Genomic DNA, 55,925 nt, shown 5'->3' with positions numbered 1-55,925 from the left:
GCCTTCGCCACGCATCTGCTGCAGAACGGCGCCGATCTCAGGGCGATCCAGATGATGCTGGGCCATGCCGACCTGGCCACGACCGAGGTGTATACCCATGTGCTGGAAGCGCGGCTGCGCGAGCTGGTGCTGGAGCATCACCCGCTGGCGGGCGGCGACTGAGCCCCGCCGGGCTCAGGAGAACATCTTCACCGTGTCGACCGAGCTGTCCGCGCCGATCGTGTCGAAATGCTCGGACAGGAAGGCATCCGCGGCGGCATAGCCCGCCTTGTGCAGCTTGCCGAGCAGGTAGGGCGACGGGATCAGCTTGGTGGCGACCGAGAGCTCGGTCATCATCTCGTCATCGGCGATCAGGTGGATGTGGAGGTCGCGCATCGACCCCTCGGGCACCTGCCCGGTCTTCAGCAGCCGCTTGACGAAGGCGATGGCGCGCAGTTCCCGCAGCAGCGAGGAGTTGAAGCTGATCTCGTTCACCCGGTTGGCGATTTCCTGCGGCGTGGTCGGCAGCTCGTCGCGCTCCAGCGGGTTGATGTTGATGATCACGATGTCGTCCGGCAGGTGGGCGGAGAACATCGGATAGAGCGCCGGGTTGCCGGTGTAGCCGCCGTCGTAGAAGAACTCGTCGCGCCCGGTCTGGCTGTCGTGGATCTTCACCGCCTGGAAGATCGTCGGCAGGCAGGCCGAGGCCAGCACCGTGTCGACGCTGATCTCGCCGCCGCGGAAGACCCGCGACTTGCCGTCCCGCACCCGCGTGGTGCAGACGAAGAAATCCGGTCCGCGGTCGGTGCAGCAGATGTTGTCGAAGATCAGCTGCCCGACGATCCGGTCCAGCGGATTGCGGTAGGCGGGACCGTACATGTAGGGCGACATGAACCCCGAGGCGGCCTCGGCCACGAGGAAGGCGGGCGAGGCCTCGTAGGCGTCGCGCATCAGCCCGACCAGCGGCCCCAGCGCGTTGATCCAGGCGCTCATCCGCAGGTCCTGCACCGCCCCGATCTGGGTCCAGAGCCAGTTGAGCATGTCGATCGCGTTCTTCCGCGGATCGTCGGTTTCCGGACAGGACAGCCCTGCCTTCAGCGCGGCACCGTTCAGCGCGCCCGCCGAGGTGCCCGAGATCGAGGCGATCTCGATCCGTTCGTCCTCCAGCAGGCGCACCAGGGCCCCCCAGGTGAAGGCGCCATGCGCGCCGCCGCCCTGCAGCGCCAGGTTGATCCGCTTCACGTCGTTCTTCATGTCCTTCATGTCCGGTCCTCGCTACCTGCCAGCCGGGACAGAGCTTCGGGAAAGCCCTGCCCGGCAAAGCCCATGGCGCGCTTGACCCCCGGGATCAGCGCGGCGCCGTTCATCGCAAAGGCCAGCTCGATCAGCCCCGCCTCGCCGAAGGCGGCGCGGACGCGCTCGCGCGCCTCCGGATCGTCGCTGCGGTCGCGGACCACGGCATCGGCCAGCCTCATGACATCGTCCAGCGGCGCCGGAAGTTCCCCCGGAGCGGCGGTCAGGAATTCGCGGATCAGGCTCTCGCGCAGCCCCGCCGCCTTGGCGCGGGCGATCTCGCTTTCCACGCAGTCGGCGCAGGCCGCCGCCATCGCGCCGCGGATCCGCGCCAGGTGATACGCCTCGGGCGGCACGTCCTGGTTGGGATCGAGGAAATCGATGAACTTCTTGTAGCGCAGCAGCAGCCGCGTCTTGGTCTCGGCGATGCGGCGCACATACGGAAAGCCCACGCCGAGCCGCGACTCGGTGCGGGCGATCAGCGCCTTGCTCAGCGCGCCGAACAAGCGGCCGTCCTGCCGGAGGTCACAGCGCGGTCCAGCCGCCGTCCACCGAGATGGTGGTGCCGGTGACCTGGTCCGCCGCGGGCGAGCAGAGATAGAGGACGGTGCCGCCCAGCTGCTCGACGGTGGCGAACTGCTTGGAGGGCTGGCGGTCGAGCAGGACCTTCTCGATCACCTCCTCCTTGGACATGTTGTATTCCTTCATCGTGTCCGGGATCTGCGCCTCGACCAGCGGTGTCAGGACATAGCCCGGGCAGATGGCATTGGCGGTGATCGGCTCGCGCGCGGTCTCCAGCGCGGTGACCTTGGTGAAGCCGACGACGCCATGCTTGGCCGCGACATAGGCGGACTTGTAGGGCGAGGCGGTAAGGCCGTGCGCGGAGGCGATGTTGACCACCCGGCCCCAGCCGGCCTTGCGCATCATCGGCAGGGCCGCCGCGGTGGTGTGGAAGGCGGAACTGAGGTTGATCGCGATGATCGCGTCCCACTTCGCCGTCGGGAAGTCCTCGATCGGTGCGACGTTCTGGATGCCGGCGTTGTTCACCAGGATGTCGCAGGCCCCGGCCTGCTCGACCAGCGCGCGGCACTCGTCGCCCTTGGACATGTCGGCCTTGATGTAGCGCGCGGTGACGCCGTATTCGCTGCCCAGCTTCTCCGCCAGCGCATGATCCTCGTCGCGGTCGGTGAAGGAGTTCAGGACCACGTTGATCCCCGCCTTCGCCAGTTCCGTTGCCACGCCCAGCCCGATGCCGGAATTCGATCCGGTGACGACCGCCGTCTTGCCCGCCAGAGTCATGTCGTTACTCCCCTTCTGATGCGTCCGAAACTTAATTGCTGCGGCCGCGAAGGCCAGACAAATCATGAGGACCGCGACGATTTCCCGAAAATGCCGCGCCCGCGATCTGCCGCAGCCCGTCGGCGGTCTCCCGCCCGGCCGTCCCGCGGCTGCCGATTCTCCCGGCACAGGGGCCGGAACGGCGGCACGGGGCGCGGTAAAATGCCTCCGGCAGCGGGGACGATGTCGCTTTTGGCCTTGAATCCTTGGGCTCGCCAGACAAAAAAGACGCCGGCACAAGGCCGGCGTCAAGTCATTGAGGCAGGTTTCATACAGGCAAGAAACCTATCGAGCAGTGCTTCTTATATAAGGCCAACAGGCCCGCTCTCCAACCCCAAAGTTTCAAAATCAGCGCATATCTGCTAGGCAGGGCCAAACAAAACCGGAGCAGGAACAAGATTTTGACATATTCCGCAGGACGGACCGGCTGGGTGCTGGCGGCACTTCTGTCGGCGGGGCTCGCGCAGGCCGAGCCGAAGCATGGCATAGCTATGTACGGAGAGCCCGCGCTGCCACCGGATTTTGTGTCCCTTCCCTATGCCAATCCGGACGCGCCGAAAGGCGGCCAGATCGTCTTCGCCGAACAGGGCGGCTTCGACAGCCTCAACCCGCACATCCTGAAGGGCCGCGCGCCCTGGGGCGTCTACAGCCATGTCTTCGAGTCGATGCTGGGCCGGTCCTACGACGAGCCCTTCACGCTCTACGGGCTGCTCGCGGAGTCGGTGGAAACCGGCCCGAATCGCGAATGGGTGGAGTTCACCATCCGTCCCGAGGCGAAGTTCTCCGACGGCGCGCCCGTCACGGTAGAGGACGCGATCTGGTCCTACGAAACGCTCGGCACCAAGGGCCATCCGCGGTTCCTGGGCAGCTGGCAGAAGGTCGAGAAGATCGAGCAGACAGGCGAGCGGTCCTTCCGCATCACCTTCAACACGCCCGACCGCGAGATGCCGCTGATCATGGGACTGCGGCCGATCTTCGAGAAGGCGCAGTGGGAGGGCAAGGATTTCGCGGAAAGCTCGCTGATCCCGCCGATCGGCTCCTCGCCCTACCCGATCGCCGAGTTCGAGCCGGGGCGCTTCATCAACTTCCGCCGCAACCCCGACTACTGGGGCAAGGACCTGCCCTTCAACCGCGGCCGCAACAATCTGGACCTGATCCGCTACGAGTATTTCGCCGATGCCAGCGTGGTCTTCGAGGCGTTCAAGGCGGGCGAGATCAGCTCGTTCCGCGAGGGCAACGCCGCGCGCTGGGAGGACAGCTTCGATTTCCCGCTGGTCCAGCAGGGCAAGATCGTCAAGGCCGAGATCCCGCATGAGCGGCCGTCGGGGATCACCGGGCTGGTGATGAACACCCGCCGCGAGATGTTCGCAGACTGGCGCGTGCGCGAGGCAATGCTGCAGGCCTTCAACTACGAATTCATCGCCCAGACGCAGAATGGCGGCCGCGATCCGCGGATCTGCTCGTATTTCTGCAACTCGGTCCTCGCCATGCAGCCCGGACCGGCCGAGGGACGGGTCAGGGAACTGCTGGAGCCCTTCGCGGACGAGCTGCTGCCCGGCGCGCTGGAGGGCTACGCACTGCCCGAGGGCGACGGCACGGCGCGGAACCGCAGGAACCTGGCCAAGGCGGCGGCGCTGCTGGAGGAGGCCGGCTGGACGCCGAAGGACGGGCGGCTGGTCAATGCCCAGGGCCGTCCCTTCGAGTTCGAGTTCCTGATCCGGCAGGGCTCCACCGAATACCAGGCCATCGTCAACATCTTCGCGCAGGCGCTGGAGCGGCTGGGCATCGCGGTGCGCACCACCACGATCGACAGCGCCCAGTACAACGAGCGTACCAACAGCTACGACTTCGACATGACCTTCTACACGCGGGCCCTGTCCCTGAGCCCCGGCAACGAGCAGATGCTCTACTGGAGCGCCGAGGCCGCCGACACGCCGGGCTCGCGCAACTGGATGGGCATGCGCAGCCCCGCCGCCGAGGCGATGATCACCGACATGCTGGAAACCGCCGACCCGGCGGAGTTCCAGTCGGCGGTGCGCGCGCTCGACCGCGTGCTGACCACCGGGCGCTACGTGATCCCGCTGTGGTATTCCAAGGTCTCGCGCCTCGCCTACGATGCCAGCCTGCACTATCCGGAGAAGATCCCGCTCTACGGCGACTGGCCGGGCTGGCAGCCGGATGTCTGGTGGTCCGAATGACCGCCTGACCGGCCGCGCCGCCGTTTCCCGGGCAGCTCCGCAGGGGGCTGTCCGGTTAAGGTTGTTTCCGGGAAGTTTTTGCGAAAACAAGCCATTCGATGTACCCGATGGCGCAGGACATCCAACCCCAGAGACATTCCATGCGCCAAGCCGGCTTCGCTGCGGGGGCACTCCTCGCCTCGCTCATCTGCGCCCTTCCGGCCGCTGCCTCCAGCATCACGCTGACCGGCACGGTCCGCGACTTCGCCTTCTCGCATGACGATTTCGAAAGCTACTCGGGCGGGCTGCAGACCGGCGCGGTGGAGACCCTGCTCGATGCCGACGGCAAGCCGGTGCTGGCCGACGGCGCGGTGGGCAGCCAGAACTACTCGACGAAGGAGAACTTCGCGCAGTGGTACCGCGACATCGAGGGCGTGAACCAGTCGCTGAGCTACGACATCACGCTGGACGAGACCTCGGACGGCTCCGGCCTCTACAGCTTCGGCAGCTCGGCCTTCTTCCCGATCGACAACATGCTGATGGGCAACGAAGGCTGGCACCACAACTATTCCTTCACCTACGAGCTGTTCACCCGCACGAGCTTCGACCTCAGCGACACCTTCACCTTCACCGGCGACGACGATCTGTGGGTCTTCGTCGACGGCAAGCTGGTGATGGATATCGGCGGGCTGCACACCGCGGTCACGCGCAGCTTCACCGGCGAGGACCTGGCCGCGCTCGGCCTGTCGACGGGCTCGGTCTACGACATGAGCATCTTCTTCGCCGAACGCCACACGACGGAGTCGAACTTCTTCATCACCACCTCGCTGCCGCTCTCCTCGACGGTCGACCCGGCGCCGATCCCGCTGCCTTCGGCCGGGCTGCTTCTGGCGGCCGCCCTGCTGGGGGCCGGAGGCATCGCCGCCCGGCGCCGCCGCGGCTGACGGCTTGAAAACCCGCGGCCGGGCGAATAACCCGGCAGCATGCTGTCACTCACGGATCTCCGCCACGACCGCCCCGCCTGTCCCGAGGCCTTCAACCTCGCGGGGCATGTGCTGTCGCGCGCCAAGGACGATCCCGACAAGATCGCGCTCGCGGTGCTCAGCCTGTCAGGCTCGGAACGCTGGAGCTACGGCCGGCTCGAGGCCACCGTCCTGAGGCTTGCCGGCGCGCTGAAGGCGCAAGGCCTGTCCGAGGGCGACCGGGTGCTCATGCGCCTTGGAAACACGGTCGAGTTCCCGCTGGCCTATCTCGCGGCGATTGCCGCCGGGCTGGTGCCGGTGCCGACCTCCTCGCAGCTGACCGGCCCCGAGATAGCCAAGCTGGCCGCCGACCTGGAGCCCGCGCTGATCTTCGCGGGCGAAGGCATCGCCCTGCCCGATCCCTGCCACTGCCCGGTGGTCGCCGAGGCCGAGCTGCACGACATGGCCGCGCATGCCCCGATGGAGCCGGTCCCCGGCGATCCGGACCGGCCGGCGTATATCGTCTATACTTCCGGCACCTCCGGCACCCCGCGCGGCGTGATCCATGCCCATCGCGCCATCTGGGCGCGGCAGATGATGATGCAGGGCTGGTACGGGCTCGGCGCCGCCGACCGGCTGCTGCATGCCGGGGCGTTCAACTGGACCTACACGCTGGGCACCGGGCTGATGGATCCCTGGACCATGGGCGCGACCGCGCTGATCCCGGCCGCAGGCGTGGCGCCCGCGCAGCTGCCGCTGCTGCTGAAGCGCCACGACGCCACGATCTTCGCCGCCGCGCCGGGCGTCTTCCGCCAGATGCTGCGCGCGCCGATGCCCGCCCTGCCGAAGCTGCGCCACGCATTGTCCGCAGGCGAGAAGATGCCCGCCGTCACCCGCCATGCCTGGACGGAGGCGACCGGCAAGCAGGTCCACGAAGCCTTCGGGATGTCCGAGGTCTCGACCTTCCTGTCGGGCTGTCCCGGCCGTCCCGCGCCCGAGGGCACGCTGGGCTTTGCCCAGGCGGGCCGCTGCATCGCGCTGCTGGACGAGGACGGCCGGGCCGTGGAGCGCGGCACGCCGGGCACCATCGCCGTGGCCGCGGACGATCCCGGCCTGATGCTGGGCTACCTGCATGCCGAGGACGAGACCCGCGCCCGCTACACCGACGACGGCCGGTGGTTCCTGACCGGCGACCTGGGCGAGATGGACGCGGCGGGCGCGATCGCTTATCTGGGCCGCAGCGACGACATGATGAACGCCGGCGGCTTCCGCGTCTCGCCGATCGAGGTGGAAACCGCGCTGGCCGCCCATCCGCAGGTGACCGAAGCCGCCGCCGTGGAAATCGCCGTGAAGGAGGGCGCCAGCATCATCGCCGCCTTCTACGCGGGCGAGCCCGTCCCCGAGGCGGAACTGGCCGCCCACGCCGCCGAGCGCCTCGCGCGCTACAAGTGCCCGAGGCTCTTCGTCCATTGCGCCTCGCTGCCCCGCAGCCCAAACGGCAAGCTGATGCGCCGCAAGATACGACAGGATTACGAGACTTCCCATGATCAAGCTTGACGTCATTTCCGACCCGATCTGCCCCTGGTGCTACATCGGCAAGACGCGGCTCGACCAGGCGCTGGCCGCGCGGCCGAAGCACCCTTTCGTCATCGAATGGCACCCGTTCCAATTGAATCCCGACATGCCGCGCGAGGGCATCGACCGGAAGGGCTACTACGAGACAAAGTTCGGCAGCCGCGAGGCGGCCGCCGAGACCGTGGCCACGATCATGGAAGCCGCGAAGGAGACCGGGCTGGACTTCGACCTCTCGGCCATCCCGCGCGTGCCGAACACGCTGGACGCGCACCGGCTGATCCTCTGGGCCGAGGTCGAGGGCTGCCAGCAGGCGGTCGTGGACGCGCTGTTCAGGGCGTATTTCCAGGACTGCCGCGACATCGGCGACCGCGACGTGCTGTGCGACATCGCCGACGGCGCGGGCATGGATGCGGCCATGATGCACCGGCTGCTCGGCGGCGATGCCGACCTGAAGCTCATCGTGGAGCGCGACGCCGCCTTCCGCGGCATGGGCGTGACCGGCGTGCCGACATTCCTCGTCGACCGCAAGCAGGCCGTGCCGGGCGCCCAGCCTGCCCAACTCTGGATACAGGTGATCGACGAAATTGCGGGAATGGCCTGACTCGTCTGCGCGCCAGCGCACATAATATCAGGGTGACAGACTGCGATTGCGCACATAAAGGGCGATCATGTCTGTGAAAAATTCCGAGTCGCAGCCCTCCAAGGGCGAGTTCGTCGTGCTCATGGCCGCCATGATGGCCATGATCGCCTTTTCCGTGGATGCCATGCTGCCCGCGCTGAGCGAGATCGGCGAAGCGCTTTCGCCGCAGAACCCGGTGCGCTCGCAGCTGGTCGTGATCGTCTTCATGATCGGCATGGGCATCGGCACCTTCTTCACCGGGCCGCTCTCGGATGCCTATGGCCGCCGTCCGCTGGTCATCGCCTGCGGCGCGATCTACGCGCTCGGCGCCTTCCTGGCCTGGCTGGCGCCGTCGCTGGAGCTGATCCTCGCCGCCCGGCTGATCCAGGGCCTGGGCGCCTCGGGCAGCCGCGTGGTCGCCATGGCGATGGTGCGCGACCGCTTCGCCGGACGCTCGATGGCGCAGGTCACCTCGATGATCATCACCGTCTTCATGGTCTTCCCGGCGATCGCACCGACCATCGGACAGGGCATCATCTGGATCGGCGGCTGGCGCTCGGTCTTCCTGTCCTTCCTGATCTTCTCGGGCGTCGTGCTGACCTGGTTCATGCTGCGCCAGCCCGAAACCCTTCCGAAGGAGAACCGCCGCCCGATCCGGCTGCCGCTGATCCGCGCCGCGCTGATCGAGATCGTGTCGATCCCGATGGTGCGCCGCTCGGTGCTCGCGATGAGCGCCTGCTTCGCGATGATGCTGACGAACGTCTCCTCGACCGAGCTGGTCTTCGAGCAGACGCTGGGCCTGGGCGAGCAGTTCCCGCTGTGGTTCGGGGCGGCGGCGATCTCCTCGCTGATCGCGCCGATGGTCAATTCGCGGATCGTCATGCGCTTCGGCATGCACCGGATCTCGTCGATCGCGATGACCGCGCAGGTGGCGATTTCCGGCGCCTACCTGCTGGCGCTGCAGACCGGGCTGGTGCCCGAGAACATGCTGCTGTGGTACTTCCTGTGGCAGGTGTCGATCTTCATGACGATGGGCCTGTCGATGGGCAATCTCAACGCGCTGGTGATGGAGCCGCTCGGCCATGTCGCGGGGATCGCCTCCTCGCTGCTGGCCGCGATCTCGACGATCCTTGGCGCGCTGATCGCGATCCCGGCGGCGGCCAGCTTCAACGGCACGCAGGTGCCGCTGGTCTTCTGCATCTTCGCCTTCATGGTCTTCGGCCGGGTGATGCTGGCCGGGCGCGCCTACGACACGGCCCGCACCGCCGCCTGACGCCGCGGAGCGGACGGACAGGACCGAAGGCCGGAGCGTCGCCCGCTCCGGCCTTTTTTCATGCCTTCTTCTTCGCCGGTTCGGTGCGCGCCCGCTGCGCCAGGTCGCGGGCGATGGCAAAGGCGCCCTTGATCCGCTCGCTGGCCTTGTCCCAGTCCCGCCGCACCACGATCTTGTTGTCCTTGATCTTGGCCAGCCCCTTCTCGGACTGCACGTATTCCACCAGGCCCGCCGGGTTCGGGTACTTGTCGTTGTGGAACTGGATCGTCACGCCCTTCGGCCCGCCGTCGAGCTTGGCAATCGCCGCCCGCTTGCACTCGGCCTTGATCCGCACCACCAGCAGCAGCGTGTTGACCTCCCGCGGCAGCTTGCCGAAGCGGTCGATCAGCTCGGCGGCGAAGCCCTCCAGCTCCACCTTGGTCGTCAGATTGCTGAGGCGGCGGTAGAGGCCCAGGCGCACGTCCAGATCGGGCACGTACTCCTCTGGGATCAGCACCGGGACGCCCAGGTTGATCTGCGGCGCCCATTGGCCGTCATCTTCCAGGATGCCCTCCGCCTCGCCGGACCGGATCTTCAGCACCGCTTCTTCCAGCATGTGCTGGTAGAGCTCGTAGCCGACCTCCTTCATCTGGCCGGACTGCTCCTCGCCGATCAGGTTGCCGGCGCCGCGGATGTCGAGATCCTGGCTGGCAAGCGTGAAGCCCGCGCCGAGGCTGTCCAGCGAGCCCAGCACGCGCAGCCGCTTCTCGGCGGCAGGCGTCAGCTTCATCCGCGGCTTCGTCGTCATGTAGGCATAGGCACGGGTCTTCGAGCGGCCGACGCGGCCGCGGATCTGGTAGAGCTGCGCCAGGCCGAACATGTCGGCGCGGTGCACGACCATGGTGTTCGCCGTCGGAATGTCGAGCCCCGATTCCACGATGGTCGTGGCCAGCAGCACGTCGAACTTGCCGTCATAGAAGGCGTTCATCCGGTCATCGAGCTCGCCCGCGGCGAGCTGGCCATGGGCGACGACGACCGTCACCTCGGGCACCTGCTCGCGCAGGAATTCCTCGATCTCCGGGATATCGGCGACGCGCGGCACGACGAAGAAGCTCTGGCCGCCGCGGTAATGCTCGCGCAGCAGCGCCTCGCGCACGGTCACGGGGTCGAATTCGCTGACATAGGTTCGGATCGCCAGGCGGTCGACGGGCGGCGTGCCGATGATCGACAGGTCGCGCACGCCCGACAGGCTCATCTGCAGGGTCCGCGGGATCGGCGTCGCGGTCAGCGTCAGCACATGGATGTTCGAGCGCAGGCTCTTCAGCCGCTCCTTGTGGCCGACTCCGAAGCGCTGCTCCTCGTCGATGACCAGCATCCCGAGGTTCCGGAACTTCACCTGCTTGGCCAGGACGGCATGGGTGCCGATGACGATGTCCACCGTCCCGTCGGCCAGCCCCTTGCGCGTCGCGCTCGCCTCCTTGGCCGCGACGAAGCGCGACAGCTGGCGCACCTCCAGCGGGAAGCCGCGGAAGCGTTCCTCGAAGGCCTTGGCGTGCTGGCGCGCAAGCAGCGTCGTCGGCGCGATGACGGCGACCTGCTGGCCCGCCATGGCGGCGACGAAAGCGGCACGCATCGCCACCTCGGTCTTGCCGAAGCCGACATCGCCGCAGATCAGCCGGTCCATCGGGCGGCCGCGCTCAAGATCGTCCAGCGTGTCCTCGATCGCGCGCAGCTGGTCGTCGGTCTCGGCATAGGGGAAGCGCGCGCAGAAGGCGTCCCACATGCCGTTCGGCGCGGCCAGGATCGGCGCCTTGCGCAGCTCGCGCTCCGCCGCGATCCGGATCAGCCGGTCGGCGATCTCCTTTATGCGTTCCTTCAGCCGCGCCTTCTTGGCCTGCCAGGCACCGCCGCCGAGCTTGTCGAGCAGCCCGTCCTCGTGGCCATAGCGGCTCAGCAGCTCGATGTTCTCCACCGGCAGGTAGAGCCGTGCGGCCTCGGCATACTCGATATGGATCATCTCATGCGCCGCGCCGAGCGTGTTGATGACCTCCAGCCCCTGGTAGCGGCCGACGCCATGTTCGACATGCACGACCAGATCGCCGGGGGAAAGCGTCTGAAGTTCGGTCAGGAAGTTCTCGGCCCGCTTGCGTTTTTTGGGCGCACGGATCAGCCGGTCGCCCAGCACGTCCTGTTCCGAGACGACCGTCAGCCCCTCGGCCTCGAAACCGTGCTCCAGCGCCCAGACCGCCAGGTTGACCGACTTTTCCTTCTGAAGAACGTCCCGGAAGTCCCTGATTTCCCTTGCGCCAAGCAGCCCCTCATCCTCGAGCAGCCCCTTGAGCCGTTCCCGCGCACCCTCGGAATAACTGGCGACGACAACCGGGCCGGTTTTCAGCTTCGCTTTAAGATGGTCAGACAGTGCACTGAAAACGCTGACGTTCTCCAGCTGCCGCTCGGGCGAGAAATTGCGGCCGATCCGTCCGCCGGCATCGATCACGCCGGGGCCGGTCGCCTGCTGCAGCGGGCTCATCCGCATCACCCGGCGGCCCGTCGCCGCCGTTTCGAAGGCAGCATCGTCGAGATACAGCAGATGCGGCGGACAGGGCTTGTAGACCGAGGACAGACGCTTGCGGTCGCCCATGGCCTCGCGCCGCGCATCATACTGGTCGGCGATCGTCTCCCAACGCGAGCTTCGCGCCGCATCGAATTGATCATCCAGCATAATGCTGGCGCCGGGAAGGTAGTCGAACAGCGTCTCCAACCGTTCGTGGAAGAACGGCAGCCAATGCTCCGCCCCCTGGTGCTTGCGCCCCGCGGAGATCGCCTCGTAGAGCGGATCGTCGGTCCCCGCCGCGCCGAACTCGATGCGGTAGTTCTGCCGGAACCGCGTCACAGCTGCCTCGTCCAAGACGATTTCGGAGACGGGCGCCAGTTCGACCTCCTTCAGCGTCTCCGTGGTGCGCTGCGTCACCGGATCGAAGCGCCGCGCCGAATCCAGCGTGTCGCCGAACAGGTCCAGCCGCACCGGCCCGCCTTCGCCCGGCGGGAAGATGTCGATGATGCCGCCGCGCACCGCATAGTCGCCGGGCTCCATCACCGTCGGCGACTGGGTGAAGCCCATCCGCACGAGGAACTGCTTCAGCCCCGCCTCGTCGATCCGGTGGCCGACGCGCGCGCGGAAGGCCGCCTCGCGCAGCAGGTCCCGCGCCGGGATCTTCTGGGTCGCCGCGTTCAGCGTGGTCAGGATCGCGAAACGCGCGGGCATGCCATGGACCAGCGCCGCCAAGGTTGCCATCCGCGCCGCAGAAATGTCGGGATTGGGCGAGACCCGGTCGAAGGGCAGGCAATCCCAGGCCGGGAAGGAAAACACCGGCATGTCCGGCGCGAAGAAGGCCAGCGCCGAGCGCATCGCCTCCAGCCGCTTGTCGTCTCGCGAGATGTGCAGGACCGGCCCGTCCGAGCGCTCGATCTCCTTCAGCAGCAGCCTTGCGTCATAGCCTTCGGGCGCACCGGCCACGGTCAGGTGTTTGGGATCGGTCATGGTCTTCTGCTCCTTCGCCCGCGCTCAGAGATAGGCGCGTGCCAGCACCTGGTTCATGCCGATGACGGCAGAGACAAAAATCGCCGCCAGCGACAGCAGCTGCAGCCAGAGCCGCAGCCGCTTCAGCTCGGCCATCAGCGGACCGACCTCCGGCTCCATCTGCGACATGCGCCGCGCGGTCCGGAAGACAAGCAACTGCCCGATCGCCAGCGGCAGCGCCAGCACCAGAAGCGCCTGCGCCAGCTCCGCGCCGAGCAGCGACAGGCCCAGGAGCGAGCTGAGCGCGAAGGCCCAGACGCCGGTGAACCAGACCCGCGCCTTTTCGCTGTGCCCGAGCTGCCGCGCCACGCCCGCACGCAGCAGCGCGAAGGCATCCTCGTCCCCGCCCACCGCGCGGGCGCGGTCGTAATGGTCCATCGGGATGCCCATCGGTGCATGGGCCACGCGGGTCCAGACCAGGGCGACCACGATCCAGTACCAGAGGCTGGAGAAGGCCGAAGCGGAGATCAGGTCGAAAGGGCTCAGGGGCACGGGCGGCAGGCTCCGGTTCGTCACGAGGGTGTGACGGTGCTAACGCCTTGCGGAGGCAAGGGCCAGCCTTGAGATGCGCGCCATTCCGTGGCACTCGGGTGCACCGTTCAAGCCGGAGTCCGAAATGACCAGCCCCCACGCCTTCCATATGCGCCAGCGTCCCCGCCGCACCCGCCAATCCGACGCCATCCGGCGGCTGGTCTGCGAAAGCGCGCTGACGGTTTCGGACCTGATCTGGCCGATCTTCGTGCGCGAGGGCGAGAATGCCGAGGAACCGGTCGCTTCGATGCCCGGCGTCATGCGCTTCTCGGTCGACCGCGCGGTGGCGGCGGCGCAGGCCGCGGCCGATCTGGGCATCCCCGCTGTCTGCATTTTCCCCTATACCGACCCGTCGCTGAAGACCGAAGCCTGCGAAGAGGCCTGGAACCCCGAGAACATCTCCAACCGGGCGATCCGCGCGATCAAGGCCGCGGTGCCGCAGATGGCGGTGATGACCGACATCGCGCTCGACCCCTACAACATCAACGGCCATGACGGCATCGTGAAGGGCGGCAAGATCGTCAATGACGAAACGGTCGTGGCGCTGGTCAAGATGGCGCTGGCCCAGGCCGAGGCCGGGGCCGACATCCTCGGCCCGTCGGACATGATGGACGGACGCATCGGCGCGATGCGCGACGCGCTGGAGGCAGCGGGCCACCAGGACGTCACCATAATGAGCTATTCGGCGAAATACGCCTCGGCCTATTACGGGCCGTTCCGCGATGCGGTGGGCGCGACCGGGGCGCTGAAGGGCGACAAGAAGACCTACCAGATGGATCCGGGCAATTCCGACGAGGCGCTCCGGATGATCGCGCGCGACCTTGAGGAAGGCGCCGACATGGTGATGGTCAAGCCGGGCCAAGCCTATCTGGACATCTGCCACCGGGTGAAATCCGAATTCGGCGTGCCGACCTTCGCCTACCAGGTCTCGGGCGAATACGCGATGATCGAGGCGGCCGCCCTGAACGGCTGGATCGACGGCGAGAAGATCATGATGGAGAGCCTTCTGGGCTTCAAGCGCGCGGGCTGCGACGGCATCCTGACCTATTTCGCGCCGCGCGTCGCCCGGCTGCTTTCTGCCTGACCTCGGGCAAGGGCGCATTGGCGATGACAAGCTCCGCGCATTCGCATAGAGTCCGCCGCGAACGACGCCGGAACGGCGCATTTTTGCAGGCGGGCTCCGCGGAGCCATCACAGACGAGGCGAGCATGACCAATCCGACCCGGCGGGCCGTACTGATGGGGGGCGCCGCATTGCTGGCCGCCTGCGACAATTCCGTGGGTGCCAATGGCGGCGCCGTGATCGACCAGCGCGTGCAGCAGACGCTGAGCTACATGTACGCGAACTATCCGGAAACCCGCGAGATCGCAGCCAAATCCTCGGGGATGCTGGTCATGCCGCTAATCGGCGAGGCCGGCTTCATCGTCGGCGGCGGCTACGGCGAGGGCGCGCTGGTAATCGGCGATGCCACGGTCGACTACTATTCCGCGACCCAGGCCAGCTTCGGCTTCCAGATCGGCGCGCAGCAATACGCCTATGTCATGTTCTTCCTGACGCCCGAGGCGCTGCGCGAATTCCGCACATCGCCCGGCTGGACCGGCGGGGCCGATGCCGAATTCGCGCTCGACAAGCAGGGCGGCAACCTCTCGGCCTCGACGGATGTCAGCGGCAAGCCCGTGGTCGCCATCATCTTCGCCCAGACCGGGCTGCGCGCCGCGGCAACGCTGGCCGGCACGAAATACACCCGCATCCTGCGCTGAGCGGGGGCGGTTTCAACCTGCAACCGGGCCCTCGGCGCGCCCGGCCCGGGGCTGGACCGCCCCGCATCTAGGGAGCCCGGCGCATGCGCTTCGTCTTCACATGGGGCCTGCGCCTCTTTCTCGGGCTGTCGCTGCTCGGGGCAATGGTGCTTGCGCTGGCCTGGTACCTGGTCACGCGCTCCCTGCCGGACTATGACGACAGCTTCACGCTGGAGGGCATCTCCGCCCCGGTGGAGATCGTGCGCGACACCTATGCAGTGCCGCATATCGTCGGTGCGGCCGACGAGGACGTCTATTTCGGCCTCGGCTTCGCCCATGCCCAGGATCGGCTCTGGCAGATGACCATGTTCCGCCGCACTGCGCAGGGGCGGCTGTCCGAACTGTTCGGCGAGCGCACGGCCGGGATCGACGACCTGCTGCTGCGGCTCGGCCTCTACAAGGCGGCCGAAGCCTCGCTGGCCGTGCAGAGCCCCGAGACGAAGCGCGCGCTGGAGGCCTATGCCGCCGGGGTCAATGCCTGGATCGACCAGGTCAACGATCGCGCGCTCGGCCGTGGCGCGCCGGAGCTGTTCCTGTTCGGCGCCGATGTCGCGCGCTGGCGCCCGGCCGACAGTCTCGCTGTCATGAAGCTGATGGGGCTGCAGCTGTCGACGCATCTGTCATCCGAGGTGCAGCGCGCCCGCGTCGCGCTCGTCCTGCCGCCCGAGCGGGTGAAGGACATCCTGCCGGAAAGCCCGCAGACCGTGGCCGCGCTCGAGGATTTCGCATCCCTCTTCCCGGCCGGCCCGGCCAAGGACGCCCCCTATGACCTGGCGCAGGCCTTCCTGTCGCCGCTGCCCGCGCCCGGCGCGGCAGGCGCCTCGAACGCCTGGGCAGCTTCGGGCAAGCGGTCGGCCAGCGGCGGTCCGCTGCTGGCGAACGATCCGCATCTGGAACTCACCGCGCCCTCGATCTGGTATCTCGCCGAGCTGCAGCTGCCCGGCGGCGGCGTGATCGGCGGCACCATTCCCGGCATGCCCAACGTTCTGATCGGCCGGAACGCGGATTTCGCCTGGGGCCTGACCAGCGCCTACCTCGACGACCAGGACCTGCACATCGAGGAAGTGAACCCCGAAAATCCCTCGCAATACCGGGGACCTGACGGTTGGCTGCAATTCGATACCGAGCAGGTGCTGATGAACGTCAAGGATGCCGGACCGCGCACCCTGACGCTGCGCCGCACGGAAAACGGCCCGGTCCTGCCCGGCACCGTCTACGACCTTGCCTCCGTCACCCCGCCCGGCCATGTCATGTCGCTGAGCTGGACGGTGCTCGATCCCGCCGACACCACCATGAGCGCCGCGATCCGGCTGATGCAGTCGCGCTCGGTCGACGAGGCGATGGGCGCGGCCGAGGGCATCGTGGCGCCTGCCCAGATGCTGACCATGGCCGACCGGGAACATATCGGCATGCAGCTGATCGGCCGCCAGCCCAAGCGCAGCATCGCCCAGGAAGGCCAGGGCCGCCTGCCCTCGCGCGGCTGGGTCGGCACCAACCGCTGGGACGGCTACCTGCCCTATTCCGACAATCCGCGCTTCCTCGACCCCGAGGGCGGCATTCTCGGCAACACCAACAACAAGTTCACCGACGCGCCCTACCCCAACCATGTCAGCTTCACCTGGGGCGACACGCAGCGCGTGCAGCGCTGGCAGCGGCTGATGCAGTCGCGCGAGGTCCATACCCGCGACAGCTTCATGGAGGCGCAGCTCGACACCGTGTCGGTCTCGGCGCGGACGCTGCTGCCGCTGGTCGCCGCCGATCTGTGGTATACCGGCGAAGCCGCCGCCGAAGGCACGCCCGAGCGGCGGCGGCGGCAGGCGCTGGATCTGCTGGCCAACTGGAACGGCGAGATGAACGAGCATCTGCCCGAGCCGCTGATCTACATGGCCTGGATGCGATTCTTGCAGCAGCGCCTGATCGAGGACGATCTCGGCGGCCCGCTCGCCGCCACCTTCGACCATGTCGAGCCGCTCTTCATCGAGCGCGTGTTCCGCAATGTCGGCGGTGCCGCGGCCTGGTGCGACGTGATCCAGTCCGAGCCGGTGGAAAGCTGCGCCCAGATCGCCCGGCTGGCGCTGGACGACGCGATGGTCTGGCTTGGCGAGACCTATGGCGGCACGCTGGAATCGCTGCGCTGGGGCGACGCCCACCAGGCCCATCACGACCATCCGGTGCTGGGCGGAGTGACTGTGCTGAACTGGCTGGTGAACATCCGGCAATCAACCTCGGGCGGCGACCAGACCCTGGCGCGCGGCCTGACCAAGGGCACCGATCCCGCCCCCTTCGCCAATGTCCATGCCTCGGGCTATCGCGGCGTATACGACCTGACCGATCCGAATGCCTCGCTCTTCGTGATCGCCACCGGCCAGTCCGGCCATCCGCTGTCGCGCCATTACGACGACCTGGGCGAGCTGTGGCGGCGCGGCGAATACATCCCGATGACGCTGGATCTGGATCTGGCGCGGGCGGGCGCCGAGGGGACAGTCTGGCTGCGTCCCGAAAAGGACTGACGTGGTTAAGGGCTCTGCAAGGGTTGCCATGCAAGACCGGGGCGACAGACCCGATTGCAAGGTGAAACCGCCATGTCAGAGCCCTTGTTTCCCGATGCATCCCCGGAGGGATGCGAACATCCGCTTCACCGCGCGACGCGCGTTCTGGGCGACCGCTGGACGCTGCTGATCCTGCGCGACATCATGTTCGACGGGAACCGATGCTTCCGCGCATTGCGGCAGAATTCGCGCGAGGGCATCGCCAGCAACATCCTGTCCTCGCGGCTGAAGCGCATGGTCGCGGACGGGCTGCTGACCCAGGCGGAGACGGCGGACGGACACCAGCGGCGGCCCTATGCGCTGACCGAAACGGCGATCCAGCTGGTCCCCGCAATCGTCGAGCTCTGCGCCTGGGGGCTCGGCGAGGAACCCGGCCCCGGCGATCTGCGGCCGCGTCTGTTCTATGGCGGCGGGCCCCGGCTGTGGCGGCGCTTCCAGCGGGAATTGCGCGAGGAACACCTGATGGGGCGCCAGCCGGACCTGACGATCCGGACCAGGCTCTACGAAGTGGAAGGTGACGTGCTGAACGGATTCGGACCGCTGGTCCTGCCTGCGGACGCAGCCGCCTGAAACGCGGACGCCCCGCAAGTCTGCGGGGCGGTCGCCAAAGCCGCGGGGCCGTCAATCCCTGCGGAGCGCAGCCGGGCGGTTGCAGCTTGCAACCGCCGTCAGAGGCGTCGGTAGCGCTCGGCCTGCCGGGCGGTCCAGAAGACGGTCACGTCGAACCCGTCCTCTGTCTGGATCTCGGACTGCACCACGTTCTGCTCGAAGAGCCAGGCGCGCTGCCTGCCATCGCCGAATCCGAGATGCAGCACCTCTTCCTGGCGGCGGTCCTGGAACTGCTCGGCCACGGCCGACAGCAGCGTGTCGATGCCCTGCCCGGTCAGCGCCGAGATCGCGAAGATGCCCTCGCTGCGCGCCGCGCGGGTCGAGGTTTCCTCGCGTTCCGCCTCGGGCAGCTGGTCGATCTTGTTCCAGACCTCGTAGAGCGGCACGTCCTTTTCGACCCCGAGGCTCGCCAGGATGTCGGTGACGTTCTGCGCCTGCAGCTCGGTCTCGGGATGCGAGATGTCGCGGACATGCAGGATCAGGTCGGCGGCCAGTACCTCTTCCAGCGTGGCGCGGAAGGCCGCGACCAGCTGCGTCGGCAGGTCGGAGATGAATCCCACCGTGTCCGACAGGATCACCTTGGGCCCGTCACCGATCTGGAGCTCGCGCATGGTCGGGTCGAGCGTGGCGAAGAGCATGTCCTTGGCCAGCACCTCGGCCCCGGTCACCCGGTTGAAGAGCGTGGATTTCCCCGCATTGGTGTAGCCCACCAGCGCGACGATCGGATAGGGCACCTTGGCGCGCGCCGCGCGGTGCAGCGTGCGGGTCTTCACCACCTTTTCCAGCTGGCGCTTGATCCGGACGATCTGCTCGTCGATGGCGCGGCGGTCGGCCTCGATCTGGGTCTCGCCGGGGCCGCCGACGAATCCGAGACCGCCCCGCTGGCGTTCCAGGTGGGTCCAGGCGCGGACGAGGCGCGTGCGCTGGTAGCTGAGCGCGGCCATCTCCACCTGCAGCACGCCCTCCCGGGTGCGTGCGCGGTCGGCGAAGATCTCCAGGATCAGCCCCGTCCGGTCGAGGAGCTTCACTTTCCAGGCCTTTTCCAGGTTGCGCTGCTGGACCGGCGTCACCGGGCCGTCGACGAGGACCAGATCGGCCTCTGCGGCCTCCAGCATGTCGCCCAGCTCGTCCATCTTGCCGGACCCGAACAGGTATCCGGCGCGCGGCTTGGCAAGCGGCACGACAGCCTGGCCCACCAGCTCGATGCCCGGCAGGGCAGCAGCCAGCGACACGGCCTCTTCCAGCGCGCGTCCGGCGTCCCGCCGGTCACGCTCCGATTTCAGGTCGGGATGGAGGACGAAGGCGCGGGTCGGCCTTTCCTCGGTCTCTGGGGTGTCGATCAGTCGTCCCCATCGTAGAGATTGATCGGGGAGCTCGGCATGATCGTCGAGATCGCATGCTTGTAGACCAGCTGGGACTGGCCGTCGCGGCGCAGCAGCACGCAGAAATTGTCGAACCAGGTGATCACGCCCTGGAGCTTGACACCGTTGATCAGGAAGATCGTGACCGGAACCTTGGTCTTGCGGACGTGATTGAGAAACGCGTCTTGGAGATTTTGCTTGTCTGACGGCATTTTGTTTTTTTCTTTCCGTTTTGGGCGGACCGGATACTCACGGCCAGAGTATGTCGCGCCCCAGAGGCGAGTTCCAGACCCCCCGAAGGGGGTTCGGGGGAAATATTTGCAGCTGCGGCAATATTGCAATCCACATCAAATTGCCGGCATTTCGGCGCGGACCCGGGTCATTTCCGCCAGAAATTCGGGTTGAAGAGCGCGATGATCGCCAGAGTCTCCAGCCGTCCCAGGGCCATGGCCGCGGCAAGCACCATCTTGGTCTTCTCCGACAGGGTCCCGGTGTCCAGCGGCGGCATGATCGCGACGTCGGTCAGCTGCCCGGTATTGGAGATCGCCGCCAGCGTCAGCACGGTCGCGGTCTCGAAGGACTGGCCGATCAGGCAGAGCACCATGGTCACGAAGGTGATCGACAGCGCGGTCAGCATGAAGAACAGCCAGGCCATGAAGGCTGCCTGCCGCCCGATCATCCGCTGCCGCGTTCCGCCCACCCCGCCGACGGTCGAGGGGTGGATCAGGCGGGAGAATTCATGCTGGCCGTGCTTGTAGAGCACGTAGATCCTCAGGAGCTTGACCCCGCCGGCCGAGGTGGCCACCCCGCCGCCGATCAGCGCCAGCCCCATCAGCACCATGCCGGGGGTCGAAAGGCCCGACCACAGCCGGGCGATCTCCCATTCCTCGGAGACGAATCCCGTGGTGGTCAGGAAGGAGGCGGAGGTGAAGACCGCGCCCCAGACCGCGCGCGGGATCAGCCCGATGCCGAAGCTCTCGGCGGTCTCGAACAGCACGTACCAATGGCGCACGAACAGCACGACCGTGACCAGCGCCACGGCGCCTGCCGCAACCTGCACTTCGGGCTCCTGCCAGATCCAGCGGCGGCCGAGCGCGGGCAGATCCTTGGCAAAGCTGCGGCGGCTGACCGCGAAGATCAGGAAGCCGAAGATCACGATCTCGCCCCAGATGCCGGCATCGCCGCCGGTCAGCCCGCCCACCGGCGAGATGCCGGAGGTGGAAAGCACCGCCATCGCATGGCACAGCGCGATGAAGGGCAGCTCGCCCACCACCATCAGCAGGATCCACAGTGCGAAGGTCAGGCCGACATAGACGCCGACCAGCTGGCTGAAGGCGCGCTGCACCCGGCGCGGCGGGGTGATCGCCTTCTGCCCCATCCAGCGGACCTGCTTCCGGATCTCCCGGTTGCGCGGCAGGATCAACTCGAATCCGCCGATCCTGAGCGGCGCCAGGATGGCGATGGCCGACACCCAGATCAGCAGCCCGCCGAGCCAGGCCACCTCGGCGCGCCACAGATGCACGGCGCGGCTCCAGGTCAGCGGCGCGGGCTCCATCGTCATGCCAGTGGTGGTGGCGGCCGAGACCATCTCCAGGTAGCCGTCGAGCCAGCTGAGCCCGTCCACCGCCTCGACCATCGGCCAGGCCAGGACCAGCGGCAGCAGCGTGAAGGCGCCGAGCAGCGCCAGCAGCTGGCTGCGCGCGAATTTCGTCACCGGCACGTTGTTCATCGCCAGCGCCACCATGTAGGCCACGCTGGAGATCAGCACCGCGCCGTAGAGGAAGGGCCGTCCGGTCGCATAGTCGCCGTCGGTCGCCGCCAGCAATGCCACCGGCAGCATCGCCAGCGCCGCAATGCCGACGAACCAGAGGAAGAGCGGCACCCGCTCCCAGTCCATACCCATGTCAGAAGAAGTCGATGGAGACCTGCAGCAGGCGCTCCACCTCCGGGATGTCCGCGGTCAGCGCGAAGAGTGAGATCACGTCGCCCTCCTCCAGCCGCGTGTCGCCCCTGGGCGTGATCACGGTCTGGCCCTTCAGCACGGCGCCGACCAGCACGCCCTCCGGGAAGGGAATGTCGCGGATCACGTTGCCCGCGATCGGCGAGGTCGACAGCACCTGCGCCTCGATGATCTCGGCCTCGGCGTCGCCGATGGAATAGACGCCGCGCACCCGGCCGTGGCGGACATGGCGCAGGATCGAGGACACCGTGGTAGAGCGCGGGTTGATGTAGGCGTCGATGTCCAATGGCCCCATCAGCGGCAGCAGCGAAGGGTCGTTGACCAGGCTGATCGCCATCGGACAGCCCTTGGCCTTGGCGCGCACGGCGGCCAGCAGGTTGACCTTGTCGTCGTCGGTCACCGTCAGGATGGCGTCGGCGCGGTCGATCCCGGCCTCTTCCAGCAGTTCGGCATCCAGACCGTCGCCGTTCAGCACGATCGTCCGTTCCAGCGCATCGGCGGCACGTTCCGCAATCGCCCGGTCGCGCTCGATCATCCGGACGCGGACGCGCTTGGCCTGCTTCTCCAGACGCCGCGCGACGGCCAGCCCGACATTGCCGCCGCCGACGATGACCACGCGCTCCTGCTTGGGGTTGGTCTTGCCGAAGATCTCCATCGTCCGCTCGGCATCGTCGACATGGGAGAAGGCATAGATCTCGTCGCCGGCAAACAGCATGTCGCCCGGGTCGGGGGCGAAGAGCGTGCCTTCGCGGCGCACGCCGACGACCACGGTGCGCAAGGTCGAGAACAGGTCCGTCAGCTGGCGCAGCGGCGTGTCGAGCACCGGGCAGTCTTCGCCGAGCGCGATGCCCAGCAGCTGCGCGCGGCCGCCGAGGAACTGCTCGGTATCGAAGGCCATCGGCACCGCGAAGCGCGACAGAGCGGCCTCGGCCACCTCGCGCTCGGGGCTGATCACCACGTCGATCGGCAGGTGGTCGCGGCGGTAGAGGTCGGAATAGATCGCGTCGAGATAGCTCTGCGCCCGCAGCCGCGCGATCTTGCGCGGCACCGAGAAGACCGAATGCGCCACCTGGCAGGTGACCATGTTGACCTCGTCCGAATGGGTCGCGGCGATGATCATGTCGGCATCGCGCGCCCCGGCATTGGCCAGCACGTCCGGATAGGAGGCAAAGCCCGCGATTCCCTGCACGTCGAGGTTGTCCGTCGCGCGGCGCACCAGCTCGGGATTGCTGTCGACCACGGTGACGTCGTTGCGTTCCGCCGACAGGTGCCGCGCGATCTGCCAGCCGACCTGGCCCGCGCCGCAGATGATGACTTTCATTCCGCGTCCTTCAACAAGCTCCGGCCCCGTCCTGACACGGAGCGGGGACCGGGGTCAATTCTCGCCGCTATCGGCCAGTGCGGCGATGCGCGCCCCGGATTTGGCCGAGGTGACCACGCCGAGCGACTTCAGCTTGCGGTGGAGCGCCGAGCGTTCCATCCCGACGAAATTCGCGGTCCGGGAAATGTTGCCGCCGAAGCGGTTGATCTGGGTCAGCAGGTATTCGCGCTCGAACAGTTCGCGCGCCTCGCGCAGCGGCAGATGCGCGATGGCGTTCGACAGGATCAGCCGTTCCTCCTCGGTCCCGGCCCCGCTGCCGGCATCCGGCCCGGGCAGCTCGCCCGGCTCGATGTCGCCCTTCTCCTGTCCGAGGATCAGGATGCGCTCGATCATGTTGCGCAGCTGGCGGACATTGCCAGGCCAGTTCATGGTCTGGACCAGCGCCGCGGCGTCGTCGCTGAGCGCGCGCGCGGGCAGGCCCTCGGCCTGGTGGAAGATCTCGATGAAATGGCGGGCGAGCTCGGGGATGTCGCTGCGCCGCTCTTCCAGCGCGGGGACATGGATCGGCACCACGTTGAGCCGGTGGTAGAGCTCCTCGCGGAACCGCCCGGCGGCGATCTCGCGCTTGAGATCCCGCGCGGTGGCCGAGATGATGCGCACGTCGACATTGATCTGGGCCGAGCCGCCGACGCGCTGGAAGCGCTGGTCGACCAGCACCCGCAGCAGCTTGCCCTGGGTCTCGGGCGACAGGTCCGCAACCTCGTCGAGATAGAGCGTGCCCTCGTCGGCCTGTTCCAGCAGTCCCGGCTCCACCTGCTGGCCCGCGGATTCGCGTCCGAACAGCGCCGCCTCCAGCCGGTCGGCTTCGATCGAGGCGCAGTTCATGGTGACGAAGCTCGCGCCTGCGCGCGGGCTGTTGCGGTGGATGTAGCGCGCGGCGGTTTCCTTGCCCGCGCCCGGCGCGCCCACCAGCATCACCCGTCCGTTCGACCGCGTGACCTTGTCGAGATGGCCGCGAAAGGAGCGGAAGACCGGCGAGGAGCCGACCAGTTCGGTCGGGGTGGATTCCGCCCGGCGCAGCTCGGAATTCTCCCGGCGCAGGCGCGAGGTCTCCATCGCGCGGCGGATCACCACCAGCAGCTGGTCGATGTTGAAGGGCTTCTCGATGAAGTCGTAGGCGCCCTGCTTGATCGCGGCGACCGCGATCTCGACATTGCCGTGGCCCGAGATGATCACCACCGGAACCTCGGGCGTCTCGCGCTTGACCTTGGTCAGGATGTCGATCCCGTCCATGTCGCTGTCCTTGAGCCAGATGTCCAGGATCATCAGCGCCGGCAGCTGCTCTGCCAGCGCCGCGACGCAGTCGTCCGAGGTGCCCACCCTCCTGGTGGCAAAGCCCTCGTCCTCCAGGATGTCGCCGATCAGCTCCCGGATGTCCCTTTCGTCATCCACAATCAGAATGTCGCTCATGCCTCGATCCTTCTTGTCATTCGGCCGCCGCTTCCGGCACGGACTTCTCGGCCCACATCGGCAGGCGCATCGCCACCCGCGCGCCGCGGTGCCCGTCCGCGCCGAAGGCGCCGGCATCTTCCAGCCTCAGCTCGCCGTCGTGTTCCTCGACGATCTTCTTGACGATTGCGAGGCCCAGCCCCGTTCCCTTTTCCCGCGTCGTCACATAGGGCTCGAAGAGCCGCGAGCGGTCCTCGGGAAATCCCGGGCCATTGTCCTCTATGGCCAGCTCGGCCATGCCGCCAGGCGCGCCCGCCGCCAGCGAGATCCGCAGCTCGGGGACGAAATCCGCACCCTTCTCGGCGCGGGTCTCGGTCGCCTCTATGGCGTTCTTGATCAGGTTCGTCAGGCCCTGCGCGATCAGCGTCTTGTCGACATCGCCCCAGACCGGCCCCTCGGGCAGATCCGTGCTGATCCGGACCTGCGGATTGCCGGCCTTCTGCAGCGTCACAGCCTCGCGCAGCAGCGCGGCCAGGTCCTGACGCGTCGCGTTCGGCTCGGGCATCCGCGCGAATTTCGAAAACTCGTCGACGATCCGGCGCAGATCCTCCGTCTGGCGCACGATCACGTCGGTCAGCTCGCCCAGCTTCTCGGGCTCGGCCACCTCGCGGGAGAACTTGCGCTTCACCCGCTCCGCCGACAGCTGGATCGGGGTCAGCGGGTTCTTGATCTCGTGCGCGATCCGCCGGGCCACGTCGCCCCAGGCCGCCGTGCGCTGCGCTGAAACCAGTTCCGTCACGTCGTCGAAGGCGATCACGAATCCCTCTGGCTCGCCGTCGTCGCCGCGCCGCTCGCCCATGCGCACCAGCACGCTTTCCAGCGCGCCGTGGCGGCGCAGCTTCAGCTCCTGCTGGACTTGCCCGCGGCGGCCCGTGCGCAGCGTGTCAAGCAGTTCGGCGAATTCCGGGACGATCTCGCCCAGCTCCTGGCCCGAGGGCTCGAACCCTTCGAGATCAAGCATCATCCGCCCGGAACGGTTGACGAATTCCACCTTGCCCGCCGCATCGAGCCCGATCACGCCCGCGCTGACGGAGCCCAGCACGGAATCGAACAGCCGCCGCTGCGCCTCGGTCTCGGTGGCGCTGTGGATCAGGCTCTCGCGCTGCTGGCTCAGCTCGCGGGTCATCTGGTTGAAGATCCGGCCGAGCATGGCGATTTCGTCATCGCCGTCCTCCTCGCGCACCTTGACGTTCAGATGGCCCTGCCCGACGCGCTGCGCTGCCGAGGCGAGGCGGCCGACCGGCTTGGACAGGCGCTCGGCAAACCAGAGGCCCAGCCAGATCGAGGCCAGGATCAGGATCAGCGCGAAGCCGAGATAGATCAGGCCGAATTCGAACAGCAGCCGGCCGCGCTCGGTCTCCAGCTGGTTGTAGAAAGTCGCGGTCGCCTGGGTGTCGTCCAGAAGGGTCAGGATGCCGCCATCGACGGTGCGCGACACGTAGAGATAGCGGTCGACGAAGGCGTCCAGCCGGATCAGGGCGCGGTATTCGTTGTGCTCCCAGTCCTCGATGATCACCGTCTCGCCGCCGCGCGCGCGGGCCAGCTCGTCCTCGGTCGGTTCCTCGTAGTTGAACAGGTAGGAGCGGTCGCCGCGGGCGCGGATCTCGCCGCCGCCGTCAATGACATAGGCCTCCTTCAGCCCGCGCTGGATCGCGCCCTGGGCCTGGCCCAGCACCTGGCGGACATCGCCGTCGGACATCAGCACGGTCTGCTGGCGCTGGCGGTCGAGGAAATCGGCCACGGCCCTGGCATCGGTGGCCAGACCGTCGCGGTGTTCGGATTCATAGGCCTGCGCCGCCGCCAGCGACGTGCCCACCACCTGCCGAACCCGGTCGGAGAACCAGCCTTCGAGACCGACATTCAGCGTCAGCCCGGCAAAGACCGCGACCAGGACGGTCGGCCCCAGCGCAACCAGCGCGAAAACCCCGGTCAGCCGCAGGTGCAGCCGCGACCCGGCGGATTTCGCGCGCCGCGCCGCGACCATCTTGGCGATGCGCCGCAGGACCAGAGTCGCGATGACGAGGACATAGACGAGATCAGCCAGCAGGATCAGGCGGAGCGACAGGGCGCTGCCGCCCTGGTCGAGCGGGCCCAGCACCAGATAGGTCGCCACCGTCATCACCGGACCCAGGAGCACCAGCCCCAGGGTCACGGCATTGGACATGCGCCCCCGCTCCAGGCGGAAGATCAAATCACGCCAAGCTCTCTGGCCCGCATTGGCTCGCATTCAAGTCACCCGACACCCACCTCGGGCGCGATTCCGTCTGTTGCGGCATTCGCGCCACGCTGTGGCAGGTTTACATCAACTTGCGCCGGCGTGTCACCCGAATATCGAGATCGGTGATCTTTTTCCTCAAGGTATTGCGGTTGATCCCGAGCAGATCGGCACATTTGGCCTGGTTGCCGCCCGTGGCGTCGAGCGCGATCTCGATCAGCGGAAGCTCAACCTCGCGCAGGATCCGCTGGTAGAGGCCCGGCGGCGGCAGCACGCCGCCATGCAGGTCGAAATAGCGCCGCAGGTGCTTGGCGACCGAGGAGGACAGCTTCTCGCCGTCGCCGCGGCCCGAGAGCGGCTCCATCGCCGGCTGGTTGCCCAGGATCTGGTCGACCTCTGCCCGGGTGATGTCCTCTTCGCCGGCCGTGATCACCAGGCGCCGGATGGTGTTCTCCAGCTGGCGGACGTTGCCGGGCCAGCTATATGCTCGGATCATTTCCATCGCATCGGGCGTGAAGCGGCGGACCGGGCCGCCGTCGCGCTCGGAGCGGGTCAGGAAATGCTCGGCCAGCAGCGGGATGTCGTCGACGCGCTCGCGCAGGGACGGCACCGCGATGGTGACGCCGCCGAGACGGTAGAACAGGTCCTGGCGGAAGCGTCCCTCGTCCATCCGCGACGCGAGATCACCCTGCGAGGACGCCAGCACGCGCGGCGCCGGATCGCCGAAGCCGTCGAGCATGCGCACGATGCGGGCCTGCGCCTCGTCGTCGAAATCGCCCACCTCGTCGAACAGGATCGAGCCGCCGCGGGCGCGCGCGATGATCTGAGCCGGGCCGTCCATGGAGGCCAGATCCGAGGCCGAGACCACCACGAAGGGCATCGTGCGGCGGTCCGAGAAGTCATGGATCGCGCGGGCGATCAGCGACTTGCCGGTGCCGGACTCGCCGGTGATCAGAACCGGCAGCTCCGAGTTCATCACCCGCGCCACCAGGCGGTAGAGTGCCTGCATGCCCGGGGTGCGGCCGACGAGCGGCAGGTCGCCGGTCGCCTGCTCTGTCTCTTTCCTCGGCTGCGGCGCGCGGCGCTTGACCTCCAGCGCCTTGCCCGCGCGCTTCATCAGGTCGGGCAGGTCGAAGGGCTTCGGCAGGTAGTCGAACGCGTCCGCCTCGGCCGCCTGGATCGCGGTCATGATGGTGTTCTGCGCCGAGATCACGATCACCGGCAGTCCCGGCCGGTACTCGGCGATCTTCGGCAGCGCATCCAGCCCGTTTCCGTCGGGCATCATCACGTCGGAGATGACCAGGTCGCCCTTGCCCTCCTCGACCCAGCGCAGAAGCGTCATCAGCGAGGAAGTCGCATGGACCTTGCAGCCGGCGCGGGTCAGCGCCTGGGTCAGCACCGTCCGGATCGTCCGGTCGTCATCTGCAACAAGAACGGTCCCGTCCATCAGTCATTCTCCGTGTTCTTTGGCGCAACGGGCAGCGAGATGCGGAAGACCGTGCGTCCCGGCACGCTCTCCACCCCGATCCACCCGCCATGTTCCGAGACAATCTTCGACACCAGCGCCAGCCCCAGCCCCGTTCCGTTTTCGCGGCCCGAGACGAAGGGATCGAAGATCGAATCCGCGATCTCGGGCTTCAGCCCGGGACCGTCATCGATGATTTCCACCTGCAGCGGCAATGCGGCACCGGATCCATCGGTGCGCCGCAGCCGCAGGCTGAGTTCGTAGAAGGTGCGGATGCGGATCGTCCCCTCGCCCTCGGACGCCTCGGCGGCGTTCTTCAGGAGATTGAGGAAGACCTGCAGCATCTGGTCGCCGTCGACATAGGTCGAGGGCAGCGAGGGGTCGTACTCCTCGATGATCCGCATGTGGGCGGCGAAACCCACGACCGCCGAACGGCGCGCCCGGTCCAGAAGGTCGTGGACGTTGATCGCCTTCAGCTCCGGCGGGCGCAGGTTGCCGAACTGCTCGACCTGTTCGAGCAGCTTGGTGATCCGGCGCGTCTCGGCCACGATCAGGTCGGTCATCTCCTGGTCTTCGCCCGAGAGGTTCATGCTCAGGAGCTGCGCCGCGCCGGTGATCCCGGCCAGCGGGTTCTTGATCTCGTGCGCCAGCATCTCGGCCATGCCGATCGCGGATTTCGCCGCGGACTTGACCGCATGGGCGCTTTCCATCCGGTCGGCGATCTGCCGCGGCTCGAGCAGCACCAGCACCATGTCGGGCGTGTCGATCAGCGGGCCGATCTGGATGTTGCACTGCACCGGCGGGCGGTTGCCGCCGCCGACATCGACGTTGTTGATGAACAGCCCCGACTGGTCGCGGCGGACGCGGGCGAAGCTGTCCTCCAGCGGCGCGTCGATCATCAGCTTGTCCCAGATCGGATAGCCGATCAGCGCCTTGTCGGACATGTTGAGGAAGGCCTCGGCCGTCGGCGTGATGTCGGCGATCGTGTCGTCGGCATTCAGCAGGAAAGCGGGAATGGGCAGCGAGGCCCAGAGTTGTTCGGTCCAGTCCGCGGTCATGCCGCAAGAGCCTCCGTCTGAAGAAGGGCCCGCGGCAGGAAGCGATGAACCTCGCCCGCCTCGCGGGAAGTCAGCACGGCGCGGCGGGTCTCGGGATCGGTCCCGGCCGCGTCCATGTACCAGCCCAGATGCTTCCGCGCGACGCGGATGCCCAGATCGGGGCCGTAAAACTCCAGCATGGCGCGGTGGTGGCCTGCAACCATCTCCACCAGCGCGTCGCTTTCGGGGATTTCCGGCGCCGGGGCGCCGTTGAGCTCGTGGGCGATTGCAGACAGCAACCACGGGCGCCCGTAGGCGCCGCGCCCGACCATGATCCCGGCAGCGCCCGACAGGCGCAGCGCTTCCCGCGCGGTCCCGCCGTCGGTGATGTCGCCATTGGCGATGACCGGCACGGAGACCGCCTCGACCACCTCGCGGATCGCGGCCCAGTCGGCCCGGCCCTTGTAGAACTGGCAGCGCGTGCGGCCATGGATGACGATGCGCTGCACGCCCGCCCCTTCGGCGCGGCGCGCCAGCTCGGCGGCGTTCAGCGTGCCGCCGTCCCAGCCCAGCCGGGTCTTCAGCGTCACCGGCACCTCGACCGCTCCGGCCACCGCCTCGATCAGCCGCAGCGCGAGATCGAGATCGCGCATCAGCGCCGAGCCCGAAAGGCCGCCCACGACCTTCTTGGCCGGGCAGCCCATGTTGATGTCGATGATCTGCGCGCCCTGGCCCGCGACGAAGCGCGCGGCCTCGGCCATCCAGGTCGGATCGCGCCCGGCCAGCTGCACCGCAGTGCGGGTTTGGTCCAGCCCCAGCTCGGCCCGTTCGCGCACGCCGGGCTTGGCCTGCACGACCTCCTGGCTCGCCACCATCTCGCTGGTGACGAGGTCAGCGCCGAATCCCGCGACCAGCTGCCGGAACGGGAGGTCGGTGATCCCCGCCATCGGGGCGAGCGATATTGTTGGCGCGTCGCGTGCCGCCAGCTGTTTAGTCAAGTGCCCAATCCTTGCGCAGCTCTGCATCGGAACTAAACGTGCGGCAAACCCTGTGCAATCGCTCCCCGCGTCGAACTCCGGATAAAATGACATTTGCACAATTTATGGGCGAACCATCCGGAGCAACTGCATGGATTGTCAGCAAACCACGTCCGGTCTATGCAGCCCCGGCGAAGGAGGCCCCTGATGTCCGTGACAGCCCTGATCGTCGCCGCCGGCCGCGGCACCCGCGCAGGCGGAGATATTCCGAAGCAATATCAGCTTCTTGCCGGAGAGCCCCTGCTGATCCGCACGCTGCGTGCCCTGGTCTCCCACCCGCGGGTCGCCTCCGCCGTGCTGGTGGTCCACCCCGATGACCGTGCCGCAGAACTGGGCAGACTCGATCTGCCGCAGGGAACGATCCTGGTCGATGGCGGCGCGACGCGCGATGCATCCGTGCGCGCGGGGCTGGCCGCCCTGCCCGGCGGCACGACCGAAGTGCTGATCCACGACGCAGCGCGGCCGCTGCTGTCCCATGCGGTGATCGACCGGGTGCTGGTTGCACTTTGCAACCACCCCGGGGCGGCACCGGCGGTACCGGTGACGGATGCGCTCTGGCGCGGCGGCGGCGGCCTGGTTGCCGGGACGCAGGACCGGAGCGGCCTCTGGCGCGCGCAGACGCCGCAGGGCTTCCGTGCCGACGCGATCCGTGCAGCCCATGCCGCCTGGAGCGGGGCGCCAGCCGCCGACGATGTCGAAGTCGCGCGGGCGCACGGGCTTGACGTGGCCATCGTCGAGGGGGATGAGGACAACCTGAAAGTCACGCATCCGCAGGACTTCGCGCGCGCCGCGGCGATCCTGCAGAGGAAGGAACGGGAAACCCGGCCCATGGATATCCGAACCGGCAACGGCTTCGACGTGCATGCCTTCGAACCCGGCGACCATGTCATGCTCTGCGGCGTGAAGGTTCCGCACACGGCCGCGCTGAAGGGCCATTCCGACGCCGATGTCGGCATGCATGCCATCACCGACGCGATCTACGGCGCGCTGGCCGAGGGCGATATCGGCCGCCATTTCCCGCCCTCCGACCCGCAATGGAAGGGCGCGGCGAGCGAGATCTTCCTGCGCCATGCCGTCGATCTGGCCGCTGCGCGCGGCTTCAGGGTGGCGAATATCGACTGCACGCTGATCTGCGAGCGCCCGAAAGTCGGACCGCATGCGGACGCGATGATGAAAGCGCTTTCCGGGATCACCGGGATCGAGCCGGGGCGGATCAGCGTCAAGGCGACGACCTCGGAGCGGCTGGGCTTCACCGGGCGCGAGGAAGGCATCGCCGCCATCGCCACTTGCACGGTGGTTGCAGAATGAGACCGTCCCGCCTGATCGGAACTTTCGGCGGCATCGGCCTGATGCGCCCGGCCCCCGGCACCTGGGGCTCCGCCGCCGCCATCCCGCTGGGATATGTCCTGCACGGGCTGGGCGGGTTTCCCCTGCTGTCGCTGGCCACCGTCGCGGTCTTCGCCGCCGGCATCTGGGCCTGCCGCGCCGAGCGCGCGGCCACGGGGCAGAAGGATGCCAGCGAAATCGTCATCGACGAGGTCGCCGGACAGTGGGTGGCCATGTGGCCGCTCTCTCTCGGGCTCAGCCATGCCGGGGTCGACCCCTGGCTGTTCCCCTGGCCGGGCTGGGTCGGCGCCTTCGTGATGTTCCGCCTCTTCGACATCTGGAAGCCGGGCCCGGTCGGCTGGGCCGACCGCAAGGACGCCCCGCATTGGGTGATGGTCGATGACGTCATCGCCGGGTTGATGGCCGCCGTGGCCGTCGCCTTCGCCGCCTTCATCGCCCACGGGGTGCTGGGCGCATGAGTGCGGCGCGGCTTCTGGAACTGGCCAAGGCACGGGGGGTCATGATCGCCACCGCCGAAAGCTGCACGGCCGGGCTGATCTCGGGCGCAATTACCGAAGTGGCAGGCAGCTCCGCCATCTTCGACCGCGGCTTCGTCACCTACACGAACCAGGCCAAGATCGAGATGCTCGCCGTGCATCCGCGCACGATCCAGGCAGTCGGCGCGGTTTCGGAAGAGGTCGCGCGGGAAATGGCGGACGGGGCGCTGAACCGGTCCGCCGCGCATCTTGCCGTCGCGGTGACCGGCATCGCGGGCCCCGGCGGATCGGAGCACAAGCCCGAAGGACGCGTCTGTTTCGGCCTTGCCCAGACCGGGCGGAAGACCGTCGCCGAGACGGTCGATTTCGGCGCGATCGGCCGGGCCGAGGTGCGTGCCGCAACCGTTGCCCATGCGCTGGAACTGCTGGTGGAGCGCCTCTCGGAGGCCTGATTTCAACCCGCAACCGCCCCGGTTGCAGAGTGCAGCCGAACCGGCTCAGCCCTGCGGACCGTAGATCTTGGCGGCGCGTTCCTCGAAGGCGCGCACGATCCGCTGCATCGCCTCGTTGAACACCACCCCGATCACGCCCTGCAGCACGCGGTTGCGGAATTCGAAATCGGTCGAGAACTCGACCGTGCAGCCGCCCTCCGGCCGGTCGGCGAATTCCCAGGTCGACTGCATGTAGCGGAAGGGCCCGTCGATATATTCGGTGTCGATCCGCCGCCGTTCCGGCCAGAGCGTCACGCGGGAGCCGAACTTCTCGCGGAAGACCTTGAAGGAAATCACCAGATCCGCCTCCATCACCTCGTGGTCTCCCATGTCCCTGCGCGAACGGATCCGCGCCGCGGCGCACCAGGGCAGGAATTTCGGGTAGGAGCCCACATCCGCGACCAGAGCGTACATGTCGTCGGCGGAATAGGGCAGCTGGCGGGTCTCTTGGTGCTTGGGCATCGGTCTCGTGGCACTTTCTACGCTAGCCCGTTATCCTAGCGATCACGAGGAAAGTTCAAGGGGGCGTCATGCCGGAAAGACCCTACGTGATCGACCAGATGATCTCGGCCAAGGCCATCGCGGCCCGGATCGAGGCGCTGGCGCGGGAAATCGAGACGGCCTATGCCGGGGTCGACAAGATCGTCGTCGTCGGCCTGCTGCGCGGCAGCTTCATCTTCATCGCCGATCTGGTGCGCGAACTCGACATGGGCATCGAGGTCGATTTCATCGAGGCGTCCTCCTACGGCGATTCGACCGAGTCGAGCCGCGAAGTGCGCATCCTGAAGGACCTGCGCAGCGGCATCGAAGGCCGCGACGTCCTGGTGGTGGAGGATGTGGTCGATACCGGATTCACGCTGCACCATGTCACCAACATGCTGAAGTCGCGGAACCCGAAATCGCTGGCCACGATCGCGCTGCTGGACAAGCCCAGCCGCCGCGAGGTCGATTTCAAGGCACGCTGGATCGGCTTCGAGATCCCTGACGAATTCGTCGTCGGCTATGGCATCGACTTCGCCCAGCGGAACCGCAACCTGCCATATATCGGCAAGGTCCGCTTCCTCGACTGACCCTGCGCCTTCCTGGCGCGGCCACGGATTTGTCATTGGCCCGGGGCGGGTTCCCGCCCCATCCTGCGATCACGGCGGATCACGTTTCGGAGGACGGAAATGGCATTTCTCAGGGGTTTGGCGGCGCTCGCGGTGGTCGCGCTGATCGGTTTCGGGGCGTTCCTGTGGATCACCGCCCCGGCCAAGCTGCCGCGGGAGATGCGCCAGGCGCTGGCGGCGGCCGAGCCCGATGCGGCCCGCGGCGAGCGCATCTTCCTCGCCGCGGGCTGCGCCTCGTGCCATGCCGCGCCGGAGGCCGAAGGCGGGGACCGGCTGATCCTGGCCGGCGGCATGCGTTTCCCGTCGGATTTCGGCACCTTCATCGCGCCGAACATCTCGCCTTCGCCGCAGGGCATCGGCGGCTGGAGCACCGAGGATCTCGCGCTGGCCCTGACCCGCGGCGTCTCGCCCGACGGGCAGCACTACTACCCGGCCTTCCCCTACACCTCCTACATCCGCATGGAACCCGCCGACATTGCCGACCTGAAGGCCTACATGGACACCCTGCCCGGCTCGGACGCGGCGTCGCAGCCGCATGATGTCGGGTTTCCCTTCGACATCCGGCGGACCCTCGGCGGCTGGAAATGGATGTTCCTGCGCAAGGACTGGGTGATCGAGGATGCGCCCGAGGCTGGCCGGTACCTGGTCGAGGCGCTGGGGCATTGCGGCGAATGCCACACGCCGCGCAACCTTCTGGGCGCGACCGAGCGCGCGGCCTGGCTTTCGGGCGCCCCCAATCCCGGCGGCGACGGCACGATCCCGAACATCACCCCCGGCGCGCTCGACTGGTCGGAGCAGGACATCGCCTATTATCTCGAATCGGGCTTCACGCCGGACTTCGATTCCGTGGGCGGGCACATGGCGTTCATCGTCGACAATTACGCGCAACTCCCCGCGGAGGACCGCGCGGCGGTGGCCGCCTACCTGAAGGCCGTCCCGCCATCGACTGATTGCACACTCAGCAGGTTTTTCTTTGACCGCAAACCCTGCCCTTGACGCAAATCAAGGCAGGTACCCTGCGGATATGGCCCTATGCGCGCATCCGGAACACGGGGCCGAACGCCCGCGTTCCCAAGAAACGCAAGAGGAGCAAGACCCGCATGTCCAATACCCAGACCATCGAGAACCTGCAGAAAGCCCTCCGCATGGAGATGACGGCCGCACACCAGTACCAGCTGCATGCCCATGTGCTGGAGGACTGGGGCCTCGACAAGCTGGCCGGCAAGATGCGCGAGGAAATGGCGGAAGAGCTCGGACATTCCGACAAGTTCATCGAGCGGATTCTCTTCCTCGGCGGCGCGCCCGATCTGGTCTTCGACAAGACGCCGGTCAAGGCCGAAACGCTGGAAGCGATGTTCCGGATGGATCTCGGCGACGAGGCCGAGGCGATCGAGTTCTACACGAAGGCCTCCGAGCAGGCGGGCGAAGTCAGCGACATCGGCACGCGGCGGCTGTTCGAGGACATCGTGCTGGACGAGGAAGGCCACAAGAGCTGGCTCGAGCTGCAGATCGACCTGATCGGACGGATCGGCGAGCAGAATTACGCATCGAAATACGTCACCGCCAACGCGGAATGACGCCCTCCGGCGACGGCACGGAAAAGCCCCCGCAGATCGCTCTGCGGGGGCCTTTTGCCAAGAAGGTCAGGCCGGCAGCTTGCCCAGCTTCTTCAGCCGGTTTTCCCGCAGCCGGGCAAAGTCGTCGCCCGCATGATAGCTCGACCGGGTCAGCGGCGTGGCGGAGACCATGAGGAACCCCTTGCCATAGGCCACGGTCTCGTAGCTCTTGAATTCCTCGGGCGTCACGAAGCGGTCGACGGCATGGTGCTTGGGCGTCGGCTGCAGGTATTGGCCGATGGTCAGGAAATCGACATCGGCGGCGCGCATGTCATCCATGATCTGGTGCACGGCCTGCTTGTCCTCGCCGAGGCCGACCATGATGCCCGACTTGGTGAACATCGCCGGGTCCAGTTCCTTCACCCTCTGCAGCAGCCGCAGCGAATGGAAGTAGCGCGCCCCGGGGCGGACCTCCGGATAGAGGCCGGGCACGGTCTCGAGATTGTGGTTGAACACATCCGGGCGCGCCTCGACGATGATCTCCAGCGCCTCGGGGCCGCATTTGAGGAAGTCGGGGGTCAGGATCTCGATCGTGGTGTCCGGCGAGCGGTGGCGGATCGCGCGGATCGTCTGGGCGAAATGCTCGGCCCCGCCATCCTTGAGGTCGTCGCGGTCGACTGAGGTGACGACGACATGGTTCAGCCCGAGCTTCTGCACCGCATCGGCGACACGGCCCGGCTCGAACACGTCCAGCGTGTCGGGACGGCCGGTGGCCACGTTGCAGAAGGTGCAGCCGCGGGTGCAGATGTCGCCCATGATCATCATGGTGGCATGGCCGTGCGACCAGCATTCCCCGGCATTCGGGCAGGCCGCTTCCTGGCAGACCGTGACCAGCTTGTGCTCGTCCATGATCGCCTTGGTCTTGCGGTAGCCTTCCGAGCCCGGTGCCTTCACCCGGATCCAGTCCGGTTTCTTCGGCTGGGCATTGTCCTTGCGATGCGCCTTCTCGGGGTGCCGTTCGCCGGGGATCTTCAGGTCGCGCATGGGGAGCCTCCAACTTTCTCGCCGCTATATACCCTTACAGCCGGAACGGCAAAGGGGACATGGCCCGCACCGCAACCCCGCCATGTCCGAATCGCCACGGCAGGAACCGTGCCACCCCGCGGCCCCGGCAGTCCGGGCGCCAAAAAATTGAGCAAAACACTCGGGATAACTTGGAATGTTGGCACATCCGGTCGCGGATGGCGTTTGCTGCCTTGCAGCACAGTTTGGAAACGTTCTAAAAGGTCCGTGCTGCGACGCGGCGCAAGCGCGTGTCCACAGAATTCACGCTCACGATGATGAGGAATATCCCGATGAAAGCCGGACTCCCCCTGCCCAAAGTCACCTTCAAGACCCGCGTCCGCGACGAGGCCGTCGGCGGTCCGAACCCGTTCCGCTGGCAGGACATGACCACCGACGATTACTTCGCCGGAAAGCGCGTCATCCTGTTCTCGCTCCCGGGCGCCTTCACCCCGACCTGCTCCACCTACCAGCTGCCGGGCTTCGAAGGCAACTTCGCCAAGTTCCAGGAACTGGGCATCGACGAAATCTACTGCATGTCGGTCAATGACAGCTTCGTCATGAACAAGTGGAAGGAAGCCCAGGGCATCCAGAACGTCAAGGTCATCCCGGACGGCTCGGGCGAGTTCACCCGCAAGATGGGCATGCTGGTCGACAAGGACAATCTGGGCTTCGGCGCGCGCTCCTGGCGCTATGCGGCCGTCGTCAAGGACGGCGTCGTCGAGGCTTGGTTCGAAGAGGCCGGCCTGATGGACAACTGCCCGGAAGACCCCTACGGCGAGTCCTCCCCCGAGACCCTGCTGGCCTACCTGGAAAAGGCCAAGTCCGAAGCTGCGTAAGCGCCTTGCGGATGCGGTTGCATGCTGCAACCGCAAAAGAGAAAGGGGCCCCGCGGGCCCCTTTTGCATGACGGTGTCCCGGCAAGTCAGCCGATCAGCGGGCCGAACTTGCCATGGGTTTCCTGGTAATGGCGCTTCAGCCGCTGCAGCGCGATCCTGAGCACGACCTTGCCGGAACGCGCCGACCAGCCCATCCGCTTCTCGCAGCTTTCCATGCCCTCGAGATAGCAGCAGCAGCGCAGCACCACGTCGCCCAAGCCCGGCCCCAGATCCTGCAGCGCCGCCTGCACCCGGTCACGGGCCGCCTGCGGGCCGAAGCCGCCCCCGCCCGAGCCGAATTGCGGCCGTTCCCCGGAGGTCAGGAAGGTCTCCCAGTTCTGGGTGGTGCGCGGCCCCATCTGCGCCAGCTCGAAATCCTCGCGCAGCCGCTCGCCCGCGGCGACCAGCTCGTTCGACAGGAAGGGCTGGCCATCCTTGTCGCGGCGCCGCGCCAGCACCGACAGCGGCGACTCCGCGAGGTTGTACTTCACCCGCTGGCCGCGCCCGCCGGCATCGGCGATCTCGCGGTCCTCCATCTCGCGATGCTGGGCGGCGAAGGGCGACATGGCCTCGGCGAAGCCATCCTGCTCTTCCTCTGCCAGCAACCGCCGCAGCGCGCCCCGGCCGCCCTGGGTGATGGCGTAGCGCGAAATCCGTCCCGTCGTCCGGCAGGCGATCCAATCCTTCAGCGCCATCGCCTCGGCGACGGCGCGGTCGACCACGGCGGTGCGGGCCGAGGCCCCGTCCGGCAGGTCGCGCACCACGACCGCCCGCTCCATGTCCTTGGCCACGGCCAGGACCGCCCCGTTCTCGGCCAGCCGCCGCAGGATGCGCAGGTACTCCGCCTCCCGGCCGGAATCTTCCGTGAATTCTTGCTTGATGCTGGTCATCGCAGACATGGTGGCGGGTTCCTCTCTTGTCTTGGTCCGGTCGAACCGGGCGAAATGTTTCTGGCCGAGCCGATCCAGGGCCTCGTCGATCAGGGGATCGTCGCGGCGGCTCTCGAAGCGGCGGACCTGTCTGGATATTGTGGAAGCATGGCAGCCGGCGTGGCGCGCGATCCGGCGGATCGAATGTCCGAGCTCGGTATGGGTCAGATAGTGAACAACGGCATCCGGAAGCCCGGTGGTCGACGGCTCCCCGGCGATGTTCGGCGGCGCGCTCATCCGCACTGTCTCCTTCCTGAAGCGGTGCCGCGTGTTAATTTCTTGGCACCGGGTTTAATACAATTTCAACCTTCAGTTGTGTCCGTTAGAAGACAGTTAAAATTGTAACTGCTCTTAGGTATTGTTTCTAAAGCCTAAACTTTTTCGACATCACCGCGCGCCAATCCGGCCGTCGCGCAACACCCGGGCAACTTGCGCAAGATCCTTGTGGAAAACCTTGTGGAAGGATCCCGCAAATGAACGACGTGATGTCCCTGCTCGAAACCCTGCACCGTCCGCGCCTGCTGATGGAGGCCGCCCGTCACGGAGCGGCACTTTACCGGCGCGAGACCCAGCTGCGCCGCATCCTGGGCGAGACTGCCCTGCCCGGACCGCGCCAGGCCGCGATGCAGCTGGTCTGCCTCGAACAGGGCCATGAGGAGGCCCGCATGGCCGGTCTGGCCGCCTATTCGCCCGCCCGGCATCTGGACGTTCTGATCGCCCTGATTTCGGAGGCCAGAACCATCCTGGCGGAGACCCATGACCGCGAGTCCGAGGATGGCGCTACGCTGCGCGCGGTGTGACCGCTGCCGCCAAGCCTGTCGTCGGAACATGAAGATCGATCCTCAATACGTTGAATTTGCGCATTTCGTGAAGGCGAACCTTCGTGGAGCGGCCTCGCACCCGCGGCGCGGCCGACGGAACAACGGGCCCGTCGTCCACCGGGATCGGCGGCGGCGCGCTCCTCGGCTCTGCGGAGCGCTTCCCCTTCCGCCAACACCGCGCGCCTTTCCCCGCCGGCGGCGCCCGCAAGCATCAAGGGTCCGGACCGGCGGTGACAGCGCCAAGTGCCGGGCATCGACCAAAGGCTCCCGCCATTGCGCGCGGCCGACCGGTGCGGCCAAGGCATCCGTACAACCCTTCCGTTTTGTCCGCGGCGGCAGGTTCCGTGACTTGCCCGCCTTTCCGCACGTCGGCACGCCTTCCCCGACCAAGGGGGCCATCCGCGGGCCGCGCCGGGGCGTCGGCCGCAGCACGGGCCGACCGGAAATCCGCCGCTGTCGCGTTGCTGCCGCAAGCGCTTCGGGTCCCCGGTCATTAAGCTTCCGGTAAGGCCTTCCGGTCCGGCCTCCAGAGCAGCTATCCCTGACACCTTTGCCCAGGCGAATCGATTGCCGCTGCCGCACCCGGCCCGACCCGGACTGCCGCGACGGCAGCCGCCGTCCGGGGGCTGCGAAAAACCGCGCCGGCGGAGAGACGCGGAGGCTTGAACTCGGCCCTGCCCCTGCCTATCAGGCGGCATGACAGCCATAGCCCATGATCGCCTCCTCATCATCGACTTCGGCAGCCAGGTGACGCAGCTGATTGCCCGCCGCCTGCGCGAGCTGAACGTCTATTGCGAGATCCACCCCTATCAGAACGTCACCGACGGTTTCCTGAAGGAGTTCTCGCCGAAAGCCGTCGTCTTTTCCGGCGGCCCCGACAGCGTGACCCGCGAAGGGTCGCCGCGCCCGCCCGCCTCCGTCTTCGATCTGGGCGTGCCGATCCTCGGGATCTGCTACGGCCAGCAGGTGATGATGGAGATGCTCGGCGGCAAGGTCGAGTCGGGCCACGGCACCGCCGAATTCGGCCGCGCCTACATCACGCCCACCGACAAGAAGCACGACATCTTCAACGGGCTCTTCCTGGAATCCGGCCCCGAGGGCACCCCGCGCGAGCAGGTCTGGATGAGCCATGGCGACCATGTCGCCCGGATCGCGCCGGGCTTCGAGGTCTATGCCACCTCGCCGGGCGCGCCCTTCGCGATCACCGCAGACGAGAGCCGCCATTTCTACGCGGTGCAGTTCCATCCCGAAGTGCACCACACGCCGAACGGCAAGACGCTCTACGAGAACTTCGTCAAGATCGCGGGCTTCTCCGGCGACTGGACGATGGCAGCCTACCGCGACGAAGCGATCCGCAAGATCCGCGAGCAGGTCGGCGACAAGAAGGTCATCTGCGGCCTGTCGGGCGGCGTCGATTCCTCCGTGGCCGCTGTCCTCATCCACGAGGCGATCGGCGACCAACTGACCTGCGTCTTCGTCGATCACGGGCTGCTGCGGCTCAACGAGGCCGACGAAGTCGTCTCGATGTTCCGCGACCACTACAACATCCCGCTGATCCATGCCGACGAGACCGAGCTGTTCCTGGGCGAGCTCGACGGCCAGTCGGACCCCGAGACCAAGCGCAAGATCATCGGCAAGCTGTTCATCGACGTGTTCCAGAAGCACGCCGACACGATCGAGGGCGCCGAGTTCCTGGCGCAGGGCACGCTCTATCCGGACGTGATCGAATCGGTCAGCTTCTCCGGCGGGCCCTCGGTCACGATCAAGAGCCACCACAATGTCGGCGGCCTGCCCGAGAAGATGGGGCTGAAGCTGGTCGAGCCGCTGCGCGAGCTCTTCAAGGACGAGGTCCGCGCGCTCGGGCGCGAGCTCGGCCTGCCCGACAGCTTCATCGGCCGCCATCCCTTCCCGGGACCGGGCCTGGCGATCCGCTGCCCCGGCGAGATCACCCGCGAGAAGCTGGAGATCCTGCGCAAGGCAGATGCGGTCTATATCGACCAGATCCGCAGGCACGGGCTGTATGACGAGATCTGGCAGGCCTTCGTCGCCATCCTTCCCGTCCGCACCGTCGGCGTGATGGGCGACGGCCGGACCTACGACTATGCCTGCGCGCTGCGCGCGGTGACCAGCGTCGACGGCATGACCGCGGACTACTATCCTTTCGCCCATGATTTCCTCGGCGAAACCGCGACGCGGATCATCAACGAGGTCAAGGGCATCAACCGGGTGACCTACGACATCACGTCGAAGCCGCCGGGCACGATCGAGTGGGAATGACGCCGCCGCGCGGAACGTTGCGTCACGGGAGAGATTCCGGAACGTCACGACCGTTAAGCGCGAATTGACGGAAGGGCCCCTTTTGCGCAGCCATGGGGGGCCCGGCCACAAGAGACAAGCTGACAACCGGCCGGGAGGGAGGGACTCTGATGAAGGCATTCTACACGGGCCTTGCCTGCCTCGGCATGGCGGGCGCCGCGCAGGCAGGCGGCATCGACCGCTCGGGCCAGGACGTCGCGCTGATCTTCGAGGACGGCAACTATGCCGAGATCGGCGTCGCCCGCACCTGGACCAGCGTCAAGGGCAACGACCTGGCGCAGAGCCCGCCCGGCTTTCCCTTCCCCTATGACAGCGGCGCTGATTACGGCGACGTGGCCGGCGATTTCGACCTGCTGCGCTTCGGCCTGAAATACGACGTCAGCGACAGGGTTTCGGTGATCCTGACCGGCGGCGAGGATTACGGCGTCGACGTGCGCTATGCGAACGAGCCGAACTCGCTCCTGGGCGGCACCTTCGCCGAGGCCGACAGCTACACGCTGTCGCTGATCGGACGCTATCACATCGACACCAATTTCAGCTTCCACGGCGGCCTGCGCTACCAGCGCGCCGATGGCAGCATCGGGCTCTCGGGCCTCGCCTACGGCCCCTATTCGGGCTACGAGGTCAATCTCTCCAGCGACGACGGCTACGGCTACCTGATCGGCGGCGCCTACGAGCGCCCGGAGATCGCGCTGCGCGTGGCCCTGACCTATTTCTCCGAGATCGAGCACGAATTCGGCACCAAGGAGACGATGGACGGCGCCAGCCTGGGCAGTTCAGACAAGACCAAGGTGAAGACGCCGCGCGCGGTCAACCTGGACTTCCAGACCGGGGTCGCGCCGTCGTGGATGGTGTTCGGCCAGCTGCGCTGGGTCGACCATTCGCAGTTCACCGTCGAGCCGGAGATCTTCAAGGAGATGACCGGCGGCGGCCTGGTCTCGCTCGATGACAGCATGACCTACACGCTGGGCGTCGGGCACCGCTTCACCGACAGCTTCGCCGCGTCGCTGGCCTATATCTACGACGAGGTCGACGGCGACAGCCTGGTCTCGCCGCTGGCGCCGACCCATGGCAGCCAGGCAGTGCGGCTGGGCGGCAAGTACACGGTCGGCAAGGTCGATATCTCGGGCGGGGTCCGCTACACTTGGCTGGGCGACGCCAAGGCCCAGACCGCGCAGGTCGCCCGCGCCGACTTCTCCGGCAACGAGGCTGTCTCGGTCGGCATCAAGATCGGCTACCGGTTCTGACGGGCCGCGGCCGCTCCCGGAGGGGGGCGGCCTTCCGGAAGCGGAAGCGCGCCAGAAAGCCATTGAATCCGGTGCCCTGCCGCTGCTAACGCGGCACGCGGAGACAACAGGACGGACCCGGCCCAATGACGCTTCCCACTGCACAGGACTGGCGCGCCTCGAGCGAAAAGCGCGTGCTTCTCTTCGGCATGTCGGGCCTGGGCAAGACCCATGTCTCGAACGCGCTGCGCAGCAGCGGCGACTGGTTCCACTACTCGGTCGACTACCGCATCGGCACGCGCTACATGGGCGAGCACATCGTCGACAACTTCAAGCGCGAGGCGATGCGCAACCCGTTCCTCGCCGAGCTGCTGAAATCCGACTCGATCTACATCGCCTCGAACATCACCTTCGACAATCTCGCGCCGCTCTCGACCTATCTGGGCAAGCCCGGCGACCCGGCGAAGGGCGGCCTGCCCTTCGAGGAATACATGCGCCGCCAGGAACAGCACCGCGTGGCCGAGGTCTCGGCGCTGCTCGACACGGTGCATTTCATCCAGCGCGCGCAGGACCTGTACCAATACCGCAACTTCGTCTGCGACTCGGGCGGCTCGATCTGCGAGGTGGTCGATCCCTGGAATCTCGGCGACCCGGTGCTGACGGCGCTGTCCGGGCACACGCTGATGGTCTGGATCGAAGACACCGCCGACCACCGCGAGTCGCTGATCGCCCGCTTCGACCGCGCGCCGAAGCCGATGTACTACGAGCCCGGCTTCCTGCGCGGGCACTGGGCCGAATACCTCGACGCCAACGGCCTGGCGGAGGACGAGGTCGATCCCGACGCCTTCATCCGCTGGATGTATTCGCGCGCGCTCGCCCACCGCCGCCCGCGCTACAAGGCGATGGCGGAGAACTGGGGGATCACCGTGTCCGCGCATGACGTCGCCCGGGTGCACAGCGAAGCGGCCTTCGTCGACCTGATCGCCGACGCCCTGGACAGCCGCGGCTAGGCCGCGGCCGGGCGCCGCCCCGCATCGCATCTCCCCGCAACGCGCGGCGGCGGCAGATGCCGGACGGCCCGCCACTTGCACCGGACCGGCCGCGCGTTTATGTCAGCGGCTCGATACAGAGCCGGATGACACACATGCCCATTACCCTGCCCGCCGAGCTGCCCGCATATTCCGTGCTGGACCGCGAGGGCGTGATGGTCATGTCCGACACCCGCGCGGCCCGCCAGGACATCCGCCCGCTGCGCATCGGGCTGCTGAACCTGATGCCGAAGAAGATCCAGACCGAGATCCAGTTCGCCCGGCTGATCGGCGCCACGCCGCTGCAGATCGACTTCCACCTGATCCGCATGAGCGAGCACCAGTCCAAGCACACCGCCGCCGAGCACATGGAGACCTTCTACCGCCCCTTCCAGGAGGTGAAGCACGAGAAGTTCGACGGGCTCGTCATCACCGGCGCCCCGGTCGAGCACCTGCCCTTCGATGAGGTCACCTACTGGGACGAGCTGAAGGAGGTCTTCGCCTGGACCCAGACCAACGTGCATTCCACCTTCGGCGTCTGCTGGGGCGGGATGGCGATGATCTACGCGCTGCACGGGGTGCAGAAGCACATCCTGCCGCACAAGGCCTTCGGCTGCTTCCGCCACCAGAACCTGTCGCCCGCCTCGCCCTACCTGCGCGGCTTCTCGGATGATTTCGTCATCCCGGTCAGCCGCTGGACCGAGATGAAGCAGGACGAGATCGAGGCCGTGGACGGGCTGAAGATCCTGCTCGGCAGCGACGAGGTCGGCCCCTGCCTGGTCGAGGATCCGGGCCATCGGGCGCTCTACATCTTCAACCATTTCGAGTACGACTCGGACACGCTGAAGCAGGAATACGACCGCGACGTGGCGGGCGGCACGCCGATCAACGTGCCGGGCAACTACTATCCGGACGACGATCCGTCCAAGACCCCGCTCAACCGCTGGCGCAGCCACGCGCACCTGCTCTACGGCAACTGGATCAACGAGATCTACCAGACCACCCATTACGAGCTCGACCGCATTGGCAGCTAGCGTCGTCATCGCGATGGCCTCGGCCAAGATCGCGGCCTATTTCGGCATCCACCTGACCGCAGAACGCCGCGAGGACCGGGCCGAGGCCGCCCATCCGCCCGCGGGCGAGATGGCGTCGGTCGACGGCGTCCAGCTCCACATGAAGGTCGAGGGCAGCGGGCCGCCGCTGGTGCTGCTGCATGGCGCGGGCGGCAACATGCGCGATTTCGAGCCGCTCCTGCCCGCGCTCCTGCCCGAATTCACCGTGATCCGCTTCGACCGGCCCGGGCTCGGCCATTCCGGGCTGCCGCGGCGCTACATGCCTGTCTGGCGCAATGAAGCGCCGTCTCCGGCGGAACAGGCCCGGCTGATGGCGGCGGCCGTCGCGCGGCTGGACCTCGGCCCGGCTCTGGTGCTGGGCCAGTCCTATGGCGGCGCGGTCGCGCTCGGCTGGGCGCTGGAGCTGCCGCGGGACACCGCCGGGCTGGTGCTGATCTCCGCCGCCTCGCAGCCCTGGCCCGGGCGGCTCGGCCCGCTCTATCCGCTCGCCTCCAGCGCCATCGGCGCGCTGACGCTGGTGCCGATGATCTCGGCCTTCGCGCCGCGCTGGCTGGTCGGCCGCGCGCTGAAGGCGATCTTCGCGCCGCAGCTGCCGCCCGAGGGCTATGCCAAGCTGATCGGCACCGGGCTGAGCCTGCGCCGCAGCGCCTTCCGCAACAATGCCCGGCAGGTGAATTCGCTGCGCCCCCACCTCGCCGTGATGGCGCCGCGCTATGCCACGCTCGGCCTGCCGGTGGAGATCGTCCACGGCACGGACGATGCCGTCGTGCCGCTCGAGATCCATTCCGCTCCCTCCGCCGAGGCGATCCCCGGCGCGCAGTTCGCGCGGCTGCCCGGCATCGGCCACATGCCGCACCACGCCGCCCCCGAGGCCGTGCTCGCCGCGATCCGGCGCGCCGCCGCACGCGCAGGCTGGCGCAGCGGCTCCGGCTCGGGCAATGTGGCGCCATGACAAAGCAAGACCTGCCCTTCGGCGGCCAGATCAGCCGCTACTACGAGAAGGAAGCTCCGGAGGACGTCCGCAAGGCGATCGCCGGCGCGGGCAAGGACGACATCCTCGGAGGCAACTATCCCTATCCCGAGCGGATGGAGACCAAGCTCTACGAGAAGGAACTCTACAAGCTCCAGATCGAGCTGGCGAAGTTCCAGACCCATGTGCAGCAGCAGGGCACCCGCGTCGTCGTGCTGTTCGAAGGCCGCGACGCGGCGGGCAAGGGCGGCACGATCAAGCGCTTCCGCGAGAACATGAACCCGCGCGTCGCCCGCGTCGTGGCGCTGCCCGCGCCGAACGAGCGCGAGAAGTCCCAGTTCTACCTGCAGCGCTACATGTCCCACCTGCCTGCCGCGGGCGAGATCGCGCTGTTCGACCGCTCCTGGTACAACCGCGGCGTGGTCGAGAAGGTCTTCGGCTTCTGCTCGGCCGAGGAGCGCGCCCGCTTCTTCCGGCTCTGCCCGGGCTTCGAGACCGCGATGATCGAGGACGGCATTTATCTGGTGAAGTTCTGGCTGACCGTCAGCCGTCCCGAGCAGCTGCGCCGCTTCCTCGCGCGCGAGCAGGACCCGCTGAAGCAGTGGAAGCTCAGCCGCATCGATGTCGAGGGGCTGAAGCTCTGGGACGAGTACACCGGCGCGATCCGGGAGACCTTCGAGGCGACCGACACCGTCGTGGCGCCCTGGACGGTGATCCGCTCGGACGACAAGCGCCGCGCTCGGATCGCGGCGATCCGGCACGTGCTGAACCAGATCCCCTACGAGGGCCGCGACGAAGAGGTCGCCCGCGCCCCCGACCCGGACATCTGCGGGGGCCCCGCCCTCTTCCATGCCTAAGCGCGGCTACCATCACGGCAACCTCCGCCAGGCGCTGGTGGAGGCGGCGCTGAAGCTGATTGCCGAGAAGGGGCCGACCGGCTTCACCCTGTCGGAAGCCGCCAAGACCGCCGGGGTCACCCCCGCCGCGGTCTACCGCCATTTCGAGGGCCGCGAGGATCTGATCGCCGAGGCCGCGCGCCAGGGCTACGAGATCTTCGCCGACCTGATGGACTACGCCTTCGACGAGGGCCGCCCCTCCGCCGTGGCAGCCTTCGAGGCGACCGGCCGGGCCTATCTGGCCTTCGCCGAGAAATATCCCGGCCATTACGTCGCCATGTTCGAGAGCGGCATCTCGGTCAACCGCACCCCCGAGCTTGCCGCCGCCTCGGCCCGCGCGCGCGGCGTGCTGGAAAAGGCGGCCGAGAAGCTCAGCCAGCACATCCCGCCCGAGCGGCGGCCGCCGGCCGCGATGTTCAGCGCGCATATCTGGGCGATGAGCCATGGCGTGGTGGAACTCTATGCCCGCGGCGCCCCGGGCACCCGCGCGCCCTTCGATGCCGCCGAGCTGCTGGAGGCCGGGATCGGCATCTACCTGCGCGGGCTCGGGCTGATCGCGCCCGACTGACGCTCAGGCGCCCGCGGCGCCGCTTCGCGCTGCAGTCCCGGAAGGCGCCGCCAGCCCGCGGCACTGGAAGGCCGCCGCATCCAGCTGTTCGGCCAGGGTCTCCGCCCGCGATTTCAGGGTGAACATCATGCCGGTCATGTCCTGCCGGTCGAACGCCTCGGGATCGAGCATGAACTGCGAAAGCGCGAAAGAGAAATTCCGCAGCCCCAGCGTCATCTCGGAGAGTTCGGCCGACAGATCCCCCTCCGGCACTTTTCGTCCCACCACGCGCGCATCCTCCCTGCTCGTCCAGTCGCGGCGCAAGCTAGGAGCGGGAGCTTAACCGATCGTGAATGCCGCCGGGCCTGCCGCCAGATTCTTCCGGACGGGCGGCGGCGGGATCAGCCGCCGGCCTTTTCCTCGAGTTCCAGCCACTCTTCCTCGGCGCCGGACAGCGCCTGCTGGCGGGCCACCAGCGCCTCGGTCGCCTTCTGGAACTTCACCGGCTCGCGTGTGAAGAGCTCGGGATCGGCCATCAGCCGCTCGAGCTTGGCGATTTCCGCCTCGAGCCGTGCGATCACCCCCGGCAGTTCCTCCAGCCGGTGCTTCTCGGTGAAGCTGAGGCCGGATTTGGGCGCGGGTTTCGGCGCGGCGGCGGCAGCCTGCGCCGGCTTCGCCGTCCTGGGCCTGGACGCTTCCTCCGCCGGTGCGGGGTCTTTCTGCGCCTGGTAGTCGCTCCAGCCGCCGGGATAGGCGGTGACGCGGGCATTGCCCTCCATCGCGATCGTCGTGGTCGCCACGCGGTCGAGGAAGTCGCGGTCGTGGCTGACCAGGATCACCGTGCCGTCATATTCGCCCAGCACGTCCTGCAGCAGGTCCAGCGTCTCGACATCGAGATCGTTGGTCGGTTCGTCCAGCACCAGCAGGTTCGACTCGCGCGCCATGATCCGCGCGAGCAGCAGCCGCGCCTTCTCGCCGCCCGAAAGCGACTTGACCGGCGCACGCGCCTGCGCCTCGTCGAAGAGGAAGTCCTTGAGATAGGCCACAACATGCTTCGCCACGCCCCGCACCATCACCTGGTCCGACCGGCCCGAGACAGCCATCTGCGGATCGTTCGCCAGGCTGTCCCAGAGCGTCGCCTCGGGGTCGAGCTGCGCGCGGTTCTGGTCGAAGACGGCGATTTCCAGGTTGGTGCCCAGCTGGACGGTGCCCGCATCCGGTTCGATCTCTCCGGTCAGCAGCTTCAGCAGCGTGGTCTTGCCGACGCCGTTCGGGCCGACCATGGCCACCCGGTCGCCGCGCAGCACGCGCAGGTCGAACTCCCTGACGATCGGCTTGTCGCCGAAGCTTTTCGTCAGGCCCTTCGCCTCGATCACCCGCTTGCCGGATTGCGGCCCGTCGGCAAGGCTGAGCGCCGCGGTGCCCTGGCGCTTGATCTGGCTCGAACGTTCCTCGCGCAGCGCCTGCAGCGCGCGGACCCGGCCCTGGTTGCGCTTGCGCCGCGCCGAGATGCCCTCGACCGCCCAGCGGGCCTCGGCCTTGATCTTGCGGTCGAGCTTGTGGCGCGCCTCGTCCTCGTCGGCCCAGATCTTGTCGCGCCATTCCTCGAAGCGGGCAAAGCCCTGCTCCGAGCGGCGCACCTCGCCGCGGTCGATCCAGAGGGTGGCGCGGGTCAGGTTGTTCAGGAAGGCCCGGTCGTGCGAGATCAGGACGAAGCCGGCACGGGTCTCGGCCAGGGTCTTTTCCAGCCAGCCGATCGCCTCGATGTCGAGGTGGTTGGTCGGCTCGTCGATCAGCATCAGCTCGGGCGCTTCGGCCAGCAGCTTGGCCAGCGCCGCGCGCCGCTTCTGCCCGCCGGAGGCCGTCGAGGTCGGCATCGCAGGATCGAATTTCAGGCCCTCGGCGACCATGTCCACCTTGTAGGCCTCGGACGGGTCCAGCGCGCTGGCCGCATAGTCGCCCAGCGTCGCGAAGCCCGACAGATCCGGGTCCTGTTCCATGTAGCCCACGGACGTGCCGGGGCTTAGCACCCGGCTGCCGTGATCGGGTTCGACGATCCCGGCCATGACCTTCAGCAGGGTCGACTTGCCGGAGCCGTTGCGGCCCACAAGGGCCACGCGGTCGCCGGTCTGGACGACCAGGTCGAGCCCGTCGAAGACGGGGTTTCCGCCGAAGGTGAGGGAAATGCCGGATAACTGGAGGAGGGGTGCGCGCGCCATGGCGGCGAGCTATGACGCGCCGCGCCCGCCGTCAAGGTGGCGCCTGTGCCCCGGGCCGCAATTGTCGCCCGAAGACCGGCAGGCCATGCGGGCAGATGAAAGCGGCCGGAAGCGCCGGAACTGGTCGCAACGCCGGACGCGCGGTTCCCCGCCGTGCCGCCTGCGCAGCGGTTCGGCCTGCATCTGGCGTCCCTTCCTGGGGGCGGCACCCTGCCCTCGCGCTGGCGCGGTCCGCCCCTGCTGCCGGAGGGGAAGCGCTCATCCGCCGTCCTTGCGGGCCGCTCTCAATCGGATGGCACGGGCGCCGGATTGCGCAGCGCGAGCAACGGCCCACCGCTCCGCCCGCGACCGGACCTGCCGGACGCCAGCCTCAGGGCGGCACGCCGCCTCAACCACCTCGTGGCCATACAGCGCAACCGGCCCGGCCAGGGGCCGGTCCTGCCGGAAACAGGGCCGGAAACGGAAGGGATCCTTGGCTGCTCCGGCGCTCTCCGGGGCAGGACCGGCGCCTCTGCAACCGCGTGCCGGGCCGCGCCTCTCCTGTCCGGACCGGGGCGGAGAATCCCGCTTGCCGAAGGCCGAAACGGTTTGCCCCCGTCTTTCCGACTTGCGAGCTTGCGAAGCTCTGGAGGGTAGCCCGTCCCCAGGGTCATGGGCCCGCTCGCGAGCGAGGACCCGTCCGCTTCGTCTCCAGCCCGGACGGCTGCCTGGGCCGCCAAGAGGCCGCAGGACATGGACGGGAGCCATCGTCCTGCCAGGGACCGACATGGGCTGCGACCTCGCGCGCAGCTGGCTCGGCACCCGCGGCCTGCCCGCTGGCGCCACCTCCGGCCGGGGGTTCCGCCGGACGCGCTGGTTGGGCGGCCCTTGCCGCGCGATCCGGTTCGCCGGTCCTTCTTGGCCATCGCAGGGCGCGGCCCGATGCGCCACGGCTCGGGACAGACTCCTCCGGCCGCGCGACATGCTCGATGCCTGCCGTCCGCCGACGGAATGCCGGTGCCGCCTGTCCTGCCGGAGCGCCCGGCGATCCGGCGCCGGACCGTCTCCGCGCCGTCCGCCGACCAGCACAGGATTGCAACGCACCGGCCGCTAGCTGGCCGGTCCGGCTTCCGGCACCATCCCCTGCAGGGCGGGCTCGGCGCGGATATGCGCCTCCATGTAGTCGCGCAGCACCCGTGCCCGCTCGGAGAGCAGCCGCCCCGAGGGCCAGACCGCGAAGATCTCGCGCTCGGGGCCACGCCAATCGGGCAGCACATGCACCAGCGCGCCGGAGCGGATCTCGTCGGCGATCTGGCCGACCGGCAGCAGCGCCAGCCCCAGCCCCGCCTGCGCCATGTGCGCGCCCAGCCCGATATCGTCGAGCACCGTCGCCGCCTGCAGCGCCGGCGCCGCCTCCCGCCCGCCGTCGACCGGCCGCAGCAGCCAGCGCGGAACAGAGGCCGTGGCGATGATGCGGTGGCCCTCCAGGTCGGCGGGTACGCGGGGCGTGCCGCAGCGCTCCAGATAGGAGGGCGCGCCGGTGACAATCGTGCAGGCCAGGCCCAGCCGCTTGCGGGTCATGCCGGAATCCGGCTGCGGGCCCACGCGCAGCGCGATGTCCGCGCCGCTTTCCTGCAGGTTTTCCAGCCGGTTCGACAGGCGCAGCTCCAGCTCCACCTCGGGATAGTCGGTGACGAAGGCCGACCACATCGGCCGCAGCACATGCAGCGACAGGTTCGTGGGCGCCATCACCCGCAGCGGCCCGCGCATCTGCGTCAGGTCGGCCGAAAGCTCGCGCAGCTCGTGATCGACCTGCGCCATCAGCGGCCCGAGACGGCGCAGATAGGCCTCGCCCTCGCCGGTCAGCGAAAACCGCCGTGCCGAACGGTGCAACAGGCGGCAGCCGAGCCGGTCCTCCAGCTTCTGCAGGCGCCGCGTCACAGTGGCGGGCGGAATGCGCAGGCGCCGCGCCGCGCCTGCCAGTCCGCCGGTCTCGGCGATCGCGATGAACAGCGCGATGTCATCCAGCATGATTGCATTTCCGGAATTTAACTGTGCAATTTTCAGCATATAATTCCTGTTCCGGCATGTCTACTTTGGTGCAAGTCGCAACCGCCACCGGAAAGGAAGCTCCGTGACCGAATATTGCATCAGCGCGCGGATCGAGGCGACCGGCGTCCTGCCCCTTGCCGAGACCGAGCGCCTGCTTGCCGGGCTGGTCCGGGACACCGCCGCCGAGCCCGGCTGCCTGTCCTTCGAGATCCGCCGGGACCTGGAAAACCCGTCAAGGTTCGCCCTGTGGGAACGCTGGACCTCGCCCGAGGCCCTGCAGGCCCATTTCGCCCAGGCCCATACCCGCAAGGTGCTGGAAACCGGCGCCACGCGGGTCCTTTCCGTCCAGAAGCTCGCGCCGCTCGGCACCGTTCCCGCCCCCGCATCGGAGTAACCCATGTCCCAACGCCTGATCTTCGCCGTCATGATGTCCTTGGTGCTCAGCTTCCTCATGACCTTCTTCGTCACTTGGCTGAATCTCGGCTTCGTGCCGGATTTCATTGCCCGCTGGGCGGCGGCCTTCCGCGTTGCCTGGCCCTCCGCGACGGTGATCTCCTTCCTGTTCGGGCCGCTGGTGCTGAAGGCGAGCTTCCGGCTCGACGCGCGGCTTTCCGCCGGCGCTGCGCGCCTTCGCTGAGACGCATCCATCGCCCGGACGGCCGGTCCGGGCGGCAGCGCAGGCGCGGGGCGCATGCCCGCCTGCGGGCGCGGGACCGGGACGCGCGCAATTGCCGATACGCGGTTTACAATTCGCCATCGGGGTTTAAACGTGGCCGAAAAGCCGCCGGAGACCCCCATGCCACCCCGCAAGATCATCATCGACACCGATCCCGGCCAGGACGATGCCGTGGCCATCCTGCTGGCGCTCGGTTCGCCCGCGGATGTCGAGGTTCTCGGCATCACCGCCGTGGCCGGGAACGTGCCCCTTGCCCTGACCCAGCTGAACGCCCGCAAGATCTGCGAACTGGCCGGACGGCCGGACATCCGCGTGTTTGCCGGGGCCGACCGGCCGCTGCTGCTGAAGCCGAAGACCGCCGAGAACGTGCATGGCAAGACCGGGCTCGACGGCATCGAGCTGCCCGACCCGGAGATGCCGCTGCAGGAGCAGCACGCCGTCGATTTCATCATCGACACGCTGCGCGCCGAGGCGCCGGGCACGGTGACGCTCTGCCCGCTCGGGCCGCTGACCAACATCGCCACCGCCTTCCGCCGGGCCCCCGACATCGTCGAGCGGGTTCAGGAAATCGTGCTGATGGGCGGCGCCTATTTCGAGGTCGGCAACACCACGCCGACGGCCGAATTCAACATTGCCGTCGATCCGCATGCCGCGGCGATCGTCTTCGGCGCGGGCGTACCCATCGTGGTCATGCCGCTGGACGTGACCCACAAGGTCCTGACCTCGCCCGCCCGCAACAAGGCCTTCCGCGATCTCGGCAGCCCCGTGGGCGAAGCCGTCGCCGCCTGGACCGGCTTCTTCGAGCGCTGGGACATGGCGAAATACGGCTCCGAGGGCGCGCCCTTGCACGACCCCTGCGTGATCGCGTACCTGATCCGCCCCGAGCTGTTCTCGGGCCGCCACATCAATGTCGAGATCGAGACCACCTCGCCGCTGACCATGGGCATGACCGTGGCCGACTGGTGGGGCATCTCGGGCCGGGAGCCGAATGCGCTGTTCATGGGCGACGCGGATGCGGACGGATACTATGCGCTACTGACCGAAAGGATCGGCACCCTATGACCCCAGTTCGCCTCATTCTCACCGGCGGCACCTTCGACAAGGTGCATGACACCCGCACCGAAGGGCTGAGCTTCCCCGATGACGGCCATTCCCAGGTGCCGGGCCTGCTGCAGAACGCGCGCTGCCACCATCCGGCGGTGACGGAACTGCTGCAGATGGACAGCCTGCATTTCACCGATTTCGAGCGGGACCTGATCCTGGATGCCTGCAAGGACGCGGATGAGACCGCGCTCGTCGTCACCCACGGCACCGGCACGATGGGCGCGACTGCGCGCCATCTGGAAGGCAAGATACCCGGCAAGACCGTGGTGCTGACCGGCGCGATGCGGCCCTACTCGCTGGGCCGGTCCGATGCCGCCTTCAACCTCGGCGGGGCCATCGTCGCGGCGCAGTGCCTGCCGGAAGGCGTCTGGGGCGTGATGAACGGCCGCGTCTTCCCGGCCGCCAAGCTGGAGAAGAACATCGAGACCGGGCGCTTCGACGCCTGATCCCGCCTGCCTTGACCCTTGCCGTCCCCTGGCCGAGGCCCGGTCCGGGAGCGGCAAGCCGCGGAGGACGTGATGGCCCGGGCGATCCTGATCACCAAGGACGGGAACGGCCAGCGCGCGGCGCTGGCCGATGTCGCGCTGCCGCCGCTCGGAGCGGGCGAGGTCGCGGTGCAGATCGCCTGGTCGACGCTCAACTACAAGGACGCGCTGGCCCTGACCGGCGCCGCGCCGGTCGTGCGCCGCCATCCCATGGTGCCCGGCATCGATTTCGCCGGGGTGGTTGCAGACAGCAACCACCCCGATTGGCGCCCCGGCGACCGGGTGGTCGTGACCGGCTGGGGCGTGGGAGAGCTGCATTGGGGCGGGCTTGCCGAGCGCGCGCACTGCCCCGGCGAGTGGCTGGTGCCCCTGCCCGGCGATCTCGGCCTGCGGCAGGCAATGGCGATCGGCACGGCCGGCTTCACCGCCATGCTGGCCGTCGAGGCGCTCGCGCGCGCGGGCGTGATCCCGGACAAGGGCCCGGTCGCGGTCACCGGCGCTGCCGGGGGCGTCGGCTCCATCGCGCTGGCGCTGCTGGCGGGCCGCGGGCATGCGGTCACCGCCGTCACGGGACGCCGCGAAGAGGCGGATTACCTGCGCAGCCTCGGTGCCGCCGCGATCCTCGGGCGGGCGGAACTGGAGGGCAAGCCGCGCCCCCTTGCCCGCGAACGCTGGGCGGGTGCCGTCGACACAGTGGGCGGCACGATCCTCGCGAACCTGCTCTCCGCCACCCAATACGGCGGCGCGGTCGCGGCCTGCGGGCTGGCCGCCTCAATGGACCTCCCTGCCAGCGTCGCCCCCTTCATCCTGCGCGGCGTCACGCTCTGCGGGATCAACAGCGTCGAGACGCCCGCCGCTCCGCGGCTTGCCGCCTGGGCGAAACTGGCCGCCGAACTTTCTCCCGCACTGATCGAGTCAACCGTTTCCGGCGAACTGCCGCTGGAGTCGGCAATTGCTGCGGCGCCGCGCTTCCTCGAAGGCCGGGTCCGCGGCCGGATTCTGGTCGCCGTCGCCCCGGAACTGGCGTGACGTGCAGCCGACATGCGCAGCGCAGCACCGCAAAGGAGCCCCCGCACCCCCAGCCGCGATCGTGAGAAAAATCATGTGTTTACGGTTCTTTAACAAATTTTCTGGCGCTCGTCGGAGAACGGTTTTCCGACGTTTACAGACGTTAACAGGTTAATTTCTACTCACATTCGATTCGTCTCCGCCAATTTTCGCGGCGGCTGCAAAAGGCGGGCACGGCGCAGCGGGCAGGCGCTGGTGCTGCACTGCAGGAACGCGCATATTAGGGGTGTCGGCTAAGCGGCGGCGCTCCGCACACCTCCTCCCTTCACGGCGCGCCGCCGCTTGCCCGGCACGAAATGGCAGAGGCCGGAGTAGAAGCAGTCAGGCGCCCCGCGGGGCCGGGTCATTGCTCCGCACAGGAGACGACCGACTGATGACCAGCATGCAGGAACTCAACCGCGAAGCGCGGATCGGCGGCGAGGGCCAGGAGAAGGCCCGCGACGTCGCGCTGATCGATCTGGGCAGCTACGAGACGCGGAAGGACGAGATCGCCGAGGCGCTGTGGCAGGCGGCCACCGGGCTGGGGCTGTTCCAGATCACCGGCCATGGCATCCCGATGGCGCAGATCGAGGAGGCCTTCGCGCTCTGCGAGGCATTCTTCGCCCTGCCCGAAGCGCAGAAGGCGGCGCTGCCCCTGCGGCCGGGCACCAATGCGGGCTGGGAGTTCAAGAGCCAGGTCCGCCCCTCCACGGGCACGCCGGACCAGAAGGAAAGCTACCAGATCACCCGTCCGCGCATGGCCGATCTCTGGCCCGCAGAGGAGGCGATCCCGGGCTTCCGCAGCAAGATGCTGGCCTTCGAGCGCGCCAACTGGGAGGTCGCGATGAAGGTGCTCGACTGCTTCGCGCTGAAGCTGGGCTTTGCCGAGGGCTTCTTCACCGGCGCGCATGATCCGGAGAGCCCGGAATACCAGTCGACGCTGCGGCTGATCCACTACCTGCCGATGACCGATGCCAAGCCCGAGGACTTCAAGGGCTGGCGGGCCAGCGCGCATACCGATTTCGACTGCCTGACGCTGCTGCACCAGAAGACCGGCCAGGGCGGGCTGCAGGTCGCGCCGGGATCGGAGGCCGAGGCCGGCGAGTGGACGTCGGTAGAGCCCGTCACCGGGCTGATCACCTGCAATATCGGCGACATGCTGATGCGCTGGTCCGACGACCGGCTGCTGTCGAACCCGCACCGGGTGCGGATGCCGCGCGAGGACGAGTATCTGGGACCGCGCTATTCGATGCCCTTCTTCGCCCAGGCCAACCGCGATTTCGTGCTGCAGGGACCGGAGAAGAAGTATCCGGCGATCACCGCGGCCGATTACATCGGCGAGCGGATCCGCGCCAATTACGAGGCGCTGCAGGCGCGCAAGGGCTGAAATCCCAAGGGCTTGGCGCTGCGGTCGCGCATCGCCGGGCCCGGCAGGATGACCCAGAGGTAAACACTGTTAGCGCAAATCTA

At 67.8% G+C, this 55,925-nt stretch carries 51 protein-coding genes (1 of these 51 running past the window's edge); 31 read left to right on the top strand and 20 right to left on the bottom strand.

All coding sequences use genetic code 11. The annotated features are described in order from the left end of the window. Nucleotides 1-162, top strand: the 3' portion of a protein-coding gene (locus tag HCC78_RS10500; RefSeq protein WP_172328720.1) for a site-specific tyrosine recombinase XerD. 768 nt of this gene lie to the left of the window's left edge; 162 of the gene's 930 nt are visible here — the last part of the coding sequence; its start codon lies beyond the left edge, outside the window; it ends in the stop codon at nt 160-162. A 12-nt stretch (nt 163-174) separates the two neighbouring features. Here HCC78_RS10500 and HCC78_RS10495 read toward each other — a convergent pair whose 3' ends face one another. Genes HCC78_RS10495 through HCC78_RS10485 form a run of 3 tightly spaced genes read right to left on the bottom strand, consistent with a single transcriptional unit; the run spans nt 175 to nt 2,571 of the window. Next, nucleotides 175-1,242 carry a patatin-like phospholipase family protein gene (locus HCC78_RS10495; RefSeq protein WP_253949123.1) on the bottom strand — a complete coding sequence of 356 codons (1,068 nt, stop codon included), beginning with the start codon at nt 1,240-1,242 and terminating at the stop codon, nt 175-177. After that, entirely contained in the window at nt 1,239-1,778 is a 540-nt protein-coding gene (locus tag HCC78_RS10490; RefSeq protein WP_172328719.1) for a hypothetical protein, read from the bottom strand. Before HCC78_RS10490 ends, HCC78_RS10495 begins: the two co-directional genes overlap by 4 nt. 19 nt (nt 1,779-1,797) lie before the next feature. Next, complete coding sequence (locus HCC78_RS10485; protein WP_172328718.1) at nt 1,798-2,571, bottom strand: 3-hydroxybutyrate dehydrogenase; 774 nt, start codon at nt 2,569-2,571, stop codon at nt 1,798-1,800. A gap of 530 nt (nt 2,572-3,101) precedes the next feature. Between HCC78_RS10485 and HCC78_RS10480 the strand changes: the two genes are divergently transcribed. The 5 genes from HCC78_RS10480 (at nt 3,102) to HCC78_RS10460 (ending at nt 9,216) form a co-directional block, all read left to right on the top strand. Then, entirely contained in the window at nt 3,102-4,808 is a 1,707-nt protein-coding gene (locus tag HCC78_RS10480; protein WP_172328733.1) for an extracellular solute-binding protein, read from the top strand. A gap of 140 nt (nt 4,809-4,948) precedes the next feature. Next, nucleotides 4,949-5,731, top strand: coding sequence for a fibro-slime domain-containing protein (locus HCC78_RS33160; RefSeq protein ID WP_216671104.1), 783 nt, complete (start codon nt 4,949-4,951; stop codon nt 5,729-5,731). Between the two features lie 39 nt (nt 5,732-5,770). Next, nucleotides 5,771-7,306, top strand: a complete 1,536-nt coding sequence (locus tag HCC78_RS10470) for a class I adenylate-forming enzyme family protein (RefSeq protein ID WP_172328717.1) — start codon at nt 5,771-5,773, stop codon at nt 7,304-7,306. After that, entirely contained in the window at nt 7,293-7,925 is a 633-nt protein-coding gene (locus tag HCC78_RS10465) for a DsbA family oxidoreductase (protein ID WP_172328716.1), read from the top strand. Before HCC78_RS10470 ends, HCC78_RS10465 begins: the two co-directional genes overlap by 14 nt. 67 nt (nt 7,926-7,992) lie before the next feature. Beyond that, nucleotides 7,993-9,216 carry an MFS transporter gene (locus tag HCC78_RS10460; protein WP_172328715.1) on the top strand — a complete coding sequence of 408 codons (1,224 nt, stop codon included), beginning with the start codon at nt 7,993-7,995 and terminating at the stop codon, nt 9,214-9,216. Nucleotides 9,217-9,274: 58 nt separating this feature from the next. Here HCC78_RS10460 and mfd read toward each other — a convergent pair whose 3' ends face one another. After that, nucleotides 9,275-12,736: a transcription-repair coupling factor gene (mfd, locus tag HCC78_RS10455; RefSeq protein ID WP_172328714.1), complete on the bottom strand. Its 3,462-nt coding sequence runs from the start codon at nt 12,734-12,736 to the stop codon at nt 9,275-9,277. Nucleotides 12,737-12,760: 24 nt separating this feature from the next. Then, the gene (locus tag HCC78_RS10450; protein WP_172328713.1) at nt 12,761-13,267 is read right to left on the bottom strand and encodes a component of SufBCD complex; all 507 of its coding nucleotides are present in this window, start codon (nt 13,265-13,267) and stop codon (nt 12,761-12,763) included. Between the two features lie 124 nt (nt 13,268-13,391). Here HCC78_RS10450 and hemB point away from each other — a divergent pair, with 124 nt between their 5' ends. The 4 genes from hemB (at nt 13,392) to HCC78_RS10430 (ending at nt 18,224) form a co-directional block, all read left to right on the top strand. Further along, nucleotides 13,392-14,390, top strand: a complete 999-nt coding sequence (gene hemB, locus HCC78_RS10445) for a porphobilinogen synthase (RefSeq protein WP_172328712.1) — start codon at nt 13,392-13,394, stop codon at nt 14,388-14,390. A 124-nt stretch (nt 14,391-14,514) separates the two neighbouring features. After that, nucleotides 14,515-15,066 (top strand): YSC84-related protein, encoded by a 552-nt coding sequence (locus tag HCC78_RS10440; protein WP_172328711.1) that lies wholly within the window; start codon nt 14,515-14,517, stop codon nt 15,064-15,066. Nucleotides 15,067-15,149: 83 nt separating this feature from the next. Continuing rightward, the gene (locus HCC78_RS10435) at nt 15,150-17,615 is read left to right on the top strand and encodes a penicillin acylase family protein (RefSeq protein ID WP_172328710.1); all 2,466 of its coding nucleotides are present in this window, start codon (nt 15,150-15,152) and stop codon (nt 17,613-17,615) included. Nucleotides 17,616-17,687: 72 nt separating this feature from the next. After that, nucleotides 17,688-18,224 carry a helix-turn-helix domain-containing protein gene (locus HCC78_RS10430; protein WP_172328709.1) on the top strand — a complete coding sequence of 179 codons (537 nt, stop codon included), beginning with the start codon at nt 17,688-17,690 and terminating at the stop codon, nt 18,222-18,224. A gap of 98 nt (nt 18,225-18,322) precedes the next feature. Here the strand turns inward: HCC78_RS10430 and hflX are convergent, their stop codons facing one another. The 9 genes from hflX to dusB form a co-directional block, all read right to left on the bottom strand. Further along, nucleotides 18,323-19,603 (bottom strand): GTPase HflX, encoded by a 1,281-nt coding sequence (gene hflX / locus HCC78_RS10425; protein WP_172328731.1) that lies wholly within the window; start codon nt 19,601-19,603, stop codon nt 18,323-18,325. Next, on the bottom strand, nt 19,603-19,836 hold the full coding sequence (hfq, locus tag HCC78_RS10420) for an RNA chaperone Hfq (protein WP_108263468.1): 234 nt from the start codon (nt 19,834-19,836) through the stop codon (nt 19,603-19,605). The genes hflX and hfq overlap by 1 nt, the downstream gene beginning before the upstream one ends. A gap of 167 nt (nt 19,837-20,003) precedes the next feature. Beyond that, entirely contained in the window at nt 20,004-21,527 is a 1,524-nt protein-coding gene (locus HCC78_RS10415; RefSeq protein WP_172328708.1) for a TrkH family potassium uptake protein, read from the bottom strand. A 1-nt stretch (nt 21,528) separates the two neighbouring features. Continuing rightward, nucleotides 21,529-22,905, bottom strand: coding sequence for a Trk system potassium transporter TrkA (gene trkA, locus HCC78_RS10410; RefSeq protein ID WP_172328707.1), 1,377 nt, complete (start codon nt 22,903-22,905; stop codon nt 21,529-21,531). Between the two features lie 54 nt (nt 22,906-22,959). Beyond that, nucleotides 22,960-24,375 (bottom strand): sigma-54 dependent transcriptional regulator, encoded by a 1,416-nt coding sequence (locus tag HCC78_RS10405; RefSeq protein ID WP_172328706.1) that lies wholly within the window; start codon nt 24,373-24,375, stop codon nt 22,960-22,962. Between the two features lie 16 nt (nt 24,376-24,391). After that, nucleotides 24,392-26,641: an ATP-binding protein gene (locus HCC78_RS10400; protein ID WP_371743802.1), complete on the bottom strand. Its 2,250-nt coding sequence runs from the start codon at nt 26,639-26,641 to the stop codon at nt 24,392-24,394. A gap of 70 nt (nt 26,642-26,711) precedes the next feature. After that, nucleotides 26,712-28,076 (bottom strand): response regulator, encoded by a 1,365-nt coding sequence (locus HCC78_RS10395; RefSeq protein ID WP_172328704.1) that lies wholly within the window; start codon nt 28,074-28,076, stop codon nt 26,712-26,714. Next, nucleotides 28,076-29,152 (bottom strand): nitrogen regulation protein NR(II), encoded by a 1,077-nt coding sequence (locus HCC78_RS10390; protein WP_172328703.1) that lies wholly within the window; start codon nt 29,150-29,152, stop codon nt 28,076-28,078. Before HCC78_RS10390 ends, HCC78_RS10395 begins: the two co-directional genes overlap by 1 nt. Beyond that, a complete protein-coding gene (dusB, locus tag HCC78_RS10385) occupies nt 29,149-30,156 on the bottom strand; it encodes a tRNA dihydrouridine synthase DusB (RefSeq protein ID WP_172328702.1) in 1,008 nt (335 codons plus the stop codon). The genes HCC78_RS10390 and dusB overlap by 4 nt, the downstream gene beginning before the upstream one ends. Before the next feature lie 159 nt (nt 30,157-30,315). Between dusB and HCC78_RS10380 the strand changes: the two genes are divergently transcribed. Genes HCC78_RS10380 through HCC78_RS10370 form a run of 3 tightly spaced genes read left to right on the top strand, consistent with a single transcriptional unit; the run spans nt 30,316 to nt 32,443 of the window. Next, a complete protein-coding gene (locus HCC78_RS10380) occupies nt 30,316-31,476 on the top strand; it encodes a bifunctional 2-C-methyl-D-erythritol 4-phosphate cytidylyltransferase/2-C-methyl-D-erythritol 2,4-cyclodiphosphate synthase (protein ID WP_172328701.1) in 1,161 nt (386 codons plus the stop codon). Then, a complete protein-coding gene (locus tag HCC78_RS10375; RefSeq protein ID WP_172328700.1) occupies nt 31,473-31,973 on the top strand; it encodes a phosphatidylglycerophosphatase A in 501 nt (166 codons plus the stop codon). Before HCC78_RS10380 ends, HCC78_RS10375 begins: the two co-directional genes overlap by 4 nt. Continuing rightward, nucleotides 31,970-32,443 (top strand): CinA family protein, encoded by a 474-nt coding sequence (locus tag HCC78_RS10370; protein WP_172328699.1) that lies wholly within the window; start codon nt 31,970-31,972, stop codon nt 32,441-32,443. Before HCC78_RS10375 ends, HCC78_RS10370 begins: the two co-directional genes overlap by 4 nt. Before the next feature lie 45 nt (nt 32,444-32,488). Here the strand turns inward: HCC78_RS10370 and HCC78_RS10365 are convergent, their stop codons facing one another. Next, complete coding sequence (locus tag HCC78_RS10365) at nt 32,489-32,944, bottom strand: type II toxin-antitoxin system RatA family toxin (RefSeq protein ID WP_172328698.1); 456 nt, start codon at nt 32,942-32,944, stop codon at nt 32,489-32,491. Between the two features lie 68 nt (nt 32,945-33,012). Between HCC78_RS10365 and hpt the strand changes: the two genes are divergently transcribed. The 3 genes from hpt to HCC78_RS10350 all read left to right on the top strand — a co-directional run bounded on the left by hpt (nt 33,013) and on the right by HCC78_RS10350 (nt 35,168). Beyond that, nucleotides 33,013-33,552 (top strand): hypoxanthine phosphoribosyltransferase, encoded by a 540-nt coding sequence (gene hpt, locus HCC78_RS10360; protein ID WP_172328697.1) that lies wholly within the window; start codon nt 33,013-33,015, stop codon nt 33,550-33,552. 99 nt (nt 33,553-33,651) lie between these two features. Then, on the top strand, nt 33,652-34,587 hold the full coding sequence (locus HCC78_RS10355; protein WP_172328696.1) for a cytochrome c: 936 nt from the start codon (nt 33,652-33,654) through the stop codon (nt 34,585-34,587). A gap of 104 nt (nt 34,588-34,691) precedes the next feature. Continuing rightward, nucleotides 34,692-35,168, top strand: a complete 477-nt coding sequence (locus HCC78_RS10350) for a bacterioferritin (RefSeq protein ID WP_172328695.1) — start codon at nt 34,692-34,694, stop codon at nt 35,166-35,168. 66 nt (nt 35,169-35,234) lie between these two features. On the opposite strand, the gene lipA is transcribed toward HCC78_RS10350, so the two are convergent. Continuing rightward, a complete protein-coding gene (gene lipA / locus HCC78_RS10345) occupies nt 35,235-36,191 on the bottom strand; it encodes a lipoyl synthase (protein WP_172328694.1) in 957 nt (318 codons plus the stop codon). Between the two features lie 311 nt (nt 36,192-36,502). On the opposite strand from lipA, the gene HCC78_RS10340 reads away from it, so the two are divergent. Beyond that, entirely contained in the window at nt 36,503-37,048 is a 546-nt protein-coding gene (locus tag HCC78_RS10340; RefSeq protein ID WP_172328693.1) for a peroxiredoxin, read from the top strand. 86 nt (nt 37,049-37,134) lie between these two features. On the opposite strand, the gene HCC78_RS10335 is transcribed toward HCC78_RS10340, so the two are convergent. Further along, the gene (locus HCC78_RS10335) at nt 37,135-38,253 is read right to left on the bottom strand and encodes a DUF6456 domain-containing protein (protein WP_172328692.1); all 1,119 of its coding nucleotides are present in this window, start codon (nt 38,251-38,253) and stop codon (nt 37,135-37,137) included. Nucleotides 38,254-38,489: 236 nt separating this feature from the next. Between HCC78_RS10335 and HCC78_RS10330 the strand changes: the two genes are divergently transcribed. From HCC78_RS10330 to HCC78_RS10295, 8 genes are all read left to right on the top strand, one after another. Next, nucleotides 38,490-38,816, top strand: a complete 327-nt coding sequence (locus HCC78_RS10330) for a DUF6477 family protein (RefSeq protein WP_172328691.1) — start codon at nt 38,490-38,492, stop codon at nt 38,814-38,816. 717 nt (nt 38,817-39,533) lie between these two features. Next, entirely contained in the window at nt 39,534-41,114 is a 1,581-nt protein-coding gene (gene guaA / locus HCC78_RS10325; RefSeq protein WP_172328690.1) for a glutamine-hydrolyzing GMP synthase, read from the top strand. Nucleotides 41,115-41,263: 149 nt separating this feature from the next. Next, nucleotides 41,264-42,400, top strand: a complete 1,137-nt coding sequence (locus HCC78_RS10320; RefSeq protein WP_172328689.1) for an outer membrane protein transport protein — start codon at nt 41,264-41,266, stop codon at nt 42,398-42,400. A 125-nt stretch (nt 42,401-42,525) separates the two neighbouring features. Further along, nucleotides 42,526-43,389, top strand: a complete 864-nt coding sequence (locus HCC78_RS10315; protein WP_172328688.1) for an ATPase — start codon at nt 42,526-42,528, stop codon at nt 43,387-43,389. 134 nt (nt 43,390-43,523) lie between these two features. Further along, nucleotides 43,524-44,441, top strand: coding sequence for a homoserine O-succinyltransferase (gene metA, locus HCC78_RS10310; RefSeq protein WP_172328687.1), 918 nt, complete (start codon nt 43,524-43,526; stop codon nt 44,439-44,441). Next, on the top strand, nt 44,431-45,432 hold the full coding sequence (locus HCC78_RS10305; RefSeq protein ID WP_253949122.1) for an alpha/beta fold hydrolase: 1,002 nt from the start codon (nt 44,431-44,433) through the stop codon (nt 45,430-45,432). The genes metA and HCC78_RS10305 overlap by 11 nt, the downstream gene beginning before the upstream one ends. Further along, a complete protein-coding gene (ppk2, locus tag HCC78_RS10300) occupies nt 45,429-46,307 on the top strand; it encodes a polyphosphate kinase 2 (protein ID WP_172328686.1) in 879 nt (292 codons plus the stop codon). The genes HCC78_RS10305 and ppk2 overlap by 4 nt, the downstream gene beginning before the upstream one ends. Continuing rightward, nucleotides 46,300-46,914, top strand: coding sequence for a TetR/AcrR family transcriptional regulator (locus HCC78_RS10295; RefSeq protein ID WP_172328685.1), 615 nt, complete (start codon nt 46,300-46,302; stop codon nt 46,912-46,914). The genes ppk2 and HCC78_RS10295 overlap by 8 nt, the downstream gene beginning before the upstream one ends. A gap of 3 nt (nt 46,915-46,917) precedes the next feature. Here HCC78_RS10295 and HCC78_RS10290 read toward each other — a convergent pair whose 3' ends face one another. The 3 genes from HCC78_RS10290 to HCC78_RS10280 all read right to left on the bottom strand — a co-directional run bounded on the left by HCC78_RS10290 (nt 46,918) and on the right by HCC78_RS10280 (nt 51,122). Further along, nucleotides 46,918-47,181: a hypothetical protein gene (locus tag HCC78_RS10290; RefSeq protein ID WP_172328684.1), complete on the bottom strand. Its 264-nt coding sequence runs from the start codon at nt 47,179-47,181 to the stop codon at nt 46,918-46,920. A gap of 113 nt (nt 47,182-47,294) precedes the next feature. Further along, nucleotides 47,295-49,112, bottom strand: coding sequence for an ABC-F family ATP-binding cassette domain-containing protein (locus HCC78_RS10285; protein WP_172328683.1), 1,818 nt, complete (start codon nt 49,110-49,112; stop codon nt 47,295-47,297). 1,089 nt (nt 49,113-50,201) lie between these two features. Further along, a complete protein-coding gene (locus HCC78_RS10280) occupies nt 50,202-51,122 on the bottom strand; it encodes a LysR family transcriptional regulator (RefSeq protein WP_172328682.1) in 921 nt (306 codons plus the stop codon). Nucleotides 51,123-51,225: 103 nt separating this feature from the next. Between HCC78_RS10280 and HCC78_RS33645 the strand changes: the two genes are divergently transcribed. The 6 genes from HCC78_RS33645 to HCC78_RS10250 all read left to right on the top strand — a co-directional run bounded on the left by HCC78_RS33645 (nt 51,226) and on the right by HCC78_RS10250 (nt 55,842). Beyond that, on the top strand, nt 51,226-51,537 hold the full coding sequence (locus HCC78_RS33645) for a putative quinol monooxygenase (protein ID WP_172328681.1): 312 nt from the start codon (nt 51,226-51,228) through the stop codon (nt 51,535-51,537). 3 nt (nt 51,538-51,540) lie between these two features. Then, the gene (locus HCC78_RS10270; RefSeq protein WP_172328680.1) at nt 51,541-51,780 is read left to right on the top strand and encodes a DUF2798 domain-containing protein; all 240 of its coding nucleotides are present in this window, start codon (nt 51,541-51,543) and stop codon (nt 51,778-51,780) included. A 159-nt stretch (nt 51,781-51,939) separates the two neighbouring features. After that, nucleotides 51,940-52,881, top strand: a complete 942-nt coding sequence (locus HCC78_RS10265; RefSeq protein WP_172328679.1) for a nucleoside hydrolase — start codon at nt 51,940-51,942, stop codon at nt 52,879-52,881. Beyond that, the gene (locus HCC78_RS10260; RefSeq protein WP_172328678.1) at nt 52,878-53,369 is read left to right on the top strand and encodes an asparaginase domain-containing protein; all 492 of its coding nucleotides are present in this window, start codon (nt 52,878-52,880) and stop codon (nt 53,367-53,369) included. Before HCC78_RS10265 ends, HCC78_RS10260 begins: the two co-directional genes overlap by 4 nt. 72 nt (nt 53,370-53,441) lie before the next feature. Further along, nucleotides 53,442-54,437, top strand: coding sequence for an MDR family oxidoreductase (locus tag HCC78_RS10255; RefSeq protein ID WP_172328677.1), 996 nt, complete (start codon nt 53,442-53,444; stop codon nt 54,435-54,437). A 412-nt stretch (nt 54,438-54,849) separates the two neighbouring features. After that, nucleotides 54,850-55,842: an isopenicillin N synthase family oxygenase gene (locus HCC78_RS10250; protein ID WP_172328676.1), complete on the top strand. Its 993-nt coding sequence runs from the start codon at nt 54,850-54,852 to the stop codon at nt 55,840-55,842. Nucleotides 55,843-55,925: the final 83 nt, after the last annotated feature.

It is taken from the genome of Mangrovicoccus sp. HB161399, from assembly GCF_013184745.1.
Taxonomy (GTDB): domain Bacteria; phylum Pseudomonadota; class Alphaproteobacteria; order Rhodobacterales; family Rhodobacteraceae; genus Mangrovicoccus.
Note: the sequence above shows the minus strand (reverse complement) of the source record. Positions and strands in the feature narration are given on the sequence as shown.

What these genes read in the sequence shown, in the direction of transcription:
- hemB (WP_172328712.1), top strand. Translation starts at nt 13,392, where the DNA reads ATGACCAGCCCCCACGCCTTCCATATGCGCCAGCGTCCCCGCCGCACC.
- HCC78_RS10370 (WP_172328699.1), top strand. Translation starts at nt 31,970, where the DNA reads ATGAGTGCGGCGCGGCTTCTGGAACTGGCCAAGGCACGGGGGGTCATG.
- HCC78_RS10435 (WP_172328710.1), top strand. Translation starts at nt 15,150, where the DNA reads ATGCGCTTCGTCTTCACATGGGGCCTGCGCCTCTTTCTCGGGCTGTCG.
- HCC78_RS10270 (WP_172328680.1), top strand. Translation starts at nt 51,541, where the DNA reads ATGTCCCAACGCCTGATCTTCGCCGTCATGATGTCCTTGGTGCTCAGC.
- hfq (WP_108263468.1), bottom strand. Translation starts at nt 19,836, where the DNA reads ATGCCGTCAGACAAGCAAAATCTCCAAGACGCGTTTCTCAATCACGTC.
- HCC78_RS10400 (WP_371743802.1), bottom strand. Translation starts at nt 26,641, where the DNA reads ATGCGAGCCAATGCGGGCCAGAGAGCTTGGCGTGATTTGATCTTCCGC.
- HCC78_RS10480 (WP_172328733.1), top strand. Translation starts at nt 3,102, where the DNA reads ATGTACGGAGAGCCCGCGCTGCCACCGGATTTTGTGTCCCTTCCCTAT.
- HCC78_RS10315 (WP_172328688.1), top strand. Translation starts at nt 42,526, where the DNA reads ATGACGCTTCCCACTGCACAGGACTGGCGCGCCTCGAGCGAAAAGCGC.
- HCC78_RS10460 (WP_172328715.1), top strand. Translation starts at nt 7,993, where the DNA reads ATGTCTGTGAAAAATTCCGAGTCGCAGCCCTCCAAGGGCGAGTTCGTC.
- HCC78_RS10285 (WP_172328683.1), bottom strand. Translation starts at nt 49,112, where the DNA reads ATGGCGCGCGCACCCCTCCTCCAGTTATCCGGCATTTCCCTCACCTTC.
- guaA (WP_172328690.1), top strand. Translation starts at nt 39,534, where the DNA reads ATGACAGCCATAGCCCATGATCGCCTCCTCATCATCGACTTCGGCAGC.
- HCC78_RS10365 (WP_172328698.1), bottom strand. Translation starts at nt 32,944, where the DNA reads ATGCCCAAGCACCAAGAGACCCGCCAGCTGCCCTATTCCGCCGACGAC.
- mfd (WP_172328714.1), bottom strand. Translation starts at nt 12,736, where the DNA reads ATGACCGATCCCAAACACCTGACCGTGGCCGGTGCGCCCGAAGGCTAT.
- HCC78_RS10250 (WP_172328676.1), top strand. Translation starts at nt 54,850, where the DNA reads ATGACCAGCATGCAGGAACTCAACCGCGAAGCGCGGATCGGCGGCGAG.
- HCC78_RS10380 (WP_172328701.1), top strand. Translation starts at nt 30,316, where the DNA reads ATGTCCGTGACAGCCCTGATCGTCGCCGCCGGCCGCGGCACCCGCGCA.
- HCC78_RS10405 (WP_172328706.1), bottom strand. Translation starts at nt 24,375, where the DNA reads ATGAGCGACATTCTGATTGTGGATGACGAAAGGGACATCCGGGAGCTG.
- HCC78_RS10430 (WP_172328709.1), top strand. Translation starts at nt 17,688, where the DNA reads ATGTCAGAGCCCTTGTTTCCCGATGCATCCCCGGAGGGATGCGAACAT.
- HCC78_RS33160 (WP_216671104.1), top strand. Translation starts at nt 4,949, where the DNA reads ATGCGCCAAGCCGGCTTCGCTGCGGGGGCACTCCTCGCCTCGCTCATC.
- HCC78_RS10485 (WP_172328718.1), bottom strand. Translation starts at nt 2,571, where the DNA reads ATGACTCTGGCGGGCAAGACGGCGGTCGTCACCGGATCGAATTCCGGC.
- HCC78_RS10390 (WP_172328703.1), bottom strand. Translation starts at nt 29,152, where the DNA reads ATGACCGCGGACTGGACCGAACAACTCTGGGCCTCGCTGCCCATTCCC.
- HCC78_RS10330 (WP_172328691.1), top strand. Translation starts at nt 38,490, where the DNA reads ATGAACGACGTGATGTCCCTGCTCGAAACCCTGCACCGTCCGCGCCTG.
- HCC78_RS10280 (WP_172328682.1), bottom strand. Translation starts at nt 51,122, where the DNA reads ATGCTGGATGACATCGCGCTGTTCATCGCGATCGCCGAGACCGGCGGA.
- HCC78_RS10470 (WP_172328717.1), top strand. Translation starts at nt 5,771, where the DNA reads ATGCTGTCACTCACGGATCTCCGCCACGACCGCCCCGCCTGTCCCGAG.
- HCC78_RS10355 (WP_172328696.1), top strand. Translation starts at nt 33,652, where the DNA reads ATGGCATTTCTCAGGGGTTTGGCGGCGCTCGCGGTGGTCGCGCTGATC.
- HCC78_RS10495 (WP_253949123.1), bottom strand. Translation starts at nt 1,242, where the DNA reads ATGAAGGACATGAAGAACGACGTGAAGCGGATCAACCTGGCGCTGCAG.
- trkA (WP_172328707.1), bottom strand. Translation starts at nt 22,905, where the DNA reads ATGAAAGTCATCATCTGCGGCGCGGGCCAGGTCGGCTGGCAGATCGCG.
- HCC78_RS10295 (WP_172328685.1), top strand. Translation starts at nt 46,300, where the DNA reads ATGCCTAAGCGCGGCTACCATCACGGCAACCTCCGCCAGGCGCTGGTG.
- dusB (WP_172328702.1), bottom strand. Translation starts at nt 30,156, where the DNA reads ATGCAGAGCTGCGCAAGGATTGGGCACTTGACTAAACAGCTGGCGGCA.
- HCC78_RS10350 (WP_172328695.1), top strand. Translation starts at nt 34,692, where the DNA reads ATGTCCAATACCCAGACCATCGAGAACCTGCAGAAAGCCCTCCGCATG.
- HCC78_RS10320 (WP_172328689.1), top strand. Translation starts at nt 41,264, where the DNA reads ATGAAGGCATTCTACACGGGCCTTGCCTGCCTCGGCATGGCGGGCGCC.
- HCC78_RS10415 (WP_172328708.1), bottom strand. Translation starts at nt 21,527, where the DNA reads ATGGGTATGGACTGGGAGCGGGTGCCGCTCTTCCTCTGGTTCGTCGGC.
- HCC78_RS10260 (WP_172328678.1), top strand. Translation starts at nt 52,878, where the DNA reads ATGACCCCAGTTCGCCTCATTCTCACCGGCGGCACCTTCGACAAGGTG.
- HCC78_RS10265 (WP_172328679.1), top strand. Translation starts at nt 51,940, where the DNA reads ATGCCACCCCGCAAGATCATCATCGACACCGATCCCGGCCAGGACGAT.
- hpt (WP_172328697.1), top strand. Translation starts at nt 33,013, where the DNA reads ATGCCGGAAAGACCCTACGTGATCGACCAGATGATCTCGGCCAAGGCC.
- HCC78_RS10395 (WP_172328704.1), bottom strand. Translation starts at nt 28,076, where the DNA reads ATGGACGGGACCGTTCTTGTTGCAGATGACGACCGGACGATCCGGACG.
- metA (WP_172328687.1), top strand. Translation starts at nt 43,524, where the DNA reads ATGCCCATTACCCTGCCCGCCGAGCTGCCCGCATATTCCGTGCTGGAC.
- HCC78_RS10465 (WP_172328716.1), top strand. Translation starts at nt 7,293, where the DNA reads ATGATCAAGCTTGACGTCATTTCCGACCCGATCTGCCCCTGGTGCTAC.
- ppk2 (WP_172328686.1), top strand. Translation starts at nt 45,429, where the DNA reads ATGACAAAGCAAGACCTGCCCTTCGGCGGCCAGATCAGCCGCTACTAC.
- HCC78_RS10340 (WP_172328693.1), top strand. Translation starts at nt 36,503, where the DNA reads ATGAAAGCCGGACTCCCCCTGCCCAAAGTCACCTTCAAGACCCGCGTC.
- HCC78_RS10335 (WP_172328692.1), bottom strand. Translation starts at nt 38,253, where the DNA reads ATGAGCGCGCCGCCGAACATCGCCGGGGAGCCGTCGACCACCGGGCTT.
- HCC78_RS10375 (WP_172328700.1), top strand. Translation starts at nt 31,473, where the DNA reads ATGAGACCGTCCCGCCTGATCGGAACTTTCGGCGGCATCGGCCTGATG.
- lipA (WP_172328694.1), bottom strand. Translation starts at nt 36,191, where the DNA reads ATGCGCGACCTGAAGATCCCCGGCGAACGGCACCCCGAGAAGGCGCAT.
- HCC78_RS10255 (WP_172328677.1), top strand. Translation starts at nt 53,442, where the DNA reads ATGGCCCGGGCGATCCTGATCACCAAGGACGGGAACGGCCAGCGCGCG.
- HCC78_RS10440 (WP_172328711.1), top strand. Translation starts at nt 14,515, where the DNA reads ATGACCAATCCGACCCGGCGGGCCGTACTGATGGGGGGCGCCGCATTG.